Source organism: Acinetobacter sp. ANC_7682 (assembly GCF_056779795.1).
This window is the reverse complement of sequence record NZ_JBWYIQ010000018.1, coordinates 1-57,671: the sequence shown is the minus strand read 5'-3', so window position 1 is coordinate 57,671 and position 57,671 is coordinate 1. Positions and strand designations below refer to the sequence as shown.

Below are 57,671 nucleotides of genomic sequence, written 5' to 3'. Positions count from 1 at the left end.
GTGGTGTTGCTCGAGGCTTATTGGTTGCTATCATTGTGACTGCGATGAGTTTATTTTTTACTGACTTATATATTACCAACTGGTTCGTCACAATTTATACCGTCCTGATTACGTCACTACTGTTTGCATTAGGTGGATTTATTAATGCGGTCTATGCAAAGTCATTTGATGATATTTCGATTATTCCCACTTTTGTTTTAACACCGTTGACCTATTTAGGTGGGGTGTTCTATGCAATTTCTGCATTAAGCCCATTTTGGCAAAATTTATCTTTAATTAACCCTGTCGTATATATGGTCAATGCATTCCGTTATGGGATCCTTGGTCATAGCGATGTAAATGTATCTATTTCTTTATTAGTAATCACAGCGTGTTGCGCCGTGCTATATGCGGTCGCTTATCACTTACTCTCCCGTGGTTCAGGAATGCGTGAATAATGAGCGTTGAACAATCTCTTTTAGGCAAAGACACCAACTATCCAACTGAATATCAACCTGAGGTGCTATTTCCAATTGCTCGCGCAGAAGCACGAGCGAAGTACGCACATGTAGATGGTATTCAACAAGGAATTGATTGGTGGCATATTTTTGAAATTTCTTGGTTGAATCTGTTAGGGATTCCTCAAGTTGCAATTGGTCGAATGCATCTTCCTGCTTCATCACCTTATCTCATCGAGTCCAAATCTCTTAAACTATATTTCAATAGTCTGAATTTTGCTAAATTTGAATCTCAAAATCAGTTTATTGAGACAGTCGAGCGTGATCTTTCTAAAGCAGCCAATGCAGAAGTCAGACTTGAATTATTCGATGTTGATCAGTTGAATATTGCCCAGCCTGAAGGAATATGCATCGACCATTATGAGCCTGAACGTCTTGAAAACCACCCTGATGCGAGCTTACTCAAACTCGATGCAGCGTCTTCCGAAGAAATCGTTGAAATTCAATTATATTCGCATTTATTAAGAAGTAACTGCCCAGTCACAGGACAGCCTGATTGGGGCACAGTTTTTTTAAGATATCGTGGCAAAAAACCTTGTTATCGTTCAATTTTAGCTTATATTATCTCCTATCGTCAGCATAATGGCTTTCACGAACAATGCGTTGAACAAATCTACGCAGATATTTGGGAAAACTTTAATCCTGAAAAGTTGATGGTATATGCGACTTATACACGCCGTGGTGGTTTAGACATTAACCCTTGTCGTGTATCGGACTTTGCATGGATGCCAAGCCCAATTCGATTGGCGCGACAATAAATTGAAGAATAGTTGAGGTTATACGATGTCATATTTTGGTTTTATTCCATCTGAATCTTTGTTAAAGAATATTCAAACTGGAATTGAGAAAAAAAATTCAAACGAACCACTTTACCCTTTGCGTGATCAAACTGCACTCGCTATTAATGATGAAATTATCGATGCAATTTTAGTTGAACTTGTACGTCGTTTCCCTGCAAGTGACAAACGAGAAACAGCTGAAAAACTTGCTGGTTATATTAAATCAACAGTATCGGTACTACTTAAACAGTTATTGGGTAAAGCACCAAATGACGTCGTGAGACAATCGATTGAATTCTCTGAAAAGAGTTTATTCAAAGATCCAGAGGGTAATTATCGTGTCGGTGCTCCATTACCCGCTGATTTAGTGACAAACTTAAAAAATAGCTTTGCAGAAGTACGTGCAGGCAATGATGTCAATCGTGCAGTTCTGTCTGAACAATACAAACAATTCGGTGAAGCTGCAGTTCGTCACTTTATGAATGATTTTAATAAGACCCTAGATTTGGGTATGATTAAACGTAAGGCGTCTGATATCGCTTCTTCAGCGGTCATCAAAGCGGTTCATATTGCGATCGATAAGCTCATTCCTAACTTTACTAAAGAAGAATTGTTAGCTACAGCTGAATATCATGACACGCTATTTATTCAAGAATAAATCAGACTAATCAAAAACCTAGCTTCTGCTAGGTTTTTTTATGTTTTAAAAATAGTTCATCAATATTGAATAAATAAAAGACATAATTCATCCATTTTTACACTTTTTATGTAGGTTTTTGTGAATCCATCACGACCTAATGTTATCTTAATAAACATTGCGATTAATCAAATGATGTTGAACTTTTAATCCTTATCAACACTTATACCTTTGCGTCTACCACCGATAATAATTGGATCTTCTGCTGTTATGTTATTTGAAAATTTTAATGTTAAATTACAAGGTATTGGTTTAGCACTCAGTGCGTTTATGATCACAAGTTTTGTTCAAGCCAATGACTTCGCTCAACATCCTCAATATCAAAATTTTAAACTAAAAACGATGCAGACCTATGGTTTGAGTGCTGAGCAAGTTGACTGGGCCATGAATGGGTCAAAAAACCTACCAAATATTATCAATATTATGAATCGACCAGGAGAAAGTAAGCCTTGGTACGAATATAAAAAGAATTTTTTAGCAGAAAGTACAATTCAACGTGGTGTGCGCTTTAAAAATCAGTATGCCGACACTTTAAATCGAGCAGAACAGCAGTTCGGTGTTCCTCAGTCCATCATTCTCGGTATTCTCGGCGTAGAGACAGGTTTTGGAGCAAATAAAGGTTCATTCATCACACGTGATGCACTAGCCACTTTAGGGTTTGGATATGAACGACGTGCACAATACTTTCAAGACGAATTAAGCGCTTTGATTGCATGGTCTTATAAGGACGGCATTCCAGCTAATTCAGTCGTTGGCTCTTATGCTGGTGCTGTGGGCTATCCTCAATTTATGCCAAGCAATATTCCGAAATTTGGTGTGGATTATGACGGTAATGGTCATATCGATCTCAGAAACTCTGCTGTAGATGCAATTGGTTCTATTGCAAATTATCTTGCTCAACATGGTTGGCAACGAGATCAACCGATTGCTTTTGCCGCACGCTACCAAGGAAATAATGCGGATGCCATCATAGCCAAAGACTTAACACAACCTACTCCATATGGTGCATTAAAAGTTCAAGGCATTAGCCCACTCAATCCTATTGTTAAAATAGATGACTTAGACATGGTCAATGTGATTCAACTACAAGAAAATTATGGACCAGCTTATTACCTTACATATCCTAATTTTCAAGTCATTACGACCTATAACCGTAGTCGAATGTATGCAACTGCACTGTGGCTTTTAGGGACTGAAATCGCGAGTAGATAAATATAAATCTACTTGTTTTCACAAAAGTCAATAAATATTTTTGTGATTAAGTTCACTATTTGCACATTTTACATATTTTGTTACACTATTGATTAATTTTTAACCATATTTTGTGATAATTTGTCGTTTTTGTAACTAAAGTGAAAATAAAGCTAGACACTTTTGTATCAGGATGAATATCATCCACTACCGTTAAATGCAGTTGCACAAGTAAATTTACAGACCATTTAGGTTAATTATCAGCAACTTAGATAATTAACTTAGGGTTCCAAGGAGTTAAACGATGCATGCTTCGCTGAAAATGTTATCAATATTAGGTATTAGTTTGGCTTTGACTCAAACTCATGCCGAGTTGGTTCAATCCTCTTATCTAAATAATGATGTTGACCAATCAAGTCTTGCTTCACGCGTGATTAGCAAAGACTCTACAAGTTTCAATTCACACTTCTCGAATTTAAACAGTTTAGCAATTACTGAAAGTTCAGGTGATAAAATTCGTCGTGAAACAATCGCAGCGAAAATTCAAGTACCTGTTGAAGAGCCTTCAGTGATTGACAAACTTAATAATGTTGCTTCAAACACTGTTCGTCGTTTTAGCCAAACAGGTGTTGCTTCTTGGTACGGTCGTCAATTTCATGGTCGTAAAACTGCAAGTGGCGAGACGTTTGATATGAATGCACTTACTGCAGCGCATCGTAGCTTACCGCTTAATTGCTATATTCGTGTAACAAATAAATCAAATGGTAAAAGCGTCGTTGTTAAAGTAAATGATCGCGGCCCATTTCACGGTAATCGTGTTGTAGATTTATCTTACGGTGCTGCGAAATCTCTTGGTATTACCAATGCTGGTACTGCGCGTGTCAGCATCGAACGTGTGGATGGTCCAAATTCTTAGGTCCTCATGATTCAGCGAAGCATTTAACGACAAGCCACTCATTGAGTGGCTTTATTATTTTTAATTTTTTTTGATGTGACCAATATACAAAAAAGAATCTTGATTTATCATCTTATGTCATACTGTCGTTTATAGAATAAATAAAATTCAAATAATCAGCGAAGGAAATAGGATGAAGACAATTACAGAATGGTTAGATGAATATAGTGATAGCCATCAAAATCCAACCAATAAAACATTACACTGGATTTGCGTACCCACGATTCTATTCTCGATCATTGGCATACTCGCTCATTTCAGCGCATTACTGACTACCCTTTTACTGGTGTTAACACTTATTTTTTATGCAAGATTAGATCTTGTACTCGCGGTTGCAATGGCAGCGTTATTATTGGTCATGTCTTGGCTTATTATTATTCTTCCATTCGGGAAAGGATTCTATATTGCTCTATTCGTTTTGGCTTGGATAGGTCAATTTTACGGGCACAAAATTGAAGGGAAAAAGCCATCTTTCTTTAAAGACCTCCAATTCCTTCTGATTGGCCCTCTATGGTGTATGGATGCTTACCTAGATAAGATACTACCCAATTGGAAATCACGCCAAATCAGCGCTTAAATTAGCAAATACAGCATGGGTTAAATTAGAATTTAATTTAGCCCGATGTTCATGCTCTAATTAAGTAATTTATGAGATAGAAAAACAGTAAAGTAAAAACTAAATTACTGATAACTTTTTGACTTATTAGCGCAAGCAGTACACAAAATATTGCTGCCCATAAATAGTGATTACTCGACATAACCCTTAATTCTGCTGCTTCATAAAACACAATCGGTACACATATTGCAGTCAACAAACATGGCGCAGAATATTTCAACATCTTTTTCAAAATTCTAGGAAGTGGCACATTTACCCTTTGCTCCAAGAATAAATATCGATTAATAAAGATCATGATCGACAACCCCAGCAAAAGCGTCCAGCTCATTTTTAATCCCCTTCTGTTGTTTGCCATTTTTCAACTATCACACTGGCAAACATTCCACATAGACCAGAAATAATTAACGCTGCATTTACTTGGTAAGCTTCTAAAATTAAAGAAAAAATTATGGTAATCACAACACCAACAAGTATTGTAAGATTTTTTATCATTGGCACTATAATTAATATAAGCAGTGCAACGACTGAGAAATCAAGATGCAAATTTGATAAATTAGGACTGAAGTGAGCAAGCACAATCCTAAATAAACTAAATATCAGCCAAAAAATATAAAAACAAAGTCCTGCTCCAAATAAATATGCGAATGATCGTTGTGATTTATTTTTTACTCCAACCGCAAATAATTCATCCGTCAGCAGAAAGCCAAATACAATACGTTTAAATAGTGGAAATTTACTAACATCATTTCGAAAATTAAGCGCGTAAATTAAATGCTGACTCGTCAGAAAAAATATCGTCAGATAGATTGTCATCAGCGAAGCCTGCCCCGAAACCAATCCTAAGCTCACTAATTGTGCAGCACCAGCAAACATAAACAATGACATTGCAAAAGCTTGTATCGCCAAAGAGCCAGCCAATACCCCCATGGCATGACTGCAATTGCCAACGGCATAATACCCAGCACACCATGTATAAAATTCTTTTTTGTATCACTCATCTTTTTCATCAATACATCTGAATCTGATTCACTTATCGATTATTATCATCTGATGAGTAATGATTGATCTTGAATAATATTGCGGCGCAAATTTAAGGAAAATTAATAGTTCAAAAGATATTGTCTAGGCGTTACACCTATTGCACTTTTAAAATGTCGATTTAAATGACTCTGATCAGAAAATCCAGTGAGTTGTGCAACCTCAGTTATTCGCACCCCCTGCTTAAGCAATTGTTTAGCTTTTTGAATTCTTCTTTGAACAAGCCAACTATGTGGAGGCAATCCCGTATGTTTTTTAAATTCACGTAATAAATGCTATGGGCTTGTATCTACATATGCAGACAACTCGTGTAGAGAATAGTCATGTTCAGGAAAACTACTCATAAGTTCTTTTATTAGTTCAACTTTTTTCTCATTTCTGGTGTGTTGATTGGACTCAATTTCGCCCGCCCATAGCAATAGATCAATCTGGCCAATGTCGTCAAATAGAGGCTTTCTTTAAGCAAAGTATCCTCGCCCTGCTCAAATAAATCGAATAAAAACTAGTTGCCTCGCCAAACCCAAATCATGAATCACTGCATCCGAGAACCATGGGACTGCATTCTTGGTTGTAAAAAAATCTCGACTCAGATCTAATATCATTTCAGGTGTTGGGTAAATTGCTCGATATTTCCAACCAGTTTCCACAGCGGATGAACCAGTATGTATTTCATCAGTATTCACCAGAATAATATCGCCTTTAGGTGCGATATGAAGCTTTCCAGAGCGGTAAAAACTTTGTGCCCCATCTTCAATGACACCAATACAATAGCCCTCATGAGCATGTTTTGAAAATTGCTTACGTTGAAATTGAGCTTTTAATAATTCCAATCCGCCCAATTCTTTGAAATGAAGATAATTAGCAGACTCTTGCATCTTTTTTCTGGATATTACGCCTATAAAATTGCATAAAAACTATCACGCCTGCATTTTAAATCTAGAATGAAATTGCTCATCTCATATATTTATTTTTATAAAAATTATTGATAACTTCGACCCTGATGCTTTAACCAACCATCAATATGCAGTTTTTTAGGATCATGGTGAGTCCAATGAATTACACCACCCTTGTCGGTATATTCATATTCACCATAGAACTCGACGATATCCCCTTTTTGAATATTCTCAACACGTGGTGCCAAGTCTATATTATGAGCTACCAAAACTGTCTGACCATGATTAAGTTTTAAAATAAATTTCTGATGTCTAGATCCTTCATTATCATCATTTAATATTGCAACAACTTCTCCAGAAGCCCTAACTTGCACATCACTCATCTTTTTTTGAAAAAGTGTCGCTATTTTTGCGGCATCATCATTATCCGCAGAGGATAGTTCTCGTTGGTTAGCATCATTATATTGAGTACTTGCATCTGTAGGATTTAGTGCGTGCTCATTACTCTGTTTTAAATCCTGTTTTAAATCGACACCGAAATATGCTGCGACCAACACTGCAATTAACGCAACAATACTCATTTTTGATTTCTGAGACATATTGATCTCTAAGTTATATTTTTATTTCATCCTAAAGTTTATATCATTTAGACTCATCAAAAAAAAGAAAAAGCCCTTAAAGGGCTTTTTCTTTTTCAAAATAATTGATTCAATTATTTTGCAGCAGCTTGAGCAGCAGCAACTTCTTCAGCGAAAGAAAGTTCAGCTTTTTTCTCAATACCTTCACCCACTTCGAAACGTACGAATTGAGCAACAGTTGTACCTGTAGACTTAAGAACATCAGCAACTTTCTTGTCGTTGTCGATAACGTACATTTGACGCTCAAGAACAACTTCATTTAAGTATTTTTCAACTGAACCAGTTACCATTTTTTCAACGATATTCGCTGGTTTACCAGATTCAATTGCTTTTGCTTCAGCAATTTCTTTCTCTTTAGCGATTAACTCAGCAGAAACACCTTCAGCATTTACAGCAACTGGGTTGAACGCAGCAACGTGCATTGCGATACCTTTACCAGTAGCAGCATCACCAGCAAATGAAACTACAACACCGATTTTTAAACCGTGTTTGTAAACTGCAAGGTTTTCACCTTCAACGATTTGAGCACGACGAACTTGAATGTTTTCACCGATTTTTTGAACAAGCGCAATACGAGCTTCTTCTACAGTTGCACCATCTTCAAGTTTCAATTCAGCAATTTGAGCAGCATCAGTTACATTCGCAGCAAGCGCAGCAGCAGCAACTTTCGCAGAGAAACCAGCAAAGTTTTCGTCTTTAGCAACGAAGTCAGTCTGACAGTTTACTTCTAAAAGAATTGCTTTATTGCCTTCTTGAGCAATTGTAATCGCGCCATCAGCAGCAATGTTACCTGCTTTTTTAGCAGCTTTTGCTTGACCAGATTTACGAAGGTTGTCGATCGCTAACTCGATATCGCCACCAGCTTCTGTCAACGCTTTTTTACATTCCATCATTGCTAGACCAGTACGATCACGCAACTCTTTAACCATGCTTGCAGTAATAGCAGTCATGTTATTCTCCTAAATTCGGTCGAGATATGTATCTGTTAACAAAAACGGCCCAAATTAATCATCTGGGCCGTTTTGCTTGATTGATGCTTAAGATGCCACGATTACGTGTCGCAAAAATGACAAATCCACATCAAATCGCATTAAGCCTCAGGAGCTTCTTTAGCAGCTTCTTCGCCTTTAGCTTGCGCATTAGCTTGAGTTTGAGCGTATTCTTTACCAGCAATAATCGCATCAGCCATCGCAGTAGCGTAAAGAGTTACAGCGCGGATCGCATCATCGTTACCAGGAATAACGAAATCAACGTTATCTGGGTTAGAGTTAGTATCAACGATACCGATTACTGGAATACCAAGGTTCTTAGCTTCTTTGATTGCAATCGCTTCGTGGTCAACGTCGATGATGAACAATGCGTCAGGTAAACCACCCATGTTCTTAACACCGCCAAGAGCACGTTCAAGTTTTTCCATTTCACGAGTACGCTCTAAAGCTTCACGTTTAGTAAGCTTAGCGAAAGTACCGTCAGTAGACTGAGTTTGAAGATCTTTAAGACGGTTGATTGATTGACGAAGAGTTTTCCAGTTCGTCAACATACCACCTAACCAACGGTGATCTACATAAGGTTGACCAGCACGTTGAGCTTGTTCACGGATGATGTTAGAAGCAGCACGTTTAGTACCAACGAACAATACTTTGTTCTTTTTGCTTGCTAGGTTGTTAACAAAGTTCAATGCATCATTTAACGCAGGAACAGTGTGCTCAAGGTTGATGATGTGAATTTTGTTACGCGCACCAAAAATGTATTGACGCATTTTTGGGTTCCAGAAGCGAGTTTGGTGACCGAAGTGCGCACCAGCTTGAAGAAGGTCGCGCATGCTTACGTTGTAATCTGCCATTTTCTTTACCTTAAAAGTTTGGGTTAGGCCTCCATATGTCCGCATTCTCCACCCTTACGGGCACCCAGAGTAATGTGTCGACATATGTGCGGATTTTATTAACCAACATATCATCCGATTAAGTGAATCTATTCACGAAAAGCATTTGATAAATTGGGCGGCTATTTATACCATAGTCACACACAAATTTCCAAAAGTTTTTAAAGATCATGAACAGTACTTATGAAGCACCACGTCGTTTAATTAAATCTGCTGAAGATATCGAAAAGATGCGTGTGGCGGGACGACTAGCGGCAGAAGTTTTGGATATGATCAAACCGCATATCAAGCCTGGTGTGAGTACACTAGAATTGGATACGATTTGTCATGATTATATTGTGAATAAACAAGATGCCATTCCTGCTTGCCTAGGCTATGGTGCTGCGCCTGGTCGTCCTGCATTCCAGCATACGATTTGCACATCAGTAAACCATGTGGTTTGCCACGGCATTCCCTCTGAAAACAAAATCTTAAAGAAAGGTGACATCTTGAATATTGATGTCACTGTGATTAAAGATGGATTTCATGGTGATACCAACATGATGTACATTGTAGGTGGCGAGACTTCTATTCTTGCAGATCGCTTATGCAAAGTTGCACAAGAAGCAATGTATCGTGGTATTGCTACGGTAAAACCTGGTTCGACGATCGGTGATATTGGTCATGCCATTCAAAAATATGTTGAGTCAGAGCGTTTCAGTGTCGTTCGTGAATATTGTGGTCATGGTATTGGCACTGTTTTCCATGATGAACCTCAAGTGCTTCATTACGGTCAACCAAATTCAGGCATGGTTTTAGAAGAAGGTATGACCTTTACAATTGAACCAATGGTCAATGCTGGTGTATGGCAAACTAAACTTCTTGGTGATAAATGGACAGTTGTAACGAAAGATCATAAATTATCTGCGCAATATGAACATACTGTTTTAGTCACTAAAACAGGTGTCGAGGTATTAACTGCTCGCCCTGAAGAGGATTTATCCCGATTTCAATAATTTTAGTTAATTAATAAAGTTAAAAAAGTCAGACCAATTTAAATTGATCTGACTTTTTATTTTGCTAAGTCACTCAATAAGAAATAAATTAACAAACAAACCTAACAAATGTTGGATTTTTAAAATTTAAATTCATGATTTTTAAAAATTTTTTATCACAAAAATGAGTAAAAACGCTTTTCAAACTGATTCATTTTATGTTTATATAACGCTTAAAGAATGTAAAACAACAACTAGCAACAAAATCGGACAGGGAGTCCAAAATGACGAAAAAAGCATTCTGGTGCATGGTCGTACCTATTGTTTTTGCATCTACAACTATTTATGCAGAATCATCATTTTTTAATCTGGATGAAACTGAAGGGTTTAAACGATATTCAATTTCAGTCGGACCATTACATGTTATGCCTCAAGGTAAAGCCAAGGCACCTAAAATTCGTACAGCAGTAAAAAATGGTGAAGTTGCAAAAAATGGTGATATTACACTTTCTACAGTTTTTGAGAACTTAGATCCTGATAAAGAAAAAGAAAATCAAAGTATGCAAGCGCTTTTGAAGATCGTTGATGCTTTTAGTGATACTTATCCAGCCAGTCAAAGTGGAACTTCAACTGTAAGCGGCATTGAAAGTTGGAGTATGGATGGTTCTGGAATGACTGCAGATGATGTCACAACACTTGGCATCATGATCAATTACCATTTCAACGATAAGATCTCATTCGAGAGTAAAGCTGGATTCCCCCCAAAAGTAGATATTCAAGGTAAAGGTAAGATTACAGCACCATTTACAGCCGAAGCTAATTCAACACTTTTAGGTATACCTTTACCAACAATCTATCTTAAGAATGATCTGCCAATTACAGATCTTGAAAGTCATGGAAATTCTATTGCGACAGCTCGTGCATGGACCCCAATGTGGGAATTGCAGTACCATTTTGGACAGACTGGGATCAATAAATTTAGACCCTATGTTGGGCTTGGACTTATGGTCGCATACTTCAATGAATTAGAATTGAATCCAAGTCTTGAAAAAGACCTAATTGATTCAGGTCACATGATTGCCAATATGAAAAATGGACGCGGTGGCGATGCATTAATTAAAGGTAAAAAAAGTACAGCAAATCCCAAGGTTAAACTTGAGTCCGAATTGAGTTTTGCGCCAATAGCCACGCTTGGGTTTACTTACGACTTCAATCAGAACTGGTTTGCAGTTGCATCTATTAGTTATGCACATCTAACAGGTAAAACCACAATTGAAGTCAACGATGATAAACTCGGAACATTATTTTCATCGGAAGTTGATTTAGAAGTAAATCCTATCATTGGTTATGCTGGTGTAGGCTATCGCTTCTAAAACACTTGAGGCATATTGAAGCCATACCCCAATATGCCCAACCTATCACAAATAAAGAAAAAATAAGACAATTAACACACACTTTAAAATCCAACTTATATCATATTTTTCAATAATTTAACAATTGTAAATTAGGATAATAAATTTGATTTCAAGTGAACAAACTGCTTTGCATTTAGATGATTTAATGAATATAAAATGAACTAAAAATTGGACATGGAGTCCTTCAAACAATGAAGAAGTTTTTAGTTCCTACATTATTCGCAAGTTCATTCTTATCTACTCTGAGTTATGCGGAGTCAGGATATTTCAGCCTTTCTGATGAGGGGTTTAAGCGTTTTTCAATTTCAGTGGGTGCATTACATGTAATGCCGCAAGGTAAGGCCCAACCTTTTAATGTCAAAACAGTCATAAATGACAATTATGAATCAAAAGTTGGGGATATTAATGCTTCCACGGTAATCGATAACCTTGACCCAGATCGTAAACCAAATTATTTAGTAGAAGGTATTGTTAAATTAATTTCTGCTTTTCAAGGCAATGTCTCAGGGGCTATTAGTGGAAAATCCTATATTAATGGATTAGCTGAATGGGATAATCCGAATACGGGCTTGGAGGCTGATAAAGTTACAACAGTTGGCATCATGAGCAGTTATCACTTTACAGATAATTTGTCTGTGGAAATAAAAGGTGGAATTCCACCTAAAGTGGATATCAAAGGTATTGGAAATATTAAAGCCCCCTTCTCAGCTACTGCAGCACCCTTAGGTGGAATTGCGGGGAACTTAGACCTCAAAAATAATATTCATATTACTAATCTAGAACAATCTTCAAAAGCTGCTGAAGCTAGAGCATGGACCCCTGCTTTTGAATTACAATATCGTTTTGGTGAAACCGGAATTAATAAATTCCGCCCTTACGTTGGCGTTGGATTAATGTACGCTTATTTTAATGAGCTAAAAATGGATCCAAGTATTGAAAAAGATTTAGTCGCCGCTGGGCATATGATCCAAAATATTATTAATCAAAATGCTGGTGCAGCACTCGATAAGAAAGATACCAATGGAAAAATGAAAGTTAATTTAGAAGCAACTGATGTTTTTGCACCTATAGCTACAGTTGGATTCACCTACGACTTTAATGATACATGGTATGCAGTAGCATCTATTAGTTACGCCCACTTGCAGAATGAAACGAAGATCACAGTCGTCAATGAAAATACTGGACAAGAGTTAATCAACTCAAAAGCTGATATCGAGATTAACCCGATATTGGGCTATGCTGGGGTTGGCATGCGTTTCTAAAGCATAGAGTAAGAAAAGAGGCGATTGCCTCTTTTTTTTGTAATCAAACAAAAACCAAACATAATTGGCAAATTATTACTACAATGTGTCTGAAAATAAATTTGATAATAAAAATACAAAAATAATCACTTTTTATTTACAGTATTGGACATGGAGTTCCATAATGAAAAAAAAACTAGCTTACTTAGTTGCATCCATCAGTGCGTTAAGTTTTCCAGTCTTCAGTTATGCAGATTCACCTTATTTTAGTTTAAAAGATGGCGATGGCTTTAAACGTTTTTCGGTTTCAGTGGGTGCATTACATGTAATGCCTCAGGGTAAAGCTCAGCCGATTAATATTAACACTGCTGTAGCTAAGGGTGAAAAAACGAAGGTTGGGGATGTGCAAGTTGACTCTGTACTGAATGCAATTGATGACAGTGCCAGTGATGCAGAGGCTAAGAAAAGCCTCTTGAAAGCTGCTGTAGCCTTAGATGCAGCAAATTTGATTAGTTATGAGAAAGATGAAAAAACCTATCTGAGAGCCAATACTTCTGGTGAAGCCACAATTAATGGTCTTGATAATTGGCAAGCTCAAGGAACTGGCCTGGAAGCAGATGATGTCACAACACTTGGAATCATGACCAACTATTTTTTCACCGACAATATTTCATTTGAAGTGAAAGCTGGAATTCCACCTAAAGTCGATATTCAGGGGAAAGGACAAATTTATGCTCCACTTTCAGGCATCGCCACCCCGACAGGGATTGGAGCAATCCTAAACGATTTACCTTTAAAAGATGACATCTTTATTACTGATTTATCAGGTCATGGTAAAGTAGCAGAAGCTCGTGCATGGACGCCAGCATTCGAATTCCAATACCATTTTGGTAAAACAGGCGTAAATAAATTTAGACCTTATGTAGGGCTTGGTTTGATGTATGCATACTTCAATGAATTGGAAATGAACTCCAACCTTGAAGCTGATCTAGTCGCTGCAGGTCATAAAATTGCGAACATCAAATTAGGTGAAGCTGGGAAAGCACTTGATGGCATTGAAAGTACTGCGAATCCTAAAGTTAAACTCGAAGCTAAAGATGCTTTCGCCCCTGTAGCTACTGCCGGTTTTACTTATGATTTCAACGATCGTTGGTTTGCAGTCGGGTCAATTTCCTATGCGCATCTTAAAGGTGAAACAACAATTACAGTAAACGATGCTAAACTTGGTGAATTAATCAATGCAAAATCAGATATCGAAATTAATCCGATTCTGGGATATGCCGGTATTGGTTATCGATTCTAATTTCCATCAGTCTTCATAAAGCGGCCAAGTGCCGCTTTATTCATTCTAATAACTAAATTTTATTGATTGATAAATTTTTATTCTGTCGTCATGATGCTACTGATCTTTTAAAATTACAAAAAATGCTAAGCGGATTGACCATGTCAGAAACCAAATTTTCAAAACCCCTCATCTTTATGCTCATTGGGAGTGCTTTTATTTTGGCACTCTCCTTAGGTGTCAGACATGGATTTGGCTTGTATTTAGTTCCAATGAGTCATGAGTTTAATTGGAATCATCAAGTTTTCAGTTTAGCAATTGCCTTTCAAAATTTATTATGGGGTGCTGTTCAACCCTTTACGGGAGCGCTAGCAGATAAATATGGGAGTAAAAAAGTCGTTGCCGTAGGCGGCGCTTTATATGCGATTGGACTTGTGATGATGGCATTTAGCTCAACAGGGCTTCTCATCAATCTTAGTCTAGGTCTAATCATTGGTTTGGCTTTATCAGCTACTTCATTTTCTGTTTTGCTCTCTGCTGTCGGACGTGCAGCGCACCCAAGTCGACGTAGTATGGCTATGGGTATTGCCAGCGCAGCAGGCTCTTTTGGGCAATTTATTATGTTGCCAACCACACTTTTACTCTTACAAAATTTTGGTTGGTCATCGGCGCTACTCATCACAGCGATTTTAATTGCATTAATTGTACCCTTGGCTTGGATGCTAAAAGCTCCAATGTATCAAGCGCCTCAAGCAGTTGATGCGATTGCTAAACCTTCTTTAAGTTTTAAACAAATACTCATTGTTGCTAAAAACCACAAACCTTTTATCTGGTTAGCATTAGGATTTTTAGTTTGTGGATTTCAAGTCGTGTTTTTGGGCATTCATTTGCCGGGTTATTTAACTGACCATGGTTTCAGCACCACCACTGGTACTATGTTTTTAGCCTTGGTTGGGCTATTTAATATTGTTGGAACTTACACAGCTGGTTGGCTGGGTGATAAATATTCCAAACCTAAATTGCTCATGTGGTTATATGGACTACGTGGCATTGCCATCATTTTATTCCTCGCATTGCCACTCTCGATCTTTACGATTTATAGTTTTGCCATCATTATGGGGTTGTTATGGTTATCAACCGTTCCCCTTACCAATGGTATTGTTGCGAATATGTTTGGAGTTAAGTATCTCACCATGCTAAGTGGAATTGTATTTTTTACTCACCAAGTCGGTTCATTTTTTGGAGGATGGTTGGGTGGCTTAAATCATGATATGACAGGCAATTACAATATTATTTGGATGATGTGTATTGCGCTCAGTATCTTCGGTGTATTCATTCATTTATTTGTTAATGAGGAGAATGTCGTCAATGACTAATCGCTTCAATTTGCTCAACATCAGCATATTCATCGGAGTCATCCTTCTGCTTAGTCTATCAATTGCTTTGTGGATGAACACTCCTGATTTATTTTCATATTTTAACCAAGCTTTTTGCGCACATTAATTTATATAATTTCATGGTTTTGACAGCTCAGTTTTTTAAACTCCTCAATTAAATAATCTAATAAACATCTCACGGCAGGCATCATGCCTTGTCGTGATGTATAGGCAACATGAATAACGCCACGTGGCAACTCCCATTCAGGGACTAATTCTACAAGAGTGCCTTGATTAAGCTCTTCATATACAAACACTCTAGGTAATGATGCTATTCCAACACTGTTCAACACTGCAGATTTCATGGCGGCAAAATTATCAGTTTTGAGTCTTGGAAAGAATTCTACTTCTTGAAACTGATTAACTGTGTCAAATTTGGATTGAAATCTCCAAATCGATTTTGGGACATGAAAACCTATACTCGGAAGTTGTTCAAGGTTATCCAAATGGATAGGCTCATGAATCTGTTGAATTAATTCAGGCGTTGCCACTAACACATGTTGCCAAGCATCAAGCTCTCGTACAATCAAGTCGCTATCTTCAAGTGGTAAATTTCTCACCCTCACAGCCAAATCAATCCCCTCTTCTATGAGATCAATTTTACGATTTGTTGCGACCAGATGAACTTGAACACGTGGGTAATGTTGCATGAATTTAGCAATCATATTACCCAACGGAAACTCAACCAAACCAATTGGACACGAGATTCGAATTAAACCTGAAGGCTCGCTCGACAAACTTTGCTCTACAAAATTTTCTGCCGCCTCCACTTGATCCAAAATCTTAATACAATATTCAAAAAATTCTTGACCAACTGCGGTTACGGCAAACTTTCGTGTATTTCGTTGCAATAATCTTACGTGTAAACGGTTTTCCAAATCTGAAATATGACGAGACAACTTAGATTTTGTAATACCTAAAGCTTCACTTGCCTTAGTAAACCCTTGATATTTCACGACTTGCACAAAATAGTAGTAATCATTTAAATTTTGCCTAATTGTTTCATTTTTGGAATTATCTGTTGAGAGAATCGCCCTGTAATCTCATCAATATACCTCAATATCATGATTAGAACGATATATAGAGGAATACAAATGACACAAGTTCAGAAAGTCTATACCAGCGATCGAAGCACATGGGTGGGTGATGGTTTTCCAACAAACTCCATGTTACCCATGCATGAAATAGGAAATCATACCAGCCCATTCTTGGTAATGGGTTATACAGGTCAATATCGATTTTCTCCAAGTCACCACCAACGCGGTGTTGGTTTACACCCCCACCGTGGCTTTGAAACGGTGACGATTGTCTATGACGGCGAATTAGAGCATCGTGACTCAAAAGGCAATCATGGAAAAATTGGTCCAAACGAAGTGCAATGGATGACCGCAGGTAAAGGTATTCTGCATGAAGAACACCATTCGGAAGCTTTTGCAAAAACTGGCGGAGTTTTGGATATGGTTCAACTTTGGGTAAATCTACCAGAGCATGCCAAGATGACTGAGCCGAGATATCAGGAATTGACTGAGCAAAATATTCCTGAAGTTTTATCTCACGATGAGCAAACCAAGATTCGTGTTATTGCTGGTCAATATCAAATCGGCTCAACTGTTTATCAAGGACCAGCTCAAACATTTAGCAACATGAATGTTTATGACATTAGACTTAATCATGGAGCACGCCTTCCATTAAATCTTATGCCAAACTGGAATCATCTGATTTTCATCCTTGATGGAGAAGTTGAGATTGATGGTCAGATCTATACAGCCATACAAACGCTTTATCTTGACCCAAAATCAACACAGGTCGAAATATTTGCTCATCGTACGGCGAAAATTCTTTGCTTAAGTGGTGAACCATTGAATGAACCCATTGTTGCCCACGGTCCTTTCGTCATGAATACTCAGGAAGAAATCGTGCAAGCATTTGATGATTTCAGAAATGGAAATTTTGCTTAATTTAACATCCACAAGCCTTATCATTTTCAAGATAAGGCTTACCCCTCATCACTCCTTCATTCCTTTCAAATACTTGTCATAATCGCCTATTAGACTTAGTTCAAAAACAACGTACGATTACTAATTGAAATCAGATAATTTTACTAAAGTTAGCTTATCAGCACTATTTTTTATTTTTCTTAAATTAGGATGTATTTCATTTGGTGGTCCTGCAGCGCATTTGGTATTATTTAATCGCACTTTTGTTGATCGGCTCAAATGGCTAAGCTCTCATGAATATGGACAATTGGTCGCATTAGCACAATTGTTGCCAGGTCCGACCAGTAGTCAAGTGGGGCTATCGATAGGATATTTATCCAAAGGATATTGGGGAGGCTTTGTTGCTTGGTTAGGATTTACATTACCTGCCTTCATTCTAATGACCTCATTTGCTATTTTTGGTCAATATTTTTTTTCCGATATACCTCTTGAACTCTTTCACGTCATCCATTTGATTGTAATAGCCGTCGTCATTTGGGCTTTTTTACAAATGTTTAAAAGCTTCTGTACTGAAATTTGGCAGTATGTCCTGATGCTGAGTTCTTCTTTTTTTATTTATTTTGCGCAGTGGAGCTATAGTCAAATTTTCTTAATTTTAGTGGCTGGATTCATTGGCTTAGCATTTACAAAAAAAGGAAAATCTCAGCCATCACCGCACATCAAAACCACTCAGGCATATCAAAAGTATCATTATCTCTGGCTCATCCTGTTTGTCACTTTATTTATTATTTTTCCTGCGCTGCAATTTATCTATTCATCAAGCTTGCTTAGAAATCTAGAAAGCTTTTATCACACTGCTTCAATGGTTTTTGGGGGCGGTCATATCATCCTGCCACTCATGTATGAAGATTTTGTGCTTACTCAACACATCACTGCGGAACAATTTGACTTAGGCTATGCATTTGCTCAAGTTATTCCAGGCCCTTTATTTAGCTTTGCAGGATACGTTGGCACATATTTAGGATTTACCGCATCGCCTTTACTTAACGCTGCAATTGCAACCAGTATAATTTTCCTGCCCTCATTTCTGCTTATTTTCGGCACGCTCCCTTACTGGTCAAAATGGGTCAAAAACAAAAAGATTGCAGCAGCTGTCGCTGCTATTAATGCAGCGGTCATCGGATTACTACTCTGTTTAATTGCTCAAATGGCTGAAAAACATCTACATTCAATTTATGATTTTATTTTTATCGGCATTGTCATTCTTTTACTGAGATCAAAAATTCCTGTCATCATCTCTTTAGTAGCGAGCTTTGTTAGCTATGGAGCTTTATTGTATTTTGTAATTTAAAGATCAAACTTAAATGCAAAAATAAAAAAACTCGCAAGCCTGAACTTGCGAGTTTTTTGTCATCACGTTGCCTTAGAACAAGCGATTCATCCCGTTTAACGTTGCTACGCGATAAGCTTCAGCCATCGTTGGGTAGTTAAACGTTGTCTCAACAAAATACTTGATGGTGTTGTTCGGACTATTCATCACGGCTTGACCAATATGAATAATTTCAGAAGCATTATTACCGAAGCAATGCACACCTAAAATTTCTAGGGTTTCGCGATGGAATAAAATCTTTAACTCACCCACTGTATCACCCGTGATTTGTGCACGAGCAAGGTGACGGAAAGACGCCTGACCAACTTCATAAGGAATTTTTTCTTCAGTTAATTCCTGCTCAGTTTTACCAATTGATGAAATCTCTGGAATGGTATAAATACCAGTAGGAATATCAACCACAGGTTGGATACCTTGTTCACCACTCATAATCGCGCCAGCACAACGACCTTGGTCATATGCAGCTGAAGCTAGAGACGGCCAACCAATTACGTCACCCGCAGCATAAATATTTTCAACCTCAGTTTGATACTGCTCGTTCACTGATAGTTGTCCGCGACTGTTTGGTTTGATGCCAACATTTTCCAAGCCAAGACCATCTGTATTACCAGATCGACCATTACACCATAGAATTGCATCAGCTTTAATTTTCTTGCCACTTTCAAGATGCAACACCACATGATCATCAAATGTTTCTAAGTGATCAATCTGCTCATTGTGGCGAATCAATACACCTTGTTCACGTAAGTGATATGACAATGCATCAGCAATTTCGTCATCTAAATAGCTCAGTAATTTATGCTGAGTATTAATCAAATCAACTTTGTGATCTAAGCCAATAAAGATAGATGCATATTCACAGCCAATGACACCAGCGCCATAAATAATGATTTTTTGAATTGAAAAATCTAGATCTAAAATTTTGTCAGAATCAAACACACGTGGGTGATTGAAATCTAAAATTGAAGGACGATATGGACGACTACCTGTCGCAATCACCAACTGTTTAAAAATAATCGTTTCTTTCACACCTTCAGGCGTGAAAATCACCACCGTATTTTGATCTTGGATATATGCACGACCGTGGAAAATATCAATGCGGTTACGGTCGTAAAAACGCGAGTGTGTATCCACTTGCTGTTGGATCACTTTATGCGCATTACGAAGCACTTGCTTCATGGTGAATTGTTTCCAATCACCCACTTTTTGGAACATTGGATCACGTTGATAACGGATAATGCTAGAAACCGTTTGACGTAAAGCTTTACTTGGAATGGTTCCTACATGCGTACAGTTACCACCAAGTTGTTCACGCATATCAACTACTGCAACGCGCTTGCCTGATTTGGCAAGTTTCATTGCCGCACCTTCACCAGCAGGGCCTGAACCTAAAACGACTGCATCATATTTGACAAAGGTTCCACTCACGACCTCTTTCTTACGCGGCATTCAATGCTCCTATACAATTATCTCTTCATTTATCTAACTTATATTATGACTGAAAATGCACACATTTGCTGTATTTCAATACCATATATTGCTTGATAGCCACATTTATTTTATGAATATCGTTTTTGCCCAATTTATTCATAAATTCGCTATAATAAGAGACCTATTTTTAATATTTCCTCCCGTCACACATTAGTGGAATCGTTGAATATGTCAGAAAACCGTAAACCAGTACAGGGTGAAAAACTTCGTGGCGCTGAGAAAGTTGCACGTATTCCTGTAAAAGTGATTCCTACGGTTGAAGCACCTCGTAAACCAGACTGGATTCGCGTCAAAATGGCTGCACCAGAAGAGGTTCAACGCATTAAATCAACTTTACGTGAACAAAAATTACATACAGTGTGTGAAGAAGCTGCATGTCCAAATCTTCCTGAATGTTTTGGTGGTGGTACAGCAACTTTCATGATTATGGGTGACATTTGTACACGTCGTTGCCCATTTTGTGATGTGGCACATGGTCGTCCGAATGCATTAGACCCAGATGAACCACGCCACATGGCTGAGACAATTGCAAACTTAGGTTTGAAATACGCTGTTATAACATCTGTAGACCGTGATGATCTACTCGATGGTGGAGCGCAACACTTTGTTGATTGTATTAAAGAAGCGCGTGCTTTAAGTCCTAATACATTATTGGAAATTTTAGTACCTGATTTCCGTGGTCGTATGGATATTGCATTACGCATCATGACGGAATGTCCTCCAGATGTGTTTAACCACAACATTGAAACCGTACCACGTTTATACAAAGCAATGCGTCCAGGTTCAGACTATCAACATTCCTTAAATCTTCTTAAAATGTTTAAAGAATACTGCCCAGATATTCCAACTAAATGTGGCTTGATGGTAGGTATTGGCGAAACTGAAGAAGAAGTTCTCTCGCTTCTTGATGACCTCAAAGCACACGATGTTGACTATGTAACGATTGGTCAATATTTACAACCATCGAAAGAACATGCACCAATTGATCGCTTCGTCACACCTGAAGAGTTCGAACGCTATACAGCACATGGCCAAAAATTAGGCTTTAAAAATATTTGGGCTGCACCAATGGTACGTTCAAGTTATTTTGCTGATCGTCAATACTATGGCGAACCAGTACCAGCAGTTCGTCGTAAAGCTGATCCTGCAAAGAAAATTACTGTTCAAACAATCGAAGCATAATTCTTCTTACTTTAAAGCCCTCGTATGAGGGCTTTTTTGTTTGTGGTTTTTATAATTCTCAATTACTTATTGACACATTTCTTATCTCTCTTCAGCTTGAATTTTGAATATTTTTCAAACAATCTTATCCAATATAAGTATTAATATGCGTCCGTTTTAGAACTCAACGCTTTCGTTTCACATTTCATGATCCAATATCGCTGTAGATCTGATGTTTGTGCTTTGATTAAATTTACTGTGGGTATTGGCTCCATGACCAAATCATAAATGGAGCAGTTCATAATGTTTTTTATACTCAGTTTAATTATTCTAGTTATAACACTCTGGGCTATTTTTTATTTCGAATTCTCAAGAACTTCTGGGGCTATCACACTCACAGTCGTATCTATTTTAGTTGCGTTGATCAGCCCTTGGTCGCTGATACTCGGTATTCCTTTTATCCTAATTTCATTGATTGTCAGTATTGATACGTTAAGAATGAAATTTATTACACAACCTGCCTATAAAGCTCTAGCCAATGCAATGCCAACAATGAGTAGTACCGAGCGTGAAGCATTGGATGCAGGAACCAGTTGGTGGGAAAAAGAATTATTTATGGGGGCACCAGACTGGAAGAAATTTGATCAGTATCCGTACCCCACGCTGTCTGAAGAAGAACAATCATTTATCGATCATGAAGTCGAACAGCTCTGCCAGATGCTGGATGAATGGGATATTCACCATCATCGTAAAGACCTCCCTGAAGAAGTCTGGTCATTTATTAAATCCAAAGGTTTTCTGGGTTTAATTATCCCTAAAGAATACGGCGGTAAACAATTCAGCTCATTTGCGCAAAGCCGTATCATGAGTAAGATTGCCTCGCGCTCACTTACCACTGCTGTCAGTTGTATGGTGCCTAACTCTTTAGGTCCAGGAGAATTACTCTTACACTACGGTACTGAAGATCAAAAGAATCGTTATTTACCAGGTTTAGCAAAAGGTGAAGAAATTCCATGTTTTGGTTTAACAAGCCCTGAAGCAGGTTCAGATGCAGGTGCAATTCCTGACACAGGTGTGGTTTGTTATGGTCAATTTGAAGGACAAGAAGTTCTTGGCCTAAAAATGAATTTTTCCAAACGTTGGATTACACTTGCCCCTGTTGCTACGGTGGTCGGTTTAGCTTTCAAATTATATGACCCTGAAGGTTTACTAGGTGATAAAAACAAAACTGAATACGGAATCACATGTGCCCTATTACCAGCTGATCATGAAGGTGTGATTGTAGGAGCACGCCATAATCCAGGTTCGCCATTTATGAATGGTACCGTGGATGGTAAAGATGTCTTCATTCCGCTGGATTGGATTATTGGTGGTGTAGAAAATGCAGGTAAAGGCTGGCGTATGCTGATGGAATGTCTGGCAGTTGGCCGCGGTATTTCTCTTCCAGCACTATCAACAGCTGCAGGTGAAATGTGTTATTTAAATGTCGGCGCCTTTGCTCGTGTCCGTCAACAATTCAAAATTTCAGTCGGTAAATTCGAAGGTGTTCAAGAGGTTTCAAGTGATATCGCTAGCGATACCTATATGCTTGAAGCATTCCGTTACCTAGTGACTTGTGGCCTAAACCAAGGGGGTAAACCTGCAGTCATGACTGCAATGGCAAAATACTACGCAACTGAGACCATGCGTAAGATTGTTAATCATAGTATGGACATTGTGGGCGGGCGTGCTATCCAAATGGGTCCTCGTAACTTCTTGGCGCTCATGTACCAAGCGATCCCTGTTTCGATTACTGTTGAGGGTGCCAATATTCTGAGTCGTTCACTGATGATTTTTGGTCAAGGTTCGATGCGTTGTCATCCCTATTTATTTGAAGAATTACAACTTTTACAAGCCGAAAATAAAGATGCAGCCTTAAAAGAGTTTAATGACATTCTTTATAAGCATTTGGGTTATACATTTAATCGAACCGCTAAATCATTTGCTTATGGTTTTATAGGCGGATCAACAGAAGGTTCAGTAAAGGCTGATGATTTCAGTCGCCCTTACTACAAAACCATTAATCGTTTGAGTGCTAATTTTGCCTTAGTCGCAGACATGTGCTTAGGCCTCCTTGCAGGTGATATCAAACGCAAAGAAATGCTGTCTGGACGATTAGCAGATATGCATTCACACTTATTTATTGCGACTGCTATTCTTAAATTTTATGAAAATGGTCAACGTACTGAAGCTGAACAACTGCACGCTAAACTCGCACTTGAGAAAGCATTATATGCATCTCAAGAAGCGTTCTATGGTCTGTTTGATAACTTCCCTGTAAAAATTGCCGCAAGTTTAGTCAAACTTATTTGTTTCCCTTTTGGTCGTCCTATTACTCAACCATCAGATGCCTTGAAACTTAAATTAGGTGAACTAATTCTTCAGGAAAATGCTTTCCGCGATGAATTAAAAAAACATGTCTTCTATAGCACTGATTCCGATGATGTCAATGGACGCATGGAGTCTACATTCCAAATGTTGCTTCAAATTGAGGATTTATGGAATAAGTTTAAAAAGGCTGAATCTAAAGGCCAATTTACAGGTCTGACTTTCGAAGAGCATATTGAATCTGCTCTTAAGGAGAATTTCATCACTCAAGCTGAAGCAGATCAGTTGCTTACGTATAACGCTAAACGTTTTGACAGTATGTTGACTGATGTTTTCGATACTGAACTTAATCAAAGTTTAGAACTTGAGAACCCTCACGCTCAGGCGTTGTCACACTCTACACAACACTAGTCACTCAATTGCTTCTGAAAAAACGATCCTAAAGGGTCGTTTTTTATTTTTTATTCCACTTTTTATATTTCATTCCACTATGGTGTTATAGAAAACAACATCAAAATAAGCGAAATTAAATGAAAACAAAATAATGAATCTTTATTCATTTTTTTATGATAATGTGATTACAACTAATAAAATAGCTGTCATTAAATTTTAAACATATGAAATTGACACGCATTTGAATCATATAAACTACAGGACAAGGATCAACGCTATGAGTCAAGAAATCGTATTAGTTGCAGGTAGCCGTACCGCTATGGGTAGCTTTCAGGGAGGACTTTCAAGCTTAACAGCCCCGCAACTTGGTGCTGAAGTCATTAAAGCCGTACTTGACCAATCTAAGCTTGCTGCAGACCAACTAGATGAAGTGATTATGGGCTGTGTTTTACCTGCGGGATTAAAACAAGGCCCTGCTCGTCAAGCGATGCGAATTGCAGGTGTACCAGATCATGTAGGTGCAACAACGATCAATAAAATCTGTGGGTCTGGCATGAAAGCCGTGATGCAAGCTGCAGATGCCATTAAAGCTGGCTCGGCAAATATTATTGTCGCTGGCGGAATGGAATCCATGTCGAATGCACCTTATCTCATGGACAAAGCACGTTCTGGTTTCCGTATGGGACATGGCAAAGTGATTGATCACATGTTCCAAGAAGGTTTGGAAGATGCTGAAACTGGCTATTCAATGGGTATTCTTGCTCAAGAAATGGCAGATAAGAAAAACTACACACGTGAACAACAAGACGATTTCGCGATTCGCTCCTTAACTCGTGCTCAGAATGCGATTCAAAATAATTATTTCAAAAATGAAATCACCCCCGTTACAGTAAGTTCACGTAAAGGCGATGTCATCGTTGCCCAAGATGAAAATCCATTTACAGCAAAAATTGATAAAATTCCTACGCTACGCCCAGCATTTGCTAAAGACGGTACAATTACTGCAGCCAATGCCAGTTCAATTAGTGATGGTGCATCAGCATTTTTAGTGACTTCTGCTGAACTCGCAACAGCAAAGGGACTTTCAACTTTAGCAACGATTAAAGCTTACGCAACGCACTCTCAACACCCATCAGAATTTACCATCGCACCTGTTGGTGCAATAGAAAAAGTATTAAACAAAGCGGGCTGGACTGTTGAAGACGTGGATTTGTGGGAAATTAATGAAGCGTTTGCGATGGTGACCATGGCAGCGATCGATGCTTTTCATTTAGATCCTGAAAAAGTGAATATCCACGGTGGAGCTTGTGCACTCGGACATCCATTGGGGTCATCAGGTTCACGAATTATTTTGACTCTCATCCATGCATTAAAACGCTTAGGTAAAACAAAAGGTGTTGCCGCACTTTGCATTGGTGGTGGAGAAGCAACTGCGATTGCGATTGAAATCCCAGCTTAATATTTATGCTATAGCGCATCTCAGGATGCGCTTTTTTTATGAGGAAAAAAATGTCAAAACAAGATTATGAAAATGGTTTAAAAGTTCGTACCGAAGTGATGGGAGAAACTTTTGTCAAACGTGCACAAGACAATACAGTTCCATTTACTCAACCACTTCAAGATTGGATTAATGAGCATGCATGGGGTTCAACTTGGCAACGTGAAGGCGTTTTACCACGCAAGTATCGTTCGTTAATCACGATTGCATTTTTAACAGCCCAAAAAAGCCCAACAGAACTTAAAGGTCATGTACGTGGTGCTTTAAATAACGGCGCAACTGTTGAGGAAATCCAAGAGGTTCTTTTGCACAGCTTGCCGTACTGTGGTGCTCCAGCTACACAAGAAGCATTTAGAGCCGCGTTAGAAGTCATTAATGAATATCAACAAAGCTAATCTCATTGAGCATTCATAGATAAACCGCTTAATCTACATTAAGCGGTATTTAAGGTATTTGGACGCTAGATTTAACTTAATTCAATTTTAGATTGATGTTCAAGCACCTGAACCACAGCTGAAAAATCAGAATCTTGAGCTTTCACTTTTTCAATTTGCATATACTGATTTTGTATAAGTTGCATCGTTGGCAAATCCAAAGCTTGCTCTTGAATTAGATCGGTCGCAATTCCAATATCCTTTTGTAAAAGATCTAAGGCGAAGGTTTTTGGAAATGCACGACTCAAGACACGTTGCGCCATAATATTTTCAGACATTGAACTTTTACCACTAGAATGATTAATACAATTTAATGCACTATTCAAATCTACTCCTTTTGATTTTAATACCGTCAATCCTTCTGCAAGTGCCCATAGATGGGTTGCCATCAACGTATTATTCACCGCTTTAACAGCAAATCCAGAACCACTCTCCCCGACATATTCAATTAATCCTGCAAATGCCTGAATAATCGGTTTTGCACGCTTATAAGCATCGAAATCACCCCCAACCATTACCGTCAGTGTCCCTTTTTCAGCACCTATAGTTTGCCCAGAAACGGGGGCATCTAAATATTCAACACCATTAAATTTCAACTGATTTGCAAGTTTTAAAGCACTTATAGGTACACCACTGGTACAGTCGATCCATACGCTCCCCTTGACCGGAGGATTTTGAGCAATAAGCTGTTCGACATCTGCACTGGTGGGTAAGCAAGTGAAAATAAAATCTGCTTTCACTGCTTGATCGACAGAGGTCGCTTTAGTACCAAATGTTTGTGCATGTGCTTCTGCTTTTTCAAAATTACGGTTCCAAACTAAAACTTCAAATCCTAGTTTTGGTAAATGGCTCGCCATGTGCCATCCCATAGCACCTAAACCGATAAATGCAATTTTCATTTTTAATTTCACCTTAAATTTGAGTATTAGGGAGTGCCGTTGCTTCTGCTGAATGCGGTTTGTTTTCGAGCTCTACTGTTTGCGCATTTTTATCTTCGCGATTTAAGAAAAGATTCAATAAAATAGCCGCTAATGTTGCAGTCCCTATTCCACCCAAATCAAAATTGCCAATTTGTAAACTATAATTGCCTGTCCCCATAATTAAGGTGACAGCAGCAATCAACAGAGTACTGTTTTTGGTAAAATCTACGCGGTTGTCCACCCAAATTTTAGCACCGGCCACTGTAATCAGACCGAAAACAACAATCGAAGCTCCCCCTAATAATGCGACAGGAATCGTACTAATAACCGCGCCAAATTTTGGTGATAGTCCTAGCAAGATTGCAAATACGCCAGCAAATAAAAATATAGTGGTAGCATAAATTTTGGTTACCGCCATAACTCCAATGTTCTCAGCATATGTTGTCATTCCTGTTCCACCGACTGATGCAGACAAGGTCGTACATACACCATCTGCAAAGAAACCTCGTCCCATATATGGTGAAAGATTACGTCCAGTCATTGCAGATACCGCTTTGAAATGTCCTAGATTCTCTGCAACTAAGATGATCGCTACGGGAGCAATAAGCAGCATGGCATTAAATTCAAACACTGGCGCATGAAAAGTAGGTAAACCGAACCAAGCTGCCTCACTGACTTTAGTAAAATCGATCGCTGTACCAAAACCCAAAACATTGGTGAGTAAAAAATAAATAAAGTAAGAAGCCACTAAGCCAATGAGCAATAACAATCTACGGATCATGCCCTTAGTAAATACGGCGATTACACTAATACAAATAATCGTGATTAGAGCCATCCATGAATCAAACTGATTAGCAGAGACACTTTTGATCGCCACTGGCGCTAAATGCAAACCAATGATCATCACAATTGCTCCAGTCACAATTGGTGGCATCAATTTTTCAATCCATGCTGTGCCAGTTTTCATCACGATCAAACCGATCAAGGCGTACAAAATACCGCATGCAATGGTACCGCCAAGTGCTAAGCCTAAGTTTGGATTTAAGCCAACACCGGTATAACCAGTGACTGCAATGACTGCTCCAATGAAAGCGAAGCTCGAACCTAAATAGCTCGGCATACGCCCCCCAGTCATTAGGAAAAATAATATTGTCCCAATACCCGTAATAAACATTGTAAGATTCGGATCGAAACCCATCAGTAAAGGGGCAAGTACTGTTGCTCCAAACATTGCAAATGCATGCTGCAGCCCCAATACCATACTTTTACCTGGCGGCAAGTACTCATCTACTTGAACTGCGGTCGTGTCTAGATTTCCTTGGAAAGGTTTAAATTTTGGAAACCATGTTTCTTTTGTGCTCATCGACCTTCTCCTGATCAAGCATGCTGTTTTAGACCATTGGAACTGGCTCGCAATATGCGCGGTTAAAATACATGAGGGCTTTTTCACCCGCTTGCTGTTTCATCCCCTTTACATGGCAGAACAAAACATCATGACTGCCCACCGATAAACTTTGTACGACTTCACAATCAAAACTCACTAGCGCACCTTCTAAAATAGGTGCACCTGTGACTAATGTTGACCAATCCCCCTTTTCGAAACGTTCTGCCATTGGAGTTTTACCCCCAAACACATTTGATAAATGCTTTTGACTACTACTTAAAGTATTGACACACAAAACCTGATTACTTTTAAATGTTTCAAATACTGATGCTGATCGATTTAGACATACCAGCAATGTTGGTGGCGTATCTGTCACACTACATACAGCTGAAGCAGTGAAGCCAGCTTTTCCTGCTAGACCAGCTGTAGTAATGACATTGACAGCTGCACCTAAATTCGACATTCCTTGCCTAAAAACCTGTTGGTCAATATTGAATGTGGCACTCACTGCCTCGGGTAAATTGATTGATTTCACATTTGCATTCATAGTGTTCTCCATCCCTCATCGCCTAAGCAGTCAGTGAGGAACTCATAATAGGGTGATGAAAGCTTTCAAATTAAACATGAGCAATCGAAGCAATTTCGATGAGTGCATCAGGTTTGACTAATCCTGTTTGAACACAGTAACGAGCTGGTTCTGCATTCGGAAAATATTCGGCATATACTTCATTCATTGCAGCGTAGTTTGCCCAATCTGTCAGAAAAATATGGTTGAAAGTAATGTCAGACATTGTTCCGCCAGCAGTTTCGATGACCTTCTTTATTGTTTCAAGGACATGGCGTGTCTGTGCTGTTACGTCTCCAACATGAACTACATTGTTGTTTTCATCAAAAGGCAAAGTGCCTGAAACATAGACAATGTTGTCTGCTTTAGTTGCTGGCGAATACGGTGCGAGTGGCTTACCTGAACCCACTGGAATAATGACTTCTTTTGACATGACTTATTTCCTAATTTTAGAATCTATAAATATTTATGCGCTTTCAGCGAGTGTTGGTTGATCTGCAAAACTACTGATAAAACTTTCTGTATCCGACACCCATCCAAAGAAGGTTTTTATGTTGTACATACTTGCGAGATGGGCTTCTTTTGGCCCTGCTTGATGACAGGCATCGTCTAAAGCCACGCCAAAATATTCTAGAAAGAAGCCATCTCTGAGCGTCGATTCAACACATACATTGGTCGCGATACCAACAAAAACCAAATTACGAATTCCACGCACTCTGAGCATGCTGTCTAGCGCTGTGTTAAAGAATCCACTATAACGAGGCTTTTCAATCACAATATCTTGAGGAGCTGGCACCAACTCATCAATCAACTCAAAATCCCAATCCCCTTTTGCTAACAATTTTCCTTGTAGCTCAGGACGCTTACGCATGGTCTTCAGTGCATTTGATTTATGAAAGTTTGGTGAATCAATACCACCTGCTTCACGATATTGATTATCCCAACCGTTTTTGAAATAGATCACTTGAATACCAGCATCATGTGCTGCAGAAACTGCCTTTTTAATATTTTCAACCACAGGTTTTGTCGTCGACACATCAAACCCAGCAAGATCTAAATAACCACCTTTTGACGTATACGCATTTTGCATATCAATCACGATTAGTGCTGTTTGCTCTGGTGCAAGCACAATATTTTCCGGTTCGGCTTTGAGTTTTACACCCGTACCCGCTTGTGCAGTAAATCCAGCTTCAACGGTATTTTCTAAATGACTCATGCGATTTTCTCCAACACAGGTTCTGAACTCATTCTTTCAACCACAACATGTTCACGACATTTCATAAGCGGCTGAATCCGTTGTCCAAAACTTTCAACACCTTCAACAAAATCATCAAATGTCAGTAAAATGCCTTCAGTTCCTTTCACCTCACTAATCTCATCTAGCATTTTTGCGATAGTTTCGTAAGAACCCACCAACGTTCCCATATTGATGTTGACTGGTGATACTGATGAAGCCATTTGACGAATATTAGTATCTGCACCAGATTTAGTATCTTTTCCGCCTTGATTCATTAACCAGTTGATCGCTTCAATATCAGCGCCATCGTTATAATGTTGCCACTTCGCCATCGCTTCTTCGTCTGTTTCAGCAGCGATAATCATGAACAAAACGTAGGTTTGAACATCACGACCCGTAATATCTGTTTTTGCTTTTAAACGATCGTTGATTTCTGCATATGCTGTTGGTGTATTAAGCCCTTTACCAAAAACAAAATTGTAATCAGCGTGTTGAGCAGAAAATTCCAAACCTGTATCCGATTGACCAGCGCAGATAATTTTCATCTCTGCTTGCGGGCGTGGGCTAACTCGGCAATCATCCATTTGGAAATGGTCACCTTTAAAATCAGATTTACCTGTTGCCCATAATCCACGCAGAATTTGTACGTATTCAGATAAGTATTCGTAACGCTTTCCGAAATATTCATCACCGGGCCACATGCCCATTTGGGTATATTCTGGCGCTTGCCAACCTGTGACGACATTTAGGCCGAAACGACCATTCGAAATTGAATCAATCGTAGATGCCATGCGTGCAACTATGGCAGGCGGCATCACTAGCGTCGCAGCTGTTGCATAAATTTTTATTTTGCTGGTGACTGCAGCAAGCCCCGCCATAAGCGTAAAAGTTTCTAGGTTGTGATCCCAAAACTCAGTTTTACCCCCGAAACCACGCAGCTTGATCATAGACAATGCAAAGTCAAAACCGTAATGCTCTGCGCGTTGGACAATTTTTTTATTTAACTCAAAACTTGGTTTGTATTGAGGAGCATTTTCTGAGAGTAACCAGCCATTATTTCCGATCGGACAAAAGACACCAATTTTCATATCTAACACTCCTAATTTAACGATCAGTTAAATTTGATTTAGTAGGATTAAGCTTTCGAGCTTGTATTAGATATTTAGCAAATGCTGTGCCAATTATTATTTTATTATATATTACAATAACTTAATAATTTTATATTTTACCTTATGATAAATTAATCACATAATCCCAATACCCATTACTCCTAAATAACGTCATAAAAAAGTGCACAAGATGTTCCAAAAAATACCATTTGGTAAAATAATTAAAAAACCCACGATCTCAATCGTGGGTTTTTATATGCAATTGAAAAGTTTCAAATGCTAGAGTGATCGAAGAAATTGAATAAGTGCCTGATTAGTGATATTTGGCTCAGTCACAGTAGAAGCATGTGCACCTACATCAAAAATTGAGCATTGTGCATGTACAAAATTTTTCTGAAGATCAAGAGTCTTATGTACTGGAACCAAGAAATCATCACGGTTTGCAATCAAGTGAATTGGAGTTCGTTGAAGTGCGGTGATATGTTCATTTGTTATTTTAAATTCCTTTAAAGCCTTCAGACGTCTTAGTAGATTCTCTTTTGGTGGAAAGTTTCGGAGTTGATTATTTTCTGCTTGTTGTATTTGATCGATATTAACAGAGATCCATACGGGTGGATAAAGAAATAATGCTTGAGCTCTAACATATGCCTCTGCACCAGCATTTTGTAATAACGATTCTCGAGCTTCGAAACATTTGAGCGTATGTGGGTCTAGTGAGTCCCAGGCATTAATACTGGTCAAACTCAACATTTCCAATTTTGTATTTTGAATTAAAACGGCTAACTCCGCTCCAATATGCCCACCTAAAGCATGACCGATAAAATGGAATTCATCGATCTTTAGATCCTCTAAAATCTGTATAACTTGCATTGCCATATCGGTCATTGAATAAGTTGGTGCTAGTAATGCAGCATCTGCATGACATCCTTCTTGATCATATGTAATAACATGAAAAAAACGAGTCAATATATCTAATTGAGGATGCCAAAAATGTCCATGTCCTCCTAGCCCTGAAGATAACAACACAAATTGAGCATCAGGATTAGATTTACAGTAAAAAACTTGATACGTCATAAATTTTACCTATCGATAAAAAATATCTACAACGCTGCAATTAACATGCCCAAGCTAATTCAATTAAAAATTTATTTCTAAAATGCCAAATTTATAATTCTAAAGATAAACAATAATTGTTATCATTTACAATGATTACATACACTCACAATTTCTTACTTTTATGAACAGTACAGAATTCGAACTACCAGGCGAGTTAACACTTGGGAATCAAGTAAAAAAAACTCGTAAGACTACTAAATCAGTTTCTATCAGTTATCGCCTGATGGTGCTCTATCGTTTTTTATTGGCGGGTATTGGAGGTTATTTGCTTGCATCCCTCTCTGCTATCGTGATTGCACAAACATTTAGCACATTTCAATCGAGCGCAGCGATGTCAGCAACGCTCATTGCTTTCTGTTTACAGTGTGCAGCGTTTATTTGGGTTTTTATGGTTCACAAAACCAGGAAAGCCACATTGGGCATCGTCTTACCTAGCCTTGCTTTATTTCTCATCTATAAAATCATGGGGAACTAATTCATGAGAAGTGATGCCAAAGCTGAAAGCCCACGTCAGTCTATGTCATGGTTACATACTTGGGCTAGTTTGATACTAGGATGGTTGCTGTATGCCATCTTTGTAACTGGTACTTTGAGTTTTTTCCAAGCAGAAATCAGTACATGGATGAAGCCCGAGTATCACCAATCGATTCCAAGCCAATCTCAACTCGAGCAGACGCAAGTGGCTCTGCAATATTTGCAGAATAATCATGCTGATGCAGGGAGCTGGGGAATTCAATTACCCAATGCTCGTCAAAATTACACCACACTGAATATCCGGAGTGTCGGAGAAGATCCCAATGCTCGTCGCGGTGGTAAACGTGTGACGATTGACAGTGCCACAGGTGAAGTATTAGAAGCCCGTGAAACCCGTGGGGGTAGTTTTCTGTATCGTTTCCATTTTGAATTATACGGAATGCCACGTATATGGTCACGTTGGATTGTGGGCATAGCAACCATGTTTATGCTTGTTGCAATTATTAGTGGCATCATCACCCATAAGAAAATCCTTAAAGATTTCTTTACCTTTAGAACAGGTAAAGGACAGCGTTCTTGGTTAGACGCACATAATGCAACAGCTGTATTCGCACTTCCCTTTCATATCATGATCACTTTTAGTGGTTTACTTTTATTATTGTTTACCATCATGCCGTGGGGGGTACAGCAAATTTATGACAATCGTGGCGCCTTTCTACAAGACCAACGAAAATCCTTAATTCAAAATCCAGCAGAACCACAAGGGCAGACTCGTACTGATCAACCGCAAGGAAATCAGCGCTCGATGATGAATGCGCGTACAGAAATTGAGGCTCGTGGTACGCAGTCAGCATCAAATGAACATACTAACAAAATGGATGGTGAGAGAAAGAATCGAGGTGAAAGTCGACGTACGCGCAACCAAGATCGAAAAGCTGAACCTGCACCACTTACAGATATTGCTCCGATCCTCACTCAAGCTGAAGCGAAGTGGAAAAACAATCCGATTGGTTCGATCACAATTAAAGCACCAAATACATCGAAGGCGACCATTGAGTTACGTGCTTTACACGGCGCAAGTATCGCTCATCGTGGCGTATATGAAACTTTAGACTTCAATGGTGTGACAGGTCAAAACATTACAGATGATTCCACTCAACTCAAAAATCCTTCTATTCCCAATGGCATTTACAATGTTGCCACTGTTCTACATGAAGCACGAGGAGTTGATTTAGCCTTACGTTGGATACTCTTTTTTTCTGGTATCGTTGGCACGCTAATGGTCGCAACAGGATTAATTTTATGGTGCGTCAAACGTGCACCTCAACAAGCGAAACAAGGTTATAAATCCTTTGGGTATCGTACGGTCGAGATTACCAACATCGCTGCGATTATCGGCTTACCTATTGCTTGTGCAGCTTATTTTTATGCAAACCGTTTTATCCCTGCCAACATGGAAATGCGTTTAAACTGGGAAATCCGTACATTCTTTATTGTGTGGCTCTTCACACTTGTTTATGCTGTTTTTCGCACCCATCGCCAAGCTTGGCTTGAATTACTGGGTCTCGCTACCCTGCTTTTCGCTTTACTTCCGCTTGTAAACTTTATCACAGGTGGTCAACCTTTATGGCGTTCTATAGCTCACGGTCAATGGGTTATCGCTTCGTTCGATCTGGCGATGCTAGTTTTAGCAGTGGTTTTTTATTTTGCACTTTACAAAGTTCAAAATCATCAAGGAACTCCATTAAAAAAGAGTCAAGTTTTACCTAAGGTAGAGGGGTAATCACCATGAGCTTTTTTCTCCTCATTTGGGCAGTTTGTACTTTAGGTTTTATAGGTTTAGCCAGTGCAATGCAAAAGCATCAAAAACAAATTTTTGGTCAAACATTGAGTGCTAAACACCAGAAAATAGCCTCAATGGTTGGATGGGGATTCCTGTCGTTAGGGCTTATCCTCTGCATGAGCAAAGGACAAGTCAGTAATATGATGAGTTATTGGATTGGTGTACTGACATTCGCTGCGCTTTTTGTTGCACTTTGTCTGACCTATTTTGAGTCACAAATGAAAAAAATCATTTTGGGCGTATCCTTTATTGGATTCATCAGCTTGATCTTCCTCATCATTTAAATACTCTACTTGATAAAAAAACCGACCAATATTTCATTTAAATATGGGTCGGTTTTTTTCTTCTTAAATTAGCTTTAAACGTGAATCACGCTGAAGTTCTAGCAATTCAAACGTATAATCAACCTCATTTATTATGGCGGTTAAGGATCGGCACGCATGGAACTTCGACATTTGAAATATTTCGTCTCAGTTGCCGAAGAACTTAATTTTACGCGTGCTGCAGAAAAACTTTTTATAGCGCAGCCCTCTTTAAGCCAGCAAATTAAAGACCTTGAAGCGGAATTAGGTACATCCCTGCTGATTCGTAAAAGCAGAAGCTTATCGCTCACAGAGGAAGGAGAAACTTTTTTAAAAGATGCTCGACATATATTGAAACTTGCTCAAGAGGCCAAACACAAGATTCAAATTATGGCGAATACCAAGAAAAATAAATTAAATATTGGTTTTTTACCTGTGGCAGAAATGAAAATTTTTCCTTATGTCATGCCTATTATTCGTGCACAACAGCCTGATTTAGATATTCAATTTCATAGTTTGAGCTGTGTACATCAAATCCAAGCACTTCGTGATCAAAAAATTGATGTCGCATTCACTCGCCAATGTATCGATGATGAGCATATTGCCTCTATCGAATTGTTCAGTGAGCCTCTGATCTTGCTGATTCCTCGTCATTCAGGCCATGCGCATTTAGACTGTATTTCAAAACAGGATTTAATTGCCCAAAAATTTATCATGAGCGAGGAAACTGCCTCACCGATTTTGTTCCATAAAATTCAAAACATTTTTGAAGCTCTAAATACATCTATTCAAGTTGCTCAATACTCGAGTAACATTTTAATGAATATTAATCTTGTAGCGATGCAAGTCGGTTGGACCATTGTTCCAAAATATGTTGAAAGCTTACTCAGTGAAAATGTCTTAATTAAGTCAACTGAAATCGATTTACCGAATATCAGCTTATATTTGAGTTTCAGAAAACAAGATCAAAGTAAGCATTTGCAAACTGTGAAAAATATTCTAAGCCAACACTTTCATTGTCATATTTTTTAAAACTTTGAACGCTATTTTAAAAATAAAAAACCTGCAAATTTGCAGGTTTTCTTTTAGATTAGTCTTAAACTTTTTGATTAAACGCCAAGTTTATCAAACAGTTTTTGACTGAGCTCTTCGCTCGTCTGAGGAATACTTAAGCCAACGACAAATTTATCTGGTCTTAAAAATGCCATCGAGTATTGAGTACGACCAAACCATGCTCGAATCGCATGCTCCGTATCCCCAAGTGTCAATATTTCATCATCATGAGCATCAGTATTCAATTGTTCAGGTGGAACGACTTTAATAAATTTCACACCCAATGCTTTCCATTTTTGAATACTTTTTGGTGTGAGTCCCCAAGTCGGATCTACTCCCCAAGCAATAATAGCAAAGCCTTGACCAATAAAATCATCCAGTAATTTCACATGACCTGTGCTATCTTGCATTTTAGGTTGAATAAACATTTTACCGATTGGTGATGTCTTATTGACCTGTCCAACCAAAATACCAGATTTATATTGTGGCATTGGCTTAAAGCGCATTTCCAACAAATATTGTTTAACTGGTTTAATGTAATTTAGGACATATGAAATAGCATCACGCGCAGTACCTTGCCATTTTTTAGGCGGAGCTAGCACATGGCCTGCTGTAACAGATAAATCAATCATCGCTTTGGCATGATCATGACGCTCTTCTTGATAAGAATCTAGAACTTTAGCATCTACTTTACCTTGTACGACCATAGCCAGTTTCCAAGATAAATTGAACGCATCACGCATTCCACTGTTATAACCCTGTCCCTGCCATACTGGCATAATGTGCGCTGCATCTCCCGCAAGTAAGATACGCCCTTCTTTAAATCTACTGGCAATACGTGCATTATGGGTATAAACACGATTTCGGATCACATCGATATTTTCAGTGTTTGGTAATACTTTGGATAATAGTTTAGCCATGTTTTCAGGTTGACTCAGTTGCTCTTGCGTCTCCCCTGGCATCACCATAAATTCAAAACGACGGATACCATGTGGTAAAGCCGCTGACACATATGGACGTACTGGATCACAACATAAGTAAATATGTGGTGTCGCCAATGGATCGTTTGCAATATCGACAACAATCCATTGGTTTGGTGCAGTTTTACCTTCAAAAGGAATATTCAACATACGGCGAACGTAGCTATTACCGCCATCACATGCCACAAGATACTTTGCAGTTATATATTCAATTGTTTTATCTTTATTTTGGATTTGAACTTCAACTTGATCTTCAGTCTGCTTAAAACTTTGGAGTTGACGAGAAAAAAGTACTTCCACATCGTCAAAACGTTCTAAACCTTCCAATAATTCTGCATCAACATAAGGTTGTACGAATGCGTTACGACGAGGGAAACCAAACTCACGTGTTTTAGGTTGAATATCTGCAAAACAACGGCCTGAAGGCGTAAGAAAACGCATCGCATGATCGGGAGTGGTATGCGGCAATACTTTGTTGATCAAGCCAATCGATTGCATTGTTCTTAGAGATTCATCATCAATACCAATTGCACGAGGATAATCAATCAATTGATCGAGCTGTTCAATCACTTTTACTTTTAAGCCCGCAAGGCCAAGGCCGTTCGCCATCGTTAAACCGACTGGGCCCGCACCAAGTACGATCACATCTGCTGAATAAGTGTTGGTCTGTGACATGGTCAATCTCCTCTAATATTCGCATTAGAGAGGATTTTCAGCATAGGAAAAAGTTATGCTAAGGTCTTATGAAATTTAAGAAATTGTCACTTTTACTTCAATTCCATCAAAAAACCTTAATTTATGTCGCCCATCTATAGCTTTTACCTATAGTTAAATTTGTAATTCATCTACAAAATATCTTAGTAAATAGGCTCGAACCATACTACTCAAGCTTTGAATCGGTTTTGCAGTATAATAAGGGAACAACTTTAATATTTTTTGCTTCGCTTTGAAGCCATGGAATCCCACTATGACTAAACGTGTTACCGTCCCGATTGCTCTCGAAAATCGTGCTCATGCAGGTAATGCCGCTGCTCAATTTGAACTTGCTGAACTTTATATGACGAGTGAACACGATGAAGACATTGCGCTTGCAGAAGAATGGGCTTTACGTGCTGGTCAATTGGGTCATGTCGAAGCGATGTACTGGTTAGGGGAAGGTTATACCCATTATGCGAAAGAAGTTTTAGAAGAAGATCCTGAGGATGCAAAACTAAACTTTGAGTACGGTTTTAACTGGCTCACGCAAGCAAGTAAACATCAACATGCTGCTGCGATTTTAGAGCTCGCAGGTTATTACCGTCGTGGTAATGTGGTCGAAAAAGATGTACAAAAATCTGTTGAATTGGTGACTCAATCCGCTGAACTTGGTGACACTCAAGCAATGCGTGATTTATCTGCCATCTATGCACATGGTTTAGGTGTGGATGTCAACGAGGAAAAAGCTAATTATTGGCAGGAAAAGGCTCAATCAAGCACTTAAGATAAATCTCGTTTTTTTTGTCTCAAAAGCCTTCATGATTGAAGGCTTTTTATTGAGCTACTTTAGATCTTTTTAAAATATAACACACCTTAAAATAGCAACACACTATAAGATAGTGACTTACTTTTAGATATTAATTAACTTCAGCGATGATGGCTTGTCTACAGATCCCGTCTACTGCCCTTTGCTGTTCAAATACTTTTTTAGGCATTGGTTCAAAGCTATCAAAAAAGCAGATTTCTTCTTCATTGATGTCATATACCAATGAATGATTACCAATGCCATCTAAAGTATCGTAATACACGATCACGAACTTATTGGCATCAAATGCGATTTGAATATCTTGATAGCTGATTGCGGGAGATATTTTTAGCACAAGTTTTTCAGCTTCTAAATAACTTAGCTTTTCTTGCTCTTGAAGTGCATTGTCTTCATCTGTGGTAAATTCCACATCTAAGCCAAATTTTTTAAGTCCCACCGCTAGACCGATCGTGGTCGTTCCATCACCTTCTACATAACCACAGACTTCTTTTAGTTGTTCAATATCTGGGTCTAACCCAAGATGTTGAAAGAGCATCCATACGGCGTAAATGCCAGCATTGGCTTCGAGGTTAACTAGTTCTTCAGGGATATTAGATGACATATAAATTTCTAAATTGATTTTTAAGCATATTATTATTCTTTTTCAGGATTGTTCCAACATCCTGAACTTTCACTGTCAAAAAATATAATATCGATATCCTTTTTATACTTTTTTAACTTATTGATAAAATCATGCTTATTCTTATCGAAACTCTGTCTTCTTGTGCTAATCGCGATGGATATGTCAGTTTTCGTATATTTCTCGAATAAACTCTTCAAAATATGATCATCACTTTCGCTTAATGACCAACCATATATCACTAAATTAGAATTGTAATTGAAAATATTCGGTATAACCTCTTTATAAACAAAACTTAAGTATGGGCTTCTTAGTATTTGTTTTTCTTTTTCAGACTGATACCCCTCACAAATAAACAAAGGAATATTATCTCGATTCCATTTTTGAACTATTCTCTCAAGAGCTTCAGCATCTCCCTTTTTCTTTTTTCAAGTTTAATTTCCTGCCCATATTTATTTTTAAAAAAAATTAAATTTCCATGTGGATAAAATACTAAAGTGACGTTATCTATCCCTTTGGATGGATTTCTTAGAAATTTTGTATCTGCTTTAAAATTTTGATAAATCCAACCATCTCTAAATTCATGTTTATCTTTTTTCTCATTATTTCCATACATTACCAACCAATACAAAATTAAGTCATAATTTAATGAAAGAATCGTCTTGAATTGAGAGGTGAACTTATAAAGATCTTCGACACTCAGTTGAATTTTTGTATAATCACAATGAATTGCATTCACACTTTTAATTAGAGCATTTCGTATATCAGAGTAAGTTTTTTCAATTAGGATGTTTTCAAATCCTAAACATTGATTAATAATTTTGGTATGCCATAAATATTCTAATATTAACTCAAAATTTCCGTTCTGCTTCTTATCAAAATTATCAAATAATTTTACTATATTTTCATCCTCAAATAATTTTTCCATAGTTGCAAGCTCTTTAAGCTTTTTGTAATTGAAGCCTTCATGGAGGGCTATACTTGCCCCATTTCCTAAAATTAATGTTGCTCCAACGAATTGATCTTTAATTTCACTCCATTCTTTAAGCTCATAATTATTAATATTTGACATTCAATTATCTCAAAAATTCTTCTTAAACAGATATTAACCAATTTCAGATTGGAACTAAAACTAAATCCAAGTACAATACTCCGCTAGTCGAGGGATGCTGCGACGTTTTACAAGTACAAAATGTAAAAGCGCCAGGCTCGACGATCGGTCAATCTGCTCAGATCGACCAACAACGGCATCCGCGAACATAATGATCAATTTTTGTTTTTTATAAGGAGATCGTGATGAACGCGGTTAATGCTTCATTTACAGATTATAAAGTTGCCGATATTTCACTTGCTGACTACGGCCGTAAAGAAATCAAACTTGCAGAAGCTGAAATGCCAGCCCTTATGGGTCTGCGTAAGCGTTACTCTGCGGCTAAACCGCTTGCTGGTGCTAAAATTTTGGGTTGTATCCACATGACAATCCAAACAGCTGTTCTTATCGAAACTTTGGTAGAGCTTGGTGCTGAAGTTCGTTGGACATCTTGCAACATTTTCTCAACTCAAGACCACGCTGCGGCAGCTATTGCAGCTTCTGGTGTTCCAGTATTTGCTTGGAAAGGCGAAACTGAAGAAGAATACATGTGGTGTCTTGAACAACAAATTAATGTAAATGGTACGCCTTGGGATGCCAACATGATTCTGGACGACGGCGGTGATTTAACTGCACTTGTTCATGAAAAATACCCAGAAGTACTCGCAAAAATCCACGGTATTACTGAAGAAACAACAACAGGTGTTCAACGTCTTCTCGAAATGTGGAAAGACGGTTCATTGAAAGTACCTGCGATCAACGTAAATGACTCAGTAACTAAATCTAAAAATGACAACAAATACGGTTGCCGTCACTCTCTAAACGATGCCATCAAACGTGCAACTGATATGCTGTTATCTGGTCGTCGTGCGCTTGTAATTGGTTACGGTGACGTAGGTAAAGGCTCTGCACAATCACTTCGCCAAGAAGGCATGATCGTACGTGTTTCTGAAATCGATCCTATCTGTGCAATGCAAGCCTGTATGGACGGTTACGAAGTAGTTTCTCCATACAAAAATGGCGTACAAACAGGTAAAAAAGAAGACGTTAACGCTGACCTTCTTCAAAATACTGACTTAATCGTAACAACGACTGGTAACTACCACGTTTGTGACGCTGCAATGCTTGATACATTAAAAGCAGGTGCAGTAGTTTGTAATATCGGTCACTTTGACACTGAAATCGATACCAACTACTTACGTGGTTATAAGTGGGTTGAAGTTAAACCACAAGTTCACCAAGTATATCGTTCAGAAAATGAAAATGATTACCTCATTCTTCTTTCTGAAGGTCGCTTAGTAAATCTTGGTAATGCAACTGGTCACCCATCACGCGTGATGGACGGTTCTTTTGCAAACCAAGTTTTAGGTCAAATGCACTTGTTCGCAGAGAAATTTGCTGATCTTCCTGAAGATCAAAAACAAGCAGCGATTCGTGTTGAACTTCTTCCTAAGAAATTAGATGAAGAAGTTGCTGCAGCAATGGTTGCAGGTTTCGGTGGTGTTCTGACTCAATTAACTCAAGAACAAGCGGACTACCTTGGGGTTGCTGTTGAAGGTCCATTCAAATCTGACGCTTATAAATACTAATCTTTGAACAAGCAGGCTGAACAGCCTGCTTTTCTTTGAATTCTATTTTGCAGAAATAAGTACAAAGGATTTGAACATGTCTAAACAGATTCCAATTTCTTTTGAGTTTTTCCCAACCAAAACTGATGCAGGTGCGGAAAAACTTAAGGTTGTTCACCAAGAACTGCAGTTGCTGAATCCAGAGTTTTTCTCTGTGACTTATGGTGCAGGTGGTTCTACACGTGAACGTACACTTTCGACTTTAGCTGATTTTAATGGCAAAGGCACGCCTGTTGCTCCTCACCTCTCTTGTATTGGTGATAGCAAAGAACGGATCGCTGAACTTTTAGATTTATACAAATCTCAAGGGATTGACCGTATTGTTGCACTCCGTGGTGACTTACCTTCCGGTCAAGTTGGCTTAGGTGAATTACCGTATGCTCAGGATTTAGTACGCTTTATCCGTGAACATTCGGGTGACCACTTCCAGATTGAAGTTGCAGCTTACCCTGAAATGCACCCACAAGCAGATAGCTTTGATTTAGACATTAAACGCTTTTGTGAGAAAGCCAATGCAGGTGCAAATGCAGCCTTAACTCAATTCTTCTTTAATCCAGATGCGTATTTTTACTTTGTAGAGCGCATTCAAAAAGAAGGTGTGAATATTCCTGTGGCACCTGGCATTATGCCAATTACCAATGCAAGCAACTTAATTCGCTTTGCAGATGGTACAGGTGCTGAAATCCCTCGTTGGATTCGTAAGCAACTGGCAGCCTATGGTGATGATACTGCTTCAATTAAAGCCTTTGGTCATGAAGTGATTGTGAAGCTATGTGAACGCCTCATTGCTGGTGGTGCGCCAAGCTTACACTTTTATACGATGAACACCACTGATCCAACTCGTCAACTTGTAAAAGACCTCGGTCTAGCATAAGTCTCCTGACTTCTTTTATCGACAGCTTAGGTTCACCTTATTTGATGTAGGGACTGAAGATAAAAGAAGTTTTTATTTTACCGATTTTAGAGTAATGCAGATGCCTCGTTTTTTTATTGAAGCAGACCTTAATGTAAATACAACAGTTGAACTGACTGAAACTGTATTTCATCATTGGGTCAAAGTTTTACGTGCACAAGTCGGTGAAAAAGCGACCCTGTTTAATGGCCAAGGTGGCGAATATCAAGTTGAATTAACTGAAGCCAATAAAAAAACAGGCTCGGTTCTAGTTCAAGAATTTAACCCAACCAATCGCACACCAAACTTTAATGCCTTACTTGGTCAAGTAATGAGTAAAGGTGACCGCATGGATTATGCTATTCAAAAAGCGGTTGAGTTAGGCGTATCTGAAATTCAACTTCTCACCTCTGAACGTTGCGAAATGCGTTTAAAGTACGACCGTGATCAGAAAAAACTTGATCATTGGCAAGGTGTAGCAATTGCAGCTTGCGAGCAGTGTGGAATGAATATTGTTCCAAAAATATTAGCTCCACTCCCTTTGGCACAATGGTTAAATAGCACACTCCCTGAAACGAAATTAGTCTTAGCCCCCAATAAAGATGAGGTCGATGTGTTAAATGATGCCTCCTCAAATATAGCGCTACTCATTGGTCCAGAAGGTGGATTAAGTGAAGCTGAAATCCAATCTGCAAATCAGCATGGATTTATCAATTGGTGTATTGGTGAACGTGTTTTACGTACAGAAACCGCACCAGTGGTTGCTTTATCGATCTTAAATTACAAATTTTAATAAATATTTTCTCAAAATTCCGTGATTTAACTCACAATAGAATTGATTTTCATCCAATTAGACAGTACTTTAATGAGAAAAGAGTTGTCGCGCTAAATTTATATTTTTTAAGTTCGTACTCAAAAATAATTCAAATAAAGTAGAAAGAAAATTAAGGTATTGCCAGTTATGAGTGAAGTTCAGGGAGAGCATGTTTCCAACTCTGTACTCGATAGCCAGATCAAAAGTGCGACTTCTAATTTGCATTTTTTTTTAGCGTGGGTGCTCTTTGCCTGTATCTATAATCAACTTATTTACTTCTTTTATTTCAAAAGCTTTTCAATACCTTATACCATTTGGCTCATTATATTTACCGCCATTCTTTTAATCTGTATTTGCTTTACCCTCTTTTTTAAAAAATCTAATCAAATTAGTATTTTTAACTTAGACATGTGGGCACAATTGGTTTGCTTAATTACTGGAGCTGGTCTAGCTATTGGTATTTATACCGTATTACAGCTTATCCCCGAACATAATCCAGAAGTCAAAGATATACATATGTTGACTTTAGCTGGGTTAATGTTATCTATTGTTTATACTTTTGCTATTGTATTTTTATCACAGCGTTTACGATACTTCCTTTATGTTTTTTTGCCTTCAGCTTCGGCCATAGTCCTTTCCAATTTCCTTTTTTTAGATAATACTCCTGATGTTTTTAGTTTAATCTTTAATATTTGGTTTGGTGTATTACTTATTTGTGCACTCCTTACCCATAAGATGTACCGCCGTCTTGGAATATTAAATAGTCACAATAAATTCTATCTATCTGAATCTAGAAAACATCTTATGGAGTCATCACTTCTCCAAGACAAGCTAAAAAATGAGATTGAAAAATCCAAAGAAATTGAAAGCCAATTACAAATGCATAATCAATTACTCGAACAAAAAGTAATTGAACGAACCTACGATATTAATAAGATCAACGATCGACTGCAGCACCATCAAGCTAATCTCGATTTTGCGCATGAAACTGCTGGAATTTCATCTTGGCTATGGAATATTGAGAAAAGAACCATTGAAATTTCAGGAATTAAATATGGTAATCAGGTTTTACACTACCAAAGTGCTACTGATCAAATTAACGATTTTATTCACCCAGAAGATCAAGAAAATTATCGTAAAGAGCTCCGTAGACATTTAAGAGGAAATACTGAACGTTTTGAAGCACATTATAGAACTAAAGTAAAAGATCAGTGGTTCTGGATTAAAGATATTGGTCGAGTTATTACACGTGATCCTAAAAATAATAAACCTCTTAAAATGGTGGGTATTTTCCAAGACATTGAGAGTGAAAAAAAAGCACAAGAAAAATTGAAATTAGCTTCGAATGTATTTAATCAAGTGGCCCAAGGAGTTTTCGTTTTAGACAATAACTTGTGTTTTTTAGAAGTTAATCCTTATTTTAGTGAATTGGTCAACATCCCACCGCAGGATATTATCTCAAAACACATCTTTGATATTACCAAATCTTCCACATCCCAACTCAGCCAACATCACGCCGATATAACTCAAACGGTGTTACTCACCGGACAATATGATGCTGAGGTCACAGAAGAATTTATTTCAGGAAAGATATTAACCTTGTGGCTGCATATCAATGCAGTTCGTGATGATAAAAATAGAATTTTAAATTATGTAGGCATCATTTCAGATTTGACTGAACGGAAACAAAATCTTGAAAGAATGGCCTACTTAGAGAATTACGATCTACTTACAGATTTACCTAACCGTGTTTATTTTAATTTACAGTTACACCAGTATCTAATTAGTAAATCTAAAATTCTGAGCCATTTTTCTATTATTCGTCTTAACATTGATCGATTTAGACATTTTAATGAGTTTATTAATCATCAAACTGGAGATGAAGTTCTCAAAGAAGTTTCCCGAAGACTGAAATATACCTGTTCTAAAGCTGTTCTGATTTCATATTTAAATAATGATGACTTTGCTATGATTTACAACTTAAATCATAGTCATTACACGATCCAACAAGTCGTCGATCAGATCCTTGAGGCCTTTGAAATACCCTTTATCATCGATGGGCAAGAACACATGATTCATGTCTCACTGGGTATCGCAATTTACCCCAATCATGGTAGACAAATTGGTAGCTTAAATAGTCACGCGGAAAGCGCTTTAACAGAAGCAAAAAAACTAGGGGGCAGCACAGCCTATTATTATGACAACAAGCCTGAATCCATTTTTGGCAGTGACATTGAGCTCGAAAGAGATTTACGACTTGCTATAAAAAATCAGGACTTAGAAATTTACTATCAACCTAAGATAGAAAGTAAAACGATGCAAGTGAGCGGCTTTGAAGCATTAATCCGCTGGAATCATCCAAAGTATGGCATCATCATGCCAGATCGTTTTATACCGATTGCTGAAATGACTAGTCTGATCTCAGATATCGGAAAATTTGTTATTTTCCAGACATGTAAGCAACTTAAAATATGGCATGAATTAGGATTTGATAAGTTACAAATTTCTATTAATGTCGTGGCGCAACAGATCCATCGTGGGGAATTTCTCAATTTTATTGATCAAGCCGTGCTCAAATACTCACTCAAACCCGAGTTTATAGAGTTTGAACTTACCGAGTCATCATTGTTAGATAAATCATCTCATGTTTTTGATTTGTTAGACCAAATTAAGGATAAAAATTTCTCAATCGCCTTAGATGACTTTGGAACAGGCTATTCTTCACTTGCATATCTTGCCGACTATCCTATTGATACACTCAAGATTGATCGCGCCTTTATTTCAAAGATTGGCACTCGTAAAAATAATGCTATTGTCGATGCAATTATTTCAATGGGTAAAACGATGGGGATGAAATTAGTTGCTGAAGGTGTTGAGGATATCGAGCAAATTGAATATTTAAAAAAACAAGGTTGTGATTATTTCCAAGGTTATTATTTTTCGAGACCATTAAATAGCGCTGATAGCACTCAATTTCTGCAAAATGAATATCAATTCTCAAAAATCAAATAAAGGCTAGACCAAAGTCCTAAATATGTATGAAATTTCGACTTTTAACTGTGATCAATGTGCAACTAGTGGTATATTCGAACCGATATAACCAAAAAACCAGCAAGGCTGGAACATTGTAATAACTGGGATTCAGATGGACGATCAATCTTTAAAACAGCAAGCACTCTATTACCACGAATTTCCAACGCCAGGAAAAATCAGCGTTACTCCGAGTAAGCAACTCGTCAACCAACATGATCTAGCATTAGCATATTCCCCAGGTGTTGCAGTGCCATGTTTGGAAATTGAAAAAGACCCTTCTAAAGCAGCGCTTTATACTGCACGTGGTAACTTAGTCGCAGTCGTCAGTAATGGTACTGCAGTACTCGGTTTGGGTAATATTGGTCCCCTCGCCTCTAAACCAGTGATGGAAGGTAAAGGCGTCCTGTTTAAAAAGTTTGCAGGCGTTGATGTTTTCGATATCGAAATTGCAGAAAACGATCCAGATAAAATCGTAGATATTGTTGCTGCTCTTGAACCGACTTTCGGCGGTATTAACCTCGAGGACATTAAAGCTCCAGAATGTTTCTATATTGAACAGAAACTTCGCGAGCGTATGAATATCCCAGTTTTTCATGATGATCAGCATGGAACATCAATTATTGTAGGTTCAGCGCTTTTAAATGCTTTGCAATTGAACGGCAAAAAAATTGAAGATATCAAGATCGTCGCTTCTGGAGCAGGTGCTGCGGCACTATCATGTCTAGATCTTCTTTGTGCGCTTGGTGCTAAAAAAGAAAATATCATTGTTGCTGACTCTCGTGGACTCTTAACAAAAAAACGTGAAGGTTTAGACGAGTCTAAAAAACGCTATGTTCAAGATATCGAAGGTTCTCAGATTGGCGACGTAATTGCTGGTGCAGATATGTTCCTTGGTCTATCAGCTGCGGGTATTTTGACTAAAGAAATGGTCAAAGTCATGGCGAAGGATCCAATTATCTTCGCGCTTGCTAATCCAGATCCTGAAATTCTGCCTGAACATGCACATGAAGTTCGTGATGATGTCATCATGGCGACGGGTCGTTCAGACTATCCGAACCAAGTGAATAATGCGCTTTGCTTCCCATATATCTTCCGTGGTGCACTTGATGTAGGTGCAACAACCATTAACGAAGAAATGAAGATTGCATGTGTACACGCAATTGCTCGTATGGCACATGTAGAAGCTGATGCTGCATCTTATGGTGAAAAATCTGCATCATTTGGACGTGATTACCTAATTCCACGCCCACTAGATCAACGCTTGATTCTTGAGATTGCACCTGCTGTTGCAAAAGCTGCGATGGATTCTGGTGTAGCGACTCGTCCAATCCAAGATTTCTCCGTGTATCATCAGCGTCTTTCTGAGTTCGTTTACAACTCAGCATTTATGATGAAACCAATTTTTGCTCAAGCGAAAACTGATCCTAAACGTATTGCTTATGCGGAAGGTGAAGATCTTCGTGTTCTTCGTGCTGTTCAAATTGCAGTAGACGAAGGCCTGGCAAAACCGATCTTGGTGGGTCGTACTGCTGTGATCGAAGCGAATATTAAGAAATTAGGTTTACGTTTAGAAAATGGTGTGAATATCACTATCGTTGATCAAGAAACAAATCCTGATTACGAAAAGTTTGCTGATGATTACTATAATCTGATGATGCGTAAAGGGGTAACACCTGAGTATGCACAACGTGAATCACGTCGTCGTTCGACCCTGATTGCAGCGATGTTAGTACGCCACGGCTTAGCAGATGGTATGCTATGTGGTACGTATTCTAGCTACGATATTCATTTAGATTTCGTGAGTAATGTCATTGGTTTAAAAGAAGGTCATAACACTTTCTTTACCTTAAATGCGTTGATGCTCGAAGATCGCAACTTGTTCATTGCAGATACATACATCAATCGTAATCCTACGGCTGAACAGCTTGCTGAAATGACTATTTTAGCAGCAGAAGAAGTCCGTCGTTTCGGTATTACTCCACGTGTAGCATTGTTGTCGCACTCAAGTTTTGGTTCTGACCAGACTGATCCTAGCGCTCAAAAAATGCGTAAAGTGTATGAAATTCTTTCTGAAATCGCACCTGAACTTGAAGTTGAAGGTGAAATGCATGCAGATGCAGCACTTGATGAAAATATCCGTAGCTTTGCATTCCCGAACTCGCGCTTCAAAGGTTCTGCGAATCTATTGATTATGCCGAATTTAGATGCTGCAAATATTTCATTCAACCTGTTGAAGTCAACTTCAGGAAATAATGTAACAATTGGTCCAATCTTATTAGGTGCGGCTAAGCCAGTTCATATCTTAACACCAACAGCAACTACGCGCCGTGTTGTGAATATGACTGCATTAACTGTTGCAGAAATTCAAGAAGAGGAAAAAAACGCGCTCTAATCCTTTATTTAGGGCACGTTTTGTGACTTGAGAAAACCTCTATTCTGATGCATGATGGTGCTAAGAATAGAGGTTTTTTATGCAAGTTTATTTAGTAGGCGGCGCAGTACGAGATCAGTTGCTCGGACACCCCTATCACGAAAAAGATTATGTCGTTGTCGGTGCAACACCAGAACAACTTTTAAACCAAGGGTTCCAACCTGTTGGTAAAGATTTTCCTGTATTTCTACATCCCGAAACTAAAGATGAATACGCCCTCGCTCGTACTGAGCGTAAATCTGGGCATGGTTATCATGGCTTTGAATTTTTTACCGATCCCTCGGTAACCCTTGAAGATGATTTAATTCGTCGTGATTTGACCATAAATGCAATGGCCATGAATGAAGATGGTGAGTTGTTCGACCCTTATCATGGTTATCAAGATTTGAATCAACGCATTTTACGTCACGTTTCTGATGCATTTGCAGAGGATCCACTACGAGTATTGCGTGTTGCCCGTTTTGCAGCTCGCTATCATCAGTATGGTTTTAAAGTAGCTGAAGAAACCATAGCCTTAATGAAAAATTTGGCTGATTCTGGTGAATTGCAAGCACTTACACCTGAACGTGTTTGGAAAGAAACTTCCCGTGCTTTAATGGAACGTGATGCTGATATTTACTTTGAAGTCCTTCGTCAGTGTGATTCTCTCAAAATCCTCTTTCCAGAAATCGAAGCATTATTTGGTGTACCACAACGTCCTGAATACCATCCTGAAATTGACTGTGGTATTCATACCTTGATGTCATTACAACAAGCTTGTAAAGCAGACTACTCGATGGATGTACGCTTCGCAGTATTAGTGCATGATCTGGGTAAAGCACTCACGCCTAAAGATGAGTTACCTCGCCATATCATGCATGAGGAACGTGGTGTTCAGCCGGTGACTGATTTATGTGAACGTCTTAAAGTTCCGACCCAAACCAAACAATTGGCAATTGCGGTGTGCAAAGAACATCTTAAATGCCATCAGGCGTTTACATTAAAACCAGGAACACTTTGGCGTCTATTACAACGTTTAGATGTATTACGCCGTCCTGAACGTGTTGAGGCTTTTGTACAAGCATGTGAATGTGATGCCAAAGGTCGCTTAGGTCTCGAAGACCGTGAATATCCTCAAGCAAAATATGTATTAGATGCGGTACAGATTGTTCGTTCAATTAAAGCATCTGATTTACCGCCTGAGATCAAAGGCCCTGATATTGGTGAAATGCTGATACAAAAAAGAATCGAGGCTTTGGCAACGCACCGAGAAAAACATCAATCCTTGGTAAACGCATAATATTTACCTCCTGAAACTCAGGAGGTAATCGTATTTTAAAAGAATGATTGTTGAAAATATTTAAAAGAATCAATCATTGGTTTAATGATTGAAGCCACTAATAGTAGCGCCATACTGTAATTGAAAATTTTTAGATGCTGTGGCGTACGCACCAAAGTTTGTAATTTTTCTCCGAGTATTCCCCAAGCTCCCGTGCATGGAATACAGACTAACCCAAACACAACACCCAAAATGATATACCAATAAAATTCACTGCCTGCAGCTAAATAAGTCGTCACCGCGCCCATTGCCATAATCCAAGCTTTTGGATTGACCCATTGAAATAATGCAGCTTGCAAAAAAGTAATGGGTTTCGCTTGAGTTTTATCTAATTCAACTGAGCCTGATTGAGCAATCTTAATAGCTAAATAGATTAAATAAGCAATACCGATCAACTTTAGAATTTCGTAAACCAATTGATTTTGACTCAGTAATGTACCAATTCCTAAACCAACCAAAATCACCATGACCCCAAAACCGATCGCTACACCTAAAATGTGTCCATAAGTCGCACGGAGTCCAAAGTTCACTCCTGAGGTTGCGACCATCAAATTGTTAGGTCCAGGTGTTATGGATGTCACAATTGTATAAATTACAAAAGATAAAAATATAGAAAAAGACATATCGTCGCCTATGATTATTGTTTTAAATCTTCACGTTGAAAAAATGAATCAAATCCAATATTAAAAGATAAAATATTAAATTTATCTAAACAAAATACATGAAAGATTAAATTATTTAAACATAGTTCAATTCATACTTATAAATCATGTTTCAATAGCCATGACAATACTGATTAAACCTGTAAATTTAAACCATGATGTTGCAGCGATCGCTGAATTGACTACCCAAATCGGCTATCCAACTCAAACAGAAGTTATGAAAGAACGTTTGATGAGGTTGCAAGCCCAGGAGCGTTATACAACCCTAGTATTTATCGACCATGGACAAGTTGTCGCATATATTGGTTTTGTTGAAGAAATATCATGTGAATGTGCTGATCCGTATTTTCGCATTCTAGTACTCATTGTAGATCAGGCGCATCGCGATAAAGGGATTGGTCAAAAACTGTTGGCTCACGTTGAACATATAGCCAGTCAACAAGGTATTCAAAAATTGTGGTCAGTAGTGGTAATCGTGCTGAAGATTACCTGCACATCAGTTTTATTTAAATCACGGTTTTAAAGCGTATAGCACAACATTTGTCAAAATATTAACTCCTCAAGATCGTCCTTTATCCTGAAGAGAAAAATCTTATGAGCGATCAGCAGGAAATGTAATCACTTGCTCTAGTTTCATTTTCTCTGTTGCCACCATCAGTAAACGATCGATCCCCAATGCGATACCTGAGCATTCTGGCATTTTAGGCAATGCTGCTAAGAGATTTTCATCTATTGGCATAACATCTAAGCCTAATTTTTCACGTTCAGCATTATCGGCTTCAAAACGGGAACGCAATACATCTGCATCAATCAACTCATCATAAGCATTTGCTAACTCTAAGCCCTCAATGTAAAGCTCAAAACGTGCTGCAACCAATTCCCCATCTTCATCAACTCGAGTTTTTGCAAGAGAAGCAAGTTCTGGTGGAAAATCCGTTAAAAATACAGGTGTATCAAAACCTAAGCTCGGTTCCACCATATGCGAAAATAACAGGTCGATATATCCTAGACGATCATCACCCAGATCTAGATTTAACCCAACACGATTACAACAATCCTTTAATTCCTCTAATGTGGATTTAAGTGGATTAAAATCTAAGCGATCTATAAATGCATGTTTATAACTTAAAATCGTAGGTCGCACTTCGCCAAAACGATGTGCCAAAGTGACATTGAGTAAATCTGTAACTTCAAACATCAAGTCTTTGAGACTAAAATCAGGTCTATACCACTCAAGCATGGTAAATTCACTGTTATGTTTACGGCCATGTTCATCATCACGAAAAACTTTACAGATTTGATAAATTGGCCCTACTCCTGCTGCCAACAGTCGTTTCATGGCAAATTCTGGTGAAGTTTGAAGATAGTGCTTTTTCAAATGACCATGTACATGACGGCTTGCCTCAACTGACGCCAAGTGGACATCAGTTACTCCAGCATGAGATAAAATTGGAGTTTCAACTTCCAAAACATCACGTTCTAAAAAAAATTGGCGAATCTGTTGATACATCCTCGCTCTGGCTTTCATGGCAGCAAAATCGCAAGTTGGTAGATAGCTCAGAGAGTCAGTCATGCCTGAGGCCCTCCATGAGCAGCCCATTCACGGCGTAATGGATAAGTTTTGCGTAATTGATCAAATGAGGCTTGATCTACTTTCCCATCTTTGAGGCATGCTCTTAAGTTCTGATCATCTCTAAATATATCGTAGATATGGTTTAATTGAGTTTTCAGCGTGTGCTTGAGATCACTATTGTTAAAATATTGTTCACATGTAGGCAATTGGGTTTCGAACTGTTTTGAAGGTTGATGGCCGAAATGCTGACAAAAAGCATCATAAATCATCTGGGTACCACGCGCTTTACCCTCAAGACTATACCCCGCAATATGAGGTGTCACCAATTGCACAAGATCCAGTAACTCTTCCGTAATGACTGGTTCATGCTCAAAGACATCTAGTACAACTTTACGACCTGTTGCTCGAATATCTGCAATCAAAGCCTGTTCTTCAATGACTGGACCACGGGCAGAATTAATTAAAATTGTAGATGGTTTAAGCTTTTTTAAGGTCTCAGCATTAAACATATGTCGGGTTGCATGCATCCCTGAAGTGGTTAATGGCACATGGATAGAAATTGCATCTGCTTTCGAGAAAACTTCATCTAAAGTGACTTGCTGAATATTTTTTCTTTGTACAAAAGGATCAACCCCGATGACGTTCCATCCCAATAGTTTCGCCATATGTGCGAGTCGAGAACCGACATTACCCAGTCCAATAATGGCTAAAGTGAAATCTTGTTCTGCATCTAGCAAATGAGGATTTAGAGCTAATAACGCAGTAATAACATATTCAGAAACAGCTTGGGCATTACATCCTGCAGCATTTGACCATTGAATATTTTGCTGTTCAATTGCTGGAATGTCCAAATGATCTGTTCCGATCGTTGCACTACCCACAAAGGTTAATGCAGTATTTTGAATGAGCGCAGAATTCACTTTCGTCACAGAACGTACTAATAAGGCTTCAGCATTGACCACATCTTCATGCTTTAAGGTACGACCAGCTTTATTATCAATATCGCCAAATTCTGAAAAGAAATAATCTGTGAATGCCAGATTTTCATCTGCAACGATTTTCATGAGCCTACCCATCAAGATTTTAGCATTATGATAACGCTTCTGTGAGGGTTAGGCTATGTGGCTCGCAGCTTGAGCGACTGACTACCAACCACATAGCATCATTCCTAAAATCAATCTAAATAGAACGTTTTTAAAGGTGGATAACCATTAAATTCGACCGAAGCATAAGAGGTTGTATAAGCTCCAGTACTTAACCAATAAAGTCGATCTCCAATGCTCAAGTTTTTAGGTAACTGATAAGGCACTTTTTCATACATGATATCTGTTGAATCACAGGTCGGTCCTGCAAGCACAACACTTGAATGTTCATGTGCTGAATGCATTTTAGGTGTATATATAGGATATTTGATCATTTCACCTAAAGTTTCAATTAGTCCATTAAAGACGCCCACATCCGTATAGACCCATCGTTTATCATCATGTGCTGATTTATTGGCGATAAGAACAATCTCTGAAACAATCACACCAGCATTACCCACCAACGATCTGCCTGGCTCCAAAAATAATATCACCTGATCATCAAAGTGTTCATCAAGATAGCGTTGAATCTCGTGCGCATAACTTTGAATACTGTCAACATCAGCTAAGTAATGTGCTGGGAAACCACCACCCAAATTGATTAATTGTAAACTGATACCGTATTGGTCTTTCAAAGTATTAAATATTTGCTTCACTACCGTTAAAGCTGAACGCCATACAGTGACATCACGTTGCTGACTACCGACATGGAATGACACGCCAAAGGGTATTAAACCCAATTGTCTAGCTTTCACCATTAAATCAACCGCCATATCTGGGTGGCATCCAAATTTACGTGAAAGTGGCCAATCTGCTGTACCTCCCGACTCTACCATTGCCCTGACAAAGACTTTAGAGTTCGGTGCGAATTCGGCAATTTGTGCGAGATCTGCTTCCGCATCGGTAACAAATAAACGGATTCCTTTTCGGTAAGCGTATTCAACGTCTGAAGCTTTTTTAATAGTATTACCGTATGAAATACGATCTGGATGAATTCCACATTCAAGCGCTTTGTCTAACTCATAAATTGATGCAACATCAAAATATGAGCCAAGTTGATCAAGTTTATGAATAATTTCACGACCTGGATTTGCTTTCACTGCATAATAAATATGGGCTTTTGGAAAGCTATTTTGCAACTCAATAAATTGAGTTTGCACTTGATCTAAATCAACAACTAAAAAAGGGCTTTGCTTTGTTTCGGCAAAATTTTGGATTTTTTTCCATTGTTGATCAGAATAGTATTTTTCTAATTGCATGTAAGATCCACTCACGTTAGCGAATAATTTAACGAAAATGGCCTTTGGCTATAAGTACTTTGGCTAGGGCCGTTGATTGTGCATGTGTTGATTCTCAAGGTATGCACATTAGTCTTACATCAATCTCTATTCAATTTAAGACGATCACTCCATTCATTCAACGTTGGCTCCTCCACCAGATCTTGAAATTCAATTTGAAAGCCTTTTTCACGTAGCAATCCAACCAGCGTCATAAGACTGACTGAATCAAGTCCTAACATAAATAAATTATCTTCCTGCTGAATTTCATCTACAGGTAAATTCAATTGATGTGCGACCATATTTTTTAACTCAAGCATGCTTAATTCATTCATGATCATTGCCCCTGACCTAAGGCGTTAATCACAGTCTGAGTATCCATGACTTTTGCACAGCGCCCAGTCGCATACTTTAGTGCAAGATCATGTTCTTCTCGGCTAAAATCCGCCAAGGCATCACCCACCATAAACGCTTGAATATCCAGCATAAATGCTTCCGCAGCTGTTAATAAGCAACCAATATGGGCATATACTCCACAAATCACTAATTGATCGCGATTGGCTTTTTTGATTTGCTGCTCAAAATCACTTTTTTTAAATGCGCTATAGCGCCATTTTGTCAGCACGGTGTCTTCATTTTTTGGTTGAAGTGGATCAATAATTTTGGTCAATGCTGGATCAGCTGACAAACCTTTACCCCAAAAATCCGTTAATAGTTGACGATGTTCTGGCGTCTGATCTCCAGGTTGTGCGGTGTAATACACTGGAATTCCTAGTGCATGTGCCTGATCAATAAGAGCTTTACAATTTCGGATTAATGTCGGAATGGGCGCTTGGGTTTGATCATAGAAATCTAAAAAATATTGCTGAACATCATGTACCAATAAAACCGACCGTGACGCATCTAAAGTCCAATCAACTTTGTTAACTGGAAAATCTTGAGCAGATGGCATGGGATAACTTGCAATACGTGGGATTGCCATATTTTATTTCCTTAGTTAAATCGTGTCTTCGGTGAGGCGTTTTCTGAGTTGTTTCTTGTCGATTTTGCCCAATGCCGTATAAGGCATTTCTTCAATAAATTCGATGCGATCTGGGATCTTATAGGTCGCCAGACCGTATGCTTGAACGAATTGTCTAATTTGCATTTTCAGCCTTGTTTCTGATGCATCTTGGTTGTTAGGTCGCCATTGAATAAATGCACAACTTTTTTCTCCTAACATTGGATCTGGTTGTGCAACCAAGGCGGACAAGATGATTTGTTGGTGTTGATTTAAAACCTGTTCGACTTCTTCCGTCGCGATTTTTTCACCGCCACGATTAATTTGTTCCTTACTTCGCCCTTCAACAATAATATTGCCTTCTGGCGTTAATCGAACTAAATCACCAGTGCGATAAAATCCATCTAAGGTAAAAGCACTTCGATTATGTTCTGAAGCCCGATAATAACCTCTAATGGTATAAGGGCCGCGAGTTAAAAGATGCCCCACCTCACCCAATGGCAGCTCGTGATCCTCCTCATCGACGATTTTTATTTCATCATCTGGACTTATACGGGAACCTTGGGTACCTATAATGACTTCTTTCGGATCATCGTAACGCGTGTAATTCACCAAGCCTTCTGCCATACCAAATACTTGTTGTAATCGGCATTGGTATTGATCAATCAACTTTTCAGCTAAAGCATCTGGCAACCTTGCTCCACCGACCTGTAAGGTCGTTAATTTTTTAAAAATATTTGTTGCGCCATTTTGAACAGCTTCAGCCCATGTTGCTGCTAATGCAGGGACAAGAGCAACATGCGTGATATTGTGCGATTCAATGAGTGGAAATACAGTTTGGGGAGAAGGATCTTTCGCTAAAATAAGTGTTCCACCTGCATAAAATAGCCCCAATGAACCAGCCGAACTCATACTGAAATTATGTGCTACTGGAAGCACCATAAGCATACGGCTTTCTGTATCAAGTTCACAAATATCTGCACTGGCACGAACACTATACAAATAGTCATCATGTGTTCTTGGTATAAGTTTTGGTGTGCCAGTACTGCCCCCTGAAAGTTGAAAAAAAGCCACATGGCGAGCCGTTAATTTGGGCTTTGAAACCATATGATTTTTAAACGATGCAAGATTCGGCCAAGGATCAAAATCGCCTGCATCACCAACGACAATCACTTGCTGTAAAGTCGGACATCTGCGCTGGCACTCTTGCGCTAAGGATCTGTAATCAAAGCCTTGATGCTTATCTGCACAGATATACAATTTAGCATCTGTTTGCTGAATAAAATGACTTACTTCGGCATGACGGTGTGCTGGTAAACTCATCACTGGTCGCATCCCTATCCGCAAAGCTGCAAAATAAGCAATAAAAAACTCTGCTATATTTGGCATTTGAATCACAATAGCATCTGCCAGCCCATAGCCTTGTTTAGTCAAGAAGACTGCAAATTGTTCCTCTGTACACGACAAAAATAGATAACTCATTGAAATAATGTCACAATAATTGTTTTCTAACGACGAATACTATGACACATCTCAATGAGT

53 protein-coding genes and 2 pseudogenes (1 of these 55 running past the window's edge) are annotated in these 57,671 nt (G+C 38.5%); 29 read left to right on the top strand and 26 right to left on the bottom strand.

Annotation, left to right across the window (positions count from 1 at the left end):
• The 6 genes from AC1M9D_RS08755 to AC1M9D_RS08730 form a co-directional block, all read left to right on the top strand.
• Positions 1-437: the 3' portion of an ABC transporter permease gene (locus AC1M9D_RS08755; RefSeq protein ID WP_092766033.1), read on the top strand. 337 nt of this gene lie to the left of the window's left edge; 437 of the gene's 774 nt are visible here — the last part of the coding sequence; its start codon lies off the left edge, out of view; its stop codon occupies positions 435-437.
• Positions 437-1,255, top strand: a complete 819-nt coding sequence (queF, locus tag AC1M9D_RS08750; RefSeq protein ID WP_481611955.1) for an NADPH-dependent 7-cyano-7-deazaguanine reductase QueF — start codon at positions 437-439, stop codon at positions 1,253-1,255. Before AC1M9D_RS08755 ends, queF begins: the two co-directional genes overlap by 1 nt.
• Positions 1,256-1,280: 25 nt before the next feature.
• A complete protein-coding gene (locus AC1M9D_RS08745) occupies positions 1,281-1,934 on the top strand; it encodes a hypothetical protein (RefSeq protein ID WP_092766031.1) in 654 nt (217 codons plus the stop codon).
• Positions 1,935-2,243: 309 nt separating this feature from the next.
• On the top strand, positions 2,244-3,185 hold the full coding sequence (mltB, locus tag AC1M9D_RS08740) for a lytic murein transglycosylase B (protein WP_416224309.1): 942 nt from the start codon (positions 2,244-2,246) through the stop codon (positions 3,183-3,185).
• 283 nt (positions 3,186-3,468) lie between these two features.
• Positions 3,469-4,080, top strand: coding sequence for a septal ring lytic transglycosylase RlpA family protein (locus AC1M9D_RS08735; RefSeq protein ID WP_218947276.1), 612 nt, complete (start codon positions 3,469-3,471; stop codon positions 4,078-4,080).
• Between the two features lie 172 nt (positions 4,081-4,252).
• Positions 4,253-4,696, top strand: a complete 444-nt coding sequence (locus tag AC1M9D_RS08730) for an Mpo1 family 2-hydroxy fatty acid dioxygenase (protein ID WP_481586624.1) — start codon at positions 4,253-4,255, stop codon at positions 4,694-4,696.
• Between the two features lie 49 nt (positions 4,697-4,745).
• Here the strand turns inward: AC1M9D_RS08730 and AC1M9D_RS08725 are convergent, their stop codons facing one another.
• From AC1M9D_RS08725 to rpsB, 6 genes and pseudogenes are all read right to left on the bottom strand, one after another.
• Positions 4,746-5,063, bottom strand: a complete 318-nt coding sequence (locus AC1M9D_RS08725; protein WP_481611954.1) for an AzlD domain-containing protein — start codon at positions 5,061-5,063, stop codon at positions 4,746-4,748.
• Positions 5,064-5,065: 2 nt separating this feature from the next.
• Positions 5,066-5,742, bottom strand: a pseudogene (locus tag AC1M9D_RS08720) (AzlC family ABC transporter permease).
• Between the two features lie 93 nt (positions 5,743-5,835).
• A pseudogene (locus tag AC1M9D_RS08715) lies at positions 5,836-6,648 on the bottom strand (AraC family ligand binding domain-containing protein).
• 104 nt (positions 6,649-6,752) lie between these two features.
• Positions 6,753-7,265, bottom strand: coding sequence for a DUF3465 domain-containing protein (locus tag AC1M9D_RS08710; RefSeq protein ID WP_481589746.1), 513 nt, complete (start codon positions 7,263-7,265; stop codon positions 6,753-6,755).
• A 113-nt stretch (positions 7,266-7,378) separates the two neighbouring features.
• Complete coding sequence (gene tsf / locus AC1M9D_RS08705) at positions 7,379-8,254, bottom strand: translation elongation factor Ts (protein ID WP_035265686.1); 876 nt, start codon at positions 8,252-8,254, stop codon at positions 7,379-7,381.
• Positions 8,255-8,394: 140 nt separating this feature from the next.
• The gene (gene rpsB / locus AC1M9D_RS08700) at positions 8,395-9,147 is read right to left on the bottom strand and encodes a 30S ribosomal protein S2 (protein WP_035265684.1); all 753 of its coding nucleotides are present in this window, start codon (positions 9,145-9,147) and stop codon (positions 8,395-8,397) included.
• Between the two features lie 209 nt (positions 9,148-9,356).
• On the opposite strand from rpsB, the gene map reads away from it, so the two are divergent.
• The 5 genes from map to AC1M9D_RS08675 all read left to right on the top strand — a co-directional run bounded on the left by map (position 9,357) and on the right by AC1M9D_RS08675 (position 15,474).
• Positions 9,357-10,181, top strand: a complete 825-nt coding sequence (gene map, locus AC1M9D_RS08695; RefSeq protein WP_035265682.1) for a type I methionyl aminopeptidase — start codon at positions 9,357-9,359, stop codon at positions 10,179-10,181.
• A 263-nt stretch (positions 10,182-10,444) separates the two neighbouring features.
• Positions 10,445-11,533: an OmpW/AlkL family protein gene (locus AC1M9D_RS08690; protein WP_081403241.1), complete on the top strand. Its 1,089-nt coding sequence runs from the start codon at positions 10,445-10,447 to the stop codon at positions 11,531-11,533.
• A gap of 233 nt (positions 11,534-11,766) precedes the next feature.
• Positions 11,767-12,837, top strand: a complete 1,071-nt coding sequence (locus AC1M9D_RS08685) for an OmpW/AlkL family protein (protein ID WP_481593125.1) — start codon at positions 11,767-11,769, stop codon at positions 12,835-12,837.
• 163 nt (positions 12,838-13,000) lie between these two features.
• Positions 13,001-14,119 carry an OmpW/AlkL family protein gene (locus AC1M9D_RS08680; RefSeq protein ID WP_481589745.1) on the top strand — a complete coding sequence of 373 codons (1,119 nt, stop codon included), beginning with the start codon at positions 13,001-13,003 and terminating at the stop codon, positions 14,117-14,119.
• Positions 14,120-14,259: 140 nt separating this feature from the next.
• Positions 14,260-15,474, top strand: a complete 1,215-nt coding sequence (locus AC1M9D_RS08675; protein WP_481588481.1) for an MFS transporter — start codon at positions 14,260-14,262, stop codon at positions 15,472-15,474.
• A gap of 128 nt (positions 15,475-15,602) precedes the next feature.
• Here AC1M9D_RS08675 and AC1M9D_RS08670 read toward each other — a convergent pair whose 3' ends face one another.
• Positions 15,603-16,532 carry a LysR substrate-binding domain-containing protein gene (locus AC1M9D_RS08670; protein WP_481611956.1) on the bottom strand — a complete coding sequence of 310 codons (930 nt, stop codon included), beginning with the start codon at positions 16,530-16,532 and terminating at the stop codon, positions 15,603-15,605.
• A 96-nt stretch (positions 16,533-16,628) separates the two neighbouring features.
• Here AC1M9D_RS08670 and AC1M9D_RS08665 point away from each other — a divergent pair, with 96 nt between their 5' ends.
• Both AC1M9D_RS08665 and chrA read left to right on the top strand, forming a co-directional pair.
• Positions 16,629-17,492 (top strand): pirin family protein, encoded by an 864-nt coding sequence (locus AC1M9D_RS08665; protein ID WP_092766022.1) that lies wholly within the window; start codon positions 16,629-16,631, stop codon positions 17,490-17,492.
• A gap of 124 nt (positions 17,493-17,616) precedes the next feature.
• Positions 17,617-18,822 carry a chromate efflux transporter gene (gene chrA, locus AC1M9D_RS08660; RefSeq protein WP_481611953.1) on the top strand — a complete coding sequence of 402 codons (1,206 nt, stop codon included), beginning with the start codon at positions 17,617-17,619 and terminating at the stop codon, positions 18,820-18,822.
• Between the two features lie 72 nt (positions 18,823-18,894).
• Here the strand turns inward: chrA and sthA are convergent, their stop codons facing one another.
• Positions 18,895-20,310, bottom strand: coding sequence for a Si-specific NAD(P)(+) transhydrogenase (gene sthA / locus AC1M9D_RS08655; RefSeq protein WP_035265673.1), 1,416 nt, complete (start codon positions 20,308-20,310; stop codon positions 18,895-18,897).
• A 210-nt stretch (positions 20,311-20,520) separates the two neighbouring features.
• Between sthA and lipA the strand changes: the two genes are divergently transcribed.
• From lipA to AC1M9D_RS08635, 4 genes are all read left to right on the top strand, one after another.
• Positions 20,521-21,534, top strand: coding sequence for a lipoyl synthase (gene lipA, locus AC1M9D_RS08650; RefSeq protein ID WP_481611952.1), 1,014 nt, complete (start codon positions 20,521-20,523; stop codon positions 21,532-21,534).
• Between the two features lie 282 nt (positions 21,535-21,816).
• A complete protein-coding gene (locus AC1M9D_RS08645) occupies positions 21,817-24,291 on the top strand; it encodes an acyl-CoA dehydrogenase (RefSeq protein WP_481611951.1) in 2,475 nt (824 codons plus the stop codon).
• A 259-nt stretch (positions 24,292-24,550) separates the two neighbouring features.
• Positions 24,551-25,732 carry a thiolase family protein gene (locus AC1M9D_RS08640; RefSeq protein WP_481594191.1) on the top strand — a complete coding sequence of 394 codons (1,182 nt, stop codon included), beginning with the start codon at positions 24,551-24,553 and terminating at the stop codon, positions 25,730-25,732.
• Between the two features lie 50 nt (positions 25,733-25,782).
• Positions 25,783-26,166 (top strand): carboxymuconolactone decarboxylase family protein, encoded by a 384-nt coding sequence (locus AC1M9D_RS08635; RefSeq protein ID WP_179998434.1) that lies wholly within the window; start codon positions 25,783-25,785, stop codon positions 26,164-26,166.
• Between the two features lie 71 nt (positions 26,167-26,237).
• On the opposite strand, the gene AC1M9D_RS08630 is transcribed toward AC1M9D_RS08635, so the two are convergent.
• The 7 genes from AC1M9D_RS08630 to rutD form a co-directional block, all read right to left on the bottom strand.
• Positions 26,238-27,104 carry an NAD(P)-dependent oxidoreductase gene (locus tag AC1M9D_RS08630; RefSeq protein WP_481594190.1) on the bottom strand — a complete coding sequence of 289 codons (867 nt, stop codon included), beginning with the start codon at positions 27,102-27,104 and terminating at the stop codon, positions 26,238-26,240.
• Positions 27,105-27,117: 13 nt separating this feature from the next.
• The gene (gene rutG / locus AC1M9D_RS08625) at positions 27,118-28,488 is read right to left on the bottom strand and encodes a pyrimidine utilization transport protein G (RefSeq protein WP_481586610.1); all 1,371 of its coding nucleotides are present in this window, start codon (positions 28,486-28,488) and stop codon (positions 27,118-27,120) included.
• A 28-nt stretch (positions 28,489-28,516) separates the two neighbouring features.
• Positions 28,517-29,056: an NADH-dependent FMN reductase RutF gene (rutF, locus tag AC1M9D_RS08620; protein WP_481610703.1), complete on the bottom strand. Its 540-nt coding sequence runs from the start codon at positions 29,054-29,056 to the stop codon at positions 28,517-28,519.
• A 70-nt stretch (positions 29,057-29,126) separates the two neighbouring features.
• Positions 29,127-29,507, bottom strand: a complete 381-nt coding sequence (rutC, locus tag AC1M9D_RS08615; protein ID WP_481611950.1) for a pyrimidine utilization protein C — start codon at positions 29,505-29,507, stop codon at positions 29,127-29,129.
• A 33-nt stretch (positions 29,508-29,540) separates the two neighbouring features.
• Positions 29,541-30,290 carry a pyrimidine utilization protein B gene (gene rutB / locus AC1M9D_RS08610; RefSeq protein WP_481611949.1) on the bottom strand — a complete coding sequence of 250 codons (750 nt, stop codon included), beginning with the start codon at positions 30,288-30,290 and terminating at the stop codon, positions 29,541-29,543.
• The gene (gene rutA / locus AC1M9D_RS08605; RefSeq protein ID WP_481611948.1) at positions 30,287-31,399 is read right to left on the bottom strand and encodes a pyrimidine utilization protein A; all 1,113 of its coding nucleotides are present in this window, start codon (positions 31,397-31,399) and stop codon (positions 30,287-30,289) included. The genes rutB and rutA overlap by 4 nt, the downstream gene beginning before the upstream one ends.
• A gap of 300 nt (positions 31,400-31,699) precedes the next feature.
• A complete protein-coding gene (gene rutD, locus AC1M9D_RS08600; protein ID WP_481611947.1) occupies positions 31,700-32,494 on the bottom strand; it encodes a pyrimidine utilization protein D in 795 nt (264 codons plus the stop codon).
• A gap of 163 nt (positions 32,495-32,657) precedes the next feature.
• Between rutD and AC1M9D_RS08595 the strand changes: the two genes are divergently transcribed.
• The 4 genes from AC1M9D_RS08595 (at position 32,658) to AC1M9D_RS08580 (ending at position 36,187) form a co-directional block, all read left to right on the top strand.
• Positions 32,658-33,011, top strand: a complete 354-nt coding sequence (locus tag AC1M9D_RS08595; protein WP_481611946.1) for a hypothetical protein — start codon at positions 32,658-32,660, stop codon at positions 33,009-33,011.
• A gap of 3 nt (positions 33,012-33,014) precedes the next feature.
• On the top strand, positions 33,015-34,793 hold the full coding sequence (locus tag AC1M9D_RS08590; RefSeq protein WP_481611945.1) for a PepSY-associated TM helix domain-containing protein: 1,779 nt from the start codon (positions 33,015-33,017) through the stop codon (positions 34,791-34,793).
• A gap of 5 nt (positions 34,794-34,798) precedes the next feature.
• Positions 34,799-35,137 carry a DUF3325 domain-containing protein gene (locus AC1M9D_RS08585; protein WP_481588494.1) on the top strand — a complete coding sequence of 113 codons (339 nt, stop codon included), beginning with the start codon at positions 34,799-34,801 and terminating at the stop codon, positions 35,135-35,137.
• Between the two features lie 156 nt (positions 35,138-35,293).
• Positions 35,294-36,187 (top strand): LysR substrate-binding domain-containing protein, encoded by an 894-nt coding sequence (locus AC1M9D_RS08580; RefSeq protein ID WP_481610707.1) that lies wholly within the window; start codon positions 35,294-35,296, stop codon positions 36,185-36,187.
• A gap of 77 nt (positions 36,188-36,264) precedes the next feature.
• Here AC1M9D_RS08580 and AC1M9D_RS08575 read toward each other — a convergent pair whose 3' ends face one another.
• Positions 36,265-37,863, bottom strand: a complete 1,599-nt coding sequence (locus AC1M9D_RS08575) for a bifunctional 3-(3-hydroxy-phenyl)propionate/3-hydroxycinnamic acid hydroxylase (RefSeq protein ID WP_481611944.1) — start codon at positions 37,861-37,863, stop codon at positions 36,265-36,267.
• Positions 37,864-38,155: 292 nt separating this feature from the next.
• Here AC1M9D_RS08575 and AC1M9D_RS08570 point away from each other — a divergent pair, with 292 nt between their 5' ends.
• Positions 38,156-38,668 carry a tetratricopeptide repeat protein gene (locus AC1M9D_RS08570; protein WP_481611943.1) on the top strand — a complete coding sequence of 171 codons (513 nt, stop codon included), beginning with the start codon at positions 38,156-38,158 and terminating at the stop codon, positions 38,666-38,668.
• A gap of 133 nt (positions 38,669-38,801) precedes the next feature.
• Here the strand turns inward: AC1M9D_RS08570 and AC1M9D_RS08565 are convergent, their stop codons facing one another.
• Genes AC1M9D_RS08565 through AC1M9D_RS08555 form a run of 3 tightly spaced genes read right to left on the bottom strand, consistent with a single transcriptional unit; the run spans position 38,802 to position 40,401 of the window.
• Complete coding sequence (locus AC1M9D_RS08565) at positions 38,802-39,311, bottom strand: cysteine peptidase family C39 domain-containing protein (protein ID WP_481611942.1); 510 nt, start codon at positions 39,309-39,311, stop codon at positions 38,802-38,804.
• A gap of 32 nt (positions 39,312-39,343) precedes the next feature.
• Positions 39,344-39,688 (bottom strand): DUF4917 family protein, encoded by a 345-nt coding sequence (locus AC1M9D_RS08560; protein WP_481611941.1) that lies wholly within the window; start codon positions 39,686-39,688, stop codon positions 39,344-39,346.
• 29 nt (positions 39,689-39,717) lie between these two features.
• Positions 39,718-40,401: a DUF4917 family protein gene (locus AC1M9D_RS08555; RefSeq protein ID WP_481611940.1), complete on the bottom strand. Its 684-nt coding sequence runs from the start codon at positions 40,399-40,401 to the stop codon at positions 39,718-39,720.
• Between the two features lie 224 nt (positions 40,402-40,625).
• On the opposite strand from AC1M9D_RS08555, the gene ahcY reads away from it, so the two are divergent.
• The 6 genes from ahcY (at position 40,626) to AC1M9D_RS08525 (ending at position 50,496) form a co-directional block, all read left to right on the top strand.
• Entirely contained in the window at positions 40,626-42,008 is a 1,383-nt protein-coding gene (ahcY, locus tag AC1M9D_RS08550; protein ID WP_481588499.1) for an adenosylhomocysteinase, read from the top strand.
• A gap of 76 nt (positions 42,009-42,084) precedes the next feature.
• The gene (gene metF, locus AC1M9D_RS08545) at positions 42,085-42,921 is read left to right on the top strand and encodes a methylenetetrahydrofolate reductase [NAD(P)H] (RefSeq protein ID WP_035266512.1); all 837 of its coding nucleotides are present in this window, start codon (positions 42,085-42,087) and stop codon (positions 42,919-42,921) included.
• Between the two features lie 100 nt (positions 42,922-43,021).
• Positions 43,022-43,732 (top strand): 16S rRNA (uracil(1498)-N(3))-methyltransferase, encoded by a 711-nt coding sequence (locus AC1M9D_RS08540; RefSeq protein ID WP_481589727.1) that lies wholly within the window; start codon positions 43,022-43,024, stop codon positions 43,730-43,732.
• 168 nt (positions 43,733-43,900) lie between these two features.
• Complete coding sequence (locus AC1M9D_RS08535; RefSeq protein WP_481609397.1) at positions 43,901-46,765, top strand: EAL domain-containing protein; 2,865 nt, start codon at positions 43,901-43,903, stop codon at positions 46,763-46,765.
• A gap of 133 nt (positions 46,766-46,898) precedes the next feature.
• The gene (locus AC1M9D_RS08530; RefSeq protein ID WP_481591306.1) at positions 46,899-49,178 is read left to right on the top strand and encodes an NADP-dependent malic enzyme; all 2,280 of its coding nucleotides are present in this window, start codon (positions 46,899-46,901) and stop codon (positions 49,176-49,178) included.
• Between the two features lie 79 nt (positions 49,179-49,257).
• Positions 49,258-50,496, top strand: a complete 1,239-nt coding sequence (locus AC1M9D_RS08525) for a multifunctional CCA addition/repair protein (protein ID WP_481611939.1) — start codon at positions 49,258-49,260, stop codon at positions 50,494-50,496.
• A gap of 35 nt (positions 50,497-50,531) precedes the next feature.
• Here AC1M9D_RS08525 and AC1M9D_RS08520 read toward each other — a convergent pair whose 3' ends face one another.
• Complete coding sequence (locus AC1M9D_RS08520; protein ID WP_481589723.1) at positions 50,532-51,158, bottom strand: LysE family translocator; 627 nt, start codon at positions 51,156-51,158, stop codon at positions 50,532-50,534.
• A 160-nt stretch (positions 51,159-51,318) separates the two neighbouring features.
• On the opposite strand from AC1M9D_RS08520, the gene AC1M9D_RS08515 reads away from it, so the two are divergent.
• The gene (locus AC1M9D_RS08515; protein WP_481611938.1) at positions 51,319-51,720 is read left to right on the top strand and encodes an N-acetyltransferase family protein; all 402 of its coding nucleotides are present in this window, start codon (positions 51,319-51,321) and stop codon (positions 51,718-51,720) included.
• A 69-nt stretch (positions 51,721-51,789) separates the two neighbouring features.
• On the opposite strand, the gene epmA is transcribed toward AC1M9D_RS08515, so the two are convergent.
• The 6 genes from epmA to AC1M9D_RS08485 all read right to left on the bottom strand — a co-directional run bounded on the left by epmA (position 51,790) and on the right by AC1M9D_RS08485 (position 57,611).
• Positions 51,790-52,770: an EF-P lysine aminoacylase EpmA gene (epmA, locus tag AC1M9D_RS08510; protein WP_481588506.1), complete on the bottom strand. Its 981-nt coding sequence runs from the start codon at positions 52,768-52,770 to the stop codon at positions 51,790-51,792.
• On the bottom strand, positions 52,767-53,834 hold the full coding sequence (locus AC1M9D_RS08505) for a 4-phosphoerythronate dehydrogenase (protein ID WP_481611937.1): 1,068 nt from the start codon (positions 53,832-53,834) through the stop codon (positions 52,767-52,769). Before AC1M9D_RS08505 ends, epmA begins: the two co-directional genes overlap by 4 nt.
• A gap of 110 nt (positions 53,835-53,944) precedes the next feature.
• Positions 53,945-55,111 (bottom strand): type III PLP-dependent enzyme, encoded by a 1,167-nt coding sequence (locus AC1M9D_RS08500; RefSeq protein WP_481588508.1) that lies wholly within the window; start codon positions 55,109-55,111, stop codon positions 53,945-53,947.
• 119 nt (positions 55,112-55,230) lie between these two features.
• Entirely contained in the window at positions 55,231-55,464 is a 234-nt protein-coding gene (locus AC1M9D_RS08495; protein ID WP_228133240.1) for a phosphopantetheine-binding protein, read from the bottom strand.
• Positions 55,465-55,466: 2 nt separating this feature from the next.
• On the bottom strand, positions 55,467-56,111 hold the full coding sequence (locus AC1M9D_RS08490) for an isochorismatase family protein (RefSeq protein ID WP_481611936.1): 645 nt from the start codon (positions 56,109-56,111) through the stop codon (positions 55,467-55,469).
• Between the two features lie 15 nt (positions 56,112-56,126).
• Positions 56,127-57,611: a (2,3-dihydroxybenzoyl)adenylate synthase gene (locus tag AC1M9D_RS08485; protein WP_481611935.1), complete on the bottom strand. Its 1,485-nt coding sequence runs from the start codon at positions 57,609-57,611 to the stop codon at positions 56,127-56,129.
• Positions 57,612-57,671 lie beyond the last annotated feature (60 nt).

Excerpts from the sequence above, each read along its gene's own strand:
- AC1M9D_RS08635 (WP_179998434.1), top strand. The coding sequence starts at position 25,783 with ATGTCAAAACAAGATTATGAAAATGGTTTAAAAGTTCGTACCGAAGTG.
- rutB (WP_481611949.1), bottom strand. The coding sequence starts at position 30,290 with ATGAGTCATTTAGAAAATACCGTTGAAGCTGGATTTACTGCACAAGCG.
- rutC (WP_481611950.1), bottom strand. The coding sequence starts at position 29,507 with ATGTCAAAAGAAGTCATTATTCCAGTGGGTTCAGGTAAGCCACTCGCA.
- AC1M9D_RS08530 (WP_481591306.1), top strand. The coding sequence starts at position 46,899 with ATGGACGATCAATCTTTAAAACAGCAAGCACTCTATTACCACGAATTT.
- AC1M9D_RS08730 (WP_481586624.1), top strand. The coding sequence starts at position 4,253 with ATGAAGACAATTACAGAATGGTTAGATGAATATAGTGATAGCCATCAA.
- AC1M9D_RS08710 (WP_481589746.1), bottom strand. The coding sequence starts at position 7,265 with ATGTCTCAGAAATCAAAAATGAGTATTGTTGCGTTAATTGCAGTGTTG.
- rutD (WP_481611947.1), bottom strand. The coding sequence starts at position 32,494 with ATGACGTATCAAGTTTTTTACTGTAAATCTAATCCTGATGCTCAATTT.
- AC1M9D_RS08585 (WP_481588494.1), top strand. The coding sequence starts at position 34,799 with ATGAGCTTTTTTCTCCTCATTTGGGCAGTTTGTACTTTAGGTTTTATA.
- AC1M9D_RS08500 (WP_481588508.1), bottom strand. The coding sequence starts at position 55,111 with ATGCAATTAGAAAAATACTATTCTGATCAACAATGGAAAAAAATCCAA.
- AC1M9D_RS08685 (WP_481593125.1), top strand. The coding sequence starts at position 11,767 with ATGAAGAAGTTTTTAGTTCCTACATTATTCGCAAGTTCATTCTTATCT.
- AC1M9D_RS08745 (WP_092766031.1), top strand. The coding sequence starts at position 1,281 with ATGTCATATTTTGGTTTTATTCCATCTGAATCTTTGTTAAAGAATATT.
- ahcY (WP_481588499.1), top strand. The coding sequence starts at position 40,626 with ATGAACGCGGTTAATGCTTCATTTACAGATTATAAAGTTGCCGATATT.
- AC1M9D_RS08565 (WP_481611942.1), bottom strand. The coding sequence starts at position 39,311 with ATGTCATCTAATATCCCTGAAGAACTAGTTAACCTCGAAGCCAATGCT.
- queF (WP_481611955.1), top strand. The coding sequence starts at position 437 with ATGAGCGTTGAACAATCTCTTTTAGGCAAAGACACCAACTATCCAACT.
- epmA (WP_481588506.1), bottom strand. The coding sequence starts at position 52,770 with ATGACTGACTCTCTGAGCTATCTACCAACTTGCGATTTTGCTGCCATG.
- AC1M9D_RS08725 (WP_481611954.1), bottom strand. The coding sequence starts at position 5,063 with ATGAGCTGGACGCTTTTGCTGGGGTTGTCGATCATGATCTTTATTAAT.
- rutG (WP_481586610.1), bottom strand. The coding sequence starts at position 28,488 with ATGAGCACAAAAGAAACATGGTTTCCAAAATTTAAACCTTTCCAAGGA.
- AC1M9D_RS08515 (WP_481611938.1), top strand. The coding sequence starts at position 51,319 with ATGACAATACTGATTAAACCTGTAAATTTAAACCATGATGTTGCAGCG.
- AC1M9D_RS08680 (WP_481589745.1), top strand. The coding sequence starts at position 13,001 with ATGAAAAAAAAACTAGCTTACTTAGTTGCATCCATCAGTGCGTTAAGT.
- AC1M9D_RS08595 (WP_481611946.1), top strand. The coding sequence starts at position 32,658 with ATGAACAGTACAGAATTCGAACTACCAGGCGAGTTAACACTTGGGAAT.
- map (WP_035265682.1), top strand. The coding sequence starts at position 9,357 with ATGAACAGTACTTATGAAGCACCACGTCGTTTAATTAAATCTGCTGAA.
- mltB (WP_416224309.1), top strand. The coding sequence starts at position 2,244 with ATGATCACAAGTTTTGTTCAAGCCAATGACTTCGCTCAACATCCTCAA.
- AC1M9D_RS08735 (WP_218947276.1), top strand. The coding sequence starts at position 3,469 with ATGCATGCTTCGCTGAAAATGTTATCAATATTAGGTATTAGTTTGGCT.
- AC1M9D_RS08580 (WP_481610707.1), top strand. The coding sequence starts at position 35,294 with ATGGAACTTCGACATTTGAAATATTTCGTCTCAGTTGCCGAAGAACTT.
- AC1M9D_RS08490 (WP_481611936.1), bottom strand. The coding sequence starts at position 56,111 with ATGGCAATCCCACGTATTGCAAGTTATCCCATGCCATCTGCTCAAGAT.
- AC1M9D_RS08535 (WP_481609397.1), top strand. The coding sequence starts at position 43,901 with ATGAGTGAAGTTCAGGGAGAGCATGTTTCCAACTCTGTACTCGATAGC.
- AC1M9D_RS08570 (WP_481611943.1), top strand. The coding sequence starts at position 38,156 with ATGACTAAACGTGTTACCGTCCCGATTGCTCTCGAAAATCGTGCTCAT.
- rpsB (WP_035265684.1), bottom strand. The coding sequence starts at position 9,147 with ATGGCAGATTACAACGTAAGCATGCGCGACCTTCTTCAAGCTGGTGCG.
- AC1M9D_RS08525 (WP_481611939.1), top strand. The coding sequence starts at position 49,258 with ATGCAAGTTTATTTAGTAGGCGGCGCAGTACGAGATCAGTTGCTCGGA.
- AC1M9D_RS08520 (WP_481589723.1), bottom strand. The coding sequence starts at position 51,158 with ATGTCTTTTTCTATATTTTTATCTTTTGTAATTTATACAATTGTGACA.
- rutA (WP_481611948.1), bottom strand. The coding sequence starts at position 31,399 with ATGAAAATTGGTGTCTTTTGTCCGATCGGAAATAATGGCTGGTTACTC.
- rutF (WP_481610703.1), bottom strand. The coding sequence starts at position 29,056 with ATGAATGCAAATGTGAAATCAATCAATTTACCCGAGGCAGTGAGTGCC.
- AC1M9D_RS08640 (WP_481594191.1), top strand. The coding sequence starts at position 24,551 with ATGAGTCAAGAAATCGTATTAGTTGCAGGTAGCCGTACCGCTATGGGT.
- AC1M9D_RS08505 (WP_481611937.1), bottom strand. The coding sequence starts at position 53,834 with ATGAAAATCGTTGCAGATGAAAATCTGGCATTCACAGATTATTTCTTT.
- AC1M9D_RS08690 (WP_081403241.1), top strand. The coding sequence starts at position 10,445 with ATGACGAAAAAAGCATTCTGGTGCATGGTCGTACCTATTGTTTTTGCA.
- AC1M9D_RS08590 (WP_481611945.1), top strand. The coding sequence starts at position 33,015 with ATGAGAAGTGATGCCAAAGCTGAAAGCCCACGTCAGTCTATGTCATGG.
- AC1M9D_RS08485 (WP_481611935.1), bottom strand. The coding sequence starts at position 57,611 with ATGAGTTATCTATTTTTGTCGTGTACAGAGGAACAATTTGCAGTCTTC.
- AC1M9D_RS08555 (WP_481611940.1), bottom strand. The coding sequence starts at position 40,401 with ATGTCAAATATTAATAATTATGAGCTTAAAGAATGGAGTGAAATTAAA.
- AC1M9D_RS08540 (WP_481589727.1), top strand. The coding sequence starts at position 43,022 with ATGCCTCGTTTTTTTATTGAAGCAGACCTTAATGTAAATACAACAGTT.
- AC1M9D_RS08645 (WP_481611951.1), top strand. The coding sequence starts at position 21,817 with ATGTTTTTTATACTCAGTTTAATTATTCTAGTTATAACACTCTGGGCT.
- AC1M9D_RS08495 (WP_228133240.1), bottom strand. The coding sequence starts at position 55,464 with ATGAATGAATTAAGCATGCTTGAGTTAAAAAATATGGTCGCACATCAA.
- metF (WP_035266512.1), top strand. The coding sequence starts at position 42,085 with ATGTCTAAACAGATTCCAATTTCTTTTGAGTTTTTCCCAACCAAAACT.
- AC1M9D_RS08675 (WP_481588481.1), top strand. The coding sequence starts at position 14,260 with ATGTCAGAAACCAAATTTTCAAAACCCCTCATCTTTATGCTCATTGGG.
- AC1M9D_RS08630 (WP_481594190.1), bottom strand. The coding sequence starts at position 27,104 with ATGAAAATTGCATTTATCGGTTTAGGTGCTATGGGATGGCACATGGCG.
- sthA (WP_035265673.1), bottom strand. The coding sequence starts at position 20,310 with ATGCCGCGTAAGAAAGAGGTCGTGAGTGGAACCTTTGTCAAATATGAT.
- tsf (WP_035265686.1), bottom strand. The coding sequence starts at position 8,254 with ATGACTGCTATTACTGCAAGCATGGTTAAAGAGTTGCGTGATCGTACT.
- AC1M9D_RS08575 (WP_481611944.1), bottom strand. The coding sequence starts at position 37,863 with ATGTCACAGACCAACACTTATTCAGCAGATGTGATCGTACTTGGTGCG.
- AC1M9D_RS08665 (WP_092766022.1), top strand. The coding sequence starts at position 16,629 with ATGACACAAGTTCAGAAAGTCTATACCAGCGATCGAAGCACATGGGTG.
- lipA (WP_481611952.1), top strand. The coding sequence starts at position 20,521 with ATGTCAGAAAACCGTAAACCAGTACAGGGTGAAAAACTTCGTGGCGCT.